A 57671-nucleotide genomic window follows, 5' to 3' on the forward strand; every position below is an offset into this window, starting at 1 on the left:
GGTCCCCAGAACCAGGGGAACCCAGCCCGGACGCCGTCGAATTTACCGATCTGAAGCGGTGACTCGTAGATATTGTCTGTCGGCATCGAGACGCCGGCTTCTTCGAGGTCCATCCAGCCGTCGGAATTGACCTGTTGTGGCATCCACGTCGATGCGATCTCTTCGACGTCCGGACCGGTCCGGGTGGAGATACTGTTGTTTTGCTTCTTCCGAGCGACGCCCCAGCCCATCGTCTCGAAATCCACGCTGATCCCGTGTTCTTTCTTCAGTATGGGATTGTGCTTCTCGTAGAACGTCTCAATGTGGTCATTGACGAAGTGACGGACTGTGAGGGTGGTTATATCGTTCGATTGCTCCCCGGTGCTCGCGCCGGAGTCGCCGTCCCCGCCATCCCCGGAGGTACTCTCTGAACTTTCGTTGCCGCCACAGCCCGCGAGCAGCGTGACTGTTGCCGCTCCGGCGCTTTTGATGAAGCGACGTCGCTTGCCACTCCGCAAACTACTGTCTGACATATGCTATCACCAACGACCCATGTAGTATATATAATTAATTGTTTAGGATATTCTTCGTAACACTGTATTCCTGTGGACTATCACAAATACCTATCGTGTGGTTTTATAATACACTGCCATCAATTGGTAATCTAAGTGATCGCAGAGAGGCTTCGGTCAGTCAGACAGTTGCTGGCTGACCGAAGCCTCTGCCGGCGTTGTCGCTGAAACAACTGACCACAGTGCCGTCCCATGAACATCAAAACATGACCACACACGCAGTCTACGACGAGATCCGTTCCGGTATCGACCGACTGAACGATTTCGAACTGAGCACGCACGACCTTTCCGAGCCACGCGAGCGTATTGCACACGCTGACCGAGTCCACTTCATCGGCTGTGGATCCTCGTACTGGACCGGCGTGATCGGTCAGTATGCGTCTTTCCAGAGCGGCATCGATGCAACGGCGCACGCCGCGTCAGAATATCTGTTCGCCGGTCCGCCGATTACTGAGGAAACGGTTGTCGTCGCCTACTCCCAGTCCGGCGAAACGTCTGAAACCGTTACAGCCGCTCGCCGAGCAAAAGAGGGAGGTGCAGTCGTTATCGGTATTACAAACAGCGCCGATTCGACGCTGGGGTCTGTAGCGGACGAGATCCTCGTCACGCCGGCGGGGACCGAGAAAGCAGTCCTTGCTACCAAAACAGTCGATGCCGCGTTGATGCTGACGTTCTCGCTGCTCGAAAGCAAATACAGTGAGTACACACCGAGCGAACTGCAACGCACATGCCGGAACGTCATCGACCAGGACTTTCAGGCAGCCGTCGCTGTCCTCGCGGAGGCCAAGACACTCTACACTCTCGGACAGGGGATCGAATATGGGCTTGCAGGCGAGGCGGCGACGAAGTTCGGCGAGGGTGCACTGTTGCATACGACAGCACTCCCGACACCGGAAATCAGCCACGGTCCCATCGCAAACGCTGCCGGTGAGCCGGCACTCGTCATTGCGACCCGAGAATCGAAGTCATCGTTGACCAGCGAGGTCGTTTCAAAGCTACGCGACGCCGGAGTGATCACAATTGTCCTGCGGCGGCCGACGAACGACTACGGTGGAGACATCTCAATCAAACTCCCGTCCCGATCACCGGACCACCCGATAGTCCCGTTGAAGATCCTGCAATCGCTCACGTACAAGACGGCCGTCAAGAAGGGATACAATCCGGACGATCCACCGGAACTCTCGAAACATATCGAGTGGAGTGCGCTGGGGTAGCGGGCTACACCAGCAACCCTAGCGAAGGGCACGTATCGATCACCGATGAGAAGCAACGAATTGAAACGGCTAACTCACACTGGTCTCTTTTCCGCCCTCTGGAGTCCTGTCGATAGCTGACAGCGGTGACGACCGTCACGATACACAGCCGCACAACCGATATGTAAACCCAGTGGGAGCTGGATTATGCAGATTATATCATGAAGGTTAATCACACTCCGGATACGATGCGGCAGTATGCAAATCACCGGATACGAACTGTTCGAAATCCCTCCCCGCTGGGTCTTCCTGAAACTAGAAACCAACACCGGAGTTCTGGGGTGGGGTGAGCCCGTCATTGAGGGGAGAGCGAAAACAGTTCGAGCGGCGGTCGAGGAGATGCTGGACCAGTACCTCATCGGGAAGGACCCGTTTAGAATCGAGGATCACTGGCAAGCACTGTACCGTGGCGGGTTCTATCGCGGCGGACCGATCCTGATGTCTGCAATCGCTGGTATCAATCAGGCGCTCTGGGATATCAAGGGGAAACACTTCGGTGCACCTGTGTACGAACTGCTGGGTGGGAAGAGCCGCGATAAGGTCAGAGTGTACAAATGGATCGGCGGTGACCGGCCGGAGGATGTCGCTGCAGAAGCGACCCGGTTAGCCGAGGCTGGCTACACCGCACTCAAAATGGATGCGACGAATCAGACCCGGTTCATCGAAACGAAGGCGTCGCTCGACGAGATCACAGAACGGATTCAGCACGTTCGAACAGCAGTCGACGACCGAGTGGATATCGGGATCGATTTCAGAGGCCGAGTATCAAAATCGATGGCCAAGACCCTCACCAACCGCCTCGAATCCGTCGAACCGATGTTCATCGAAGAGCCGGTGCTTCCCGAGAACATCGAACACCTTCCGAACATCGCGGCCCAGACACGCGCACCCATCGCAGCAGGTGAGCGACTGTACTCGAGATGGGATTACAAAGACCTCCTCAAAACGGGGGCGATTGACGTGATTCAGCCCGATGTCTCTCATGCAGGCGGTATTTCAGAGATGGTCAAACTGGCTAACATGGCGGAGTCACACGACGTCGCCATTGCACCGAACTGCCCACTGGGTCCAATTGCGCTGGCTGCGTCGATCCAGGTCGATACGGTCGTTCCGAACCTGTTAGTCCAGGATCAGGGGTTCGACGTCCACTCTGAGACGACCAGTCCCGCACACGACCTGCTGAATTCAAACCCGTTTGCGTTCGACGACGGCTACCTGAAGACGCTGGACGGCCCGGGACTGGGTATCGACGTAGCGCTAGACGTTGTTCGGGAGAAGGCAGAGGCCGACCTCGACTGGCACAACCCGATATGGCGGCACGAGGACGGCAGCGTCGCCGACTGGTAACGATTGTTTCATAATAATAAAAACTTAAGCTATAGACGAGAGTAGTAATCTTATGCCCGATAAAACTGAGACAGCAACACTTTCGGCACCGATGAAGACGCTCGCCATCGTCGACGTGCTCAGAGACGCCGACGGGCCGCTTGGCGTCTCAGAGGTGGCCGAGCAACTCGGGTACACTCGGAGTACGACATACAAGCACCTGAATACGCTGTTGCAGTCAGGCTACGTTACAAAGAGTACAGGGAACTATCAACTGACGTTACAGTTTGCCGATATCGGCGAACACGTCAAATCTCAGGCGCCCATCTACCACGACACGAAGCCCCAGATAGACCAGATATCGGCGACGACCGGCGAGTCCGCCGGACTGGTTATCAAGTGCGAAAAGCAAATTGCCGACGTCTATCATACCGCCGTTGACGACTCTCCGAGACACGTAAACTCCCCGTGTTTTCACTGCAGCGCTCCGGGAAAGGCAATCCTCGCGGCGACCGACCCAGAGGCGGTCGATGCTATTTTAGACCACACTGGTCTGCCTGCAATGACCGAGAACACGATTACGGATCGCCAGACGCTCACTGCCGAACTCGACAATATCCGGGACCGGGGTATCGCGTTCGAGCGTCGCGAGCAGTATCCAGACGTAAACTGCGTCGCGGTTCCGATTCAGGACCAGTCTACAACCGCAGCCGTGTACGTGGCAGGACACGCTGAACGGCTGAGCGGGAAGCGGTTACAGGAGGATGTCCCCGGGATGATTCTGAGCGCCGTCAGGCAACTCAATGCGGAGCAAATCTGAGTCATTCGTCAGCCATTCCTGTTCATCTCGGCCATTGTCAGCACAGCCTGGAATCAGCAATGTTCAGTACAGCCGCAGCAACTCCAGTCCTAGCTGACCGACGGCAGTTTCAGCAACGCCATACATATCCCAACAGAATTTTTTATCCGAGATAGGGTATTTCTTTTAGCGAAACCATTTGAGAGCGAGTGGTGAGTGAAATAACAGCCGTACACTTATTATTCTAATCCACTCACCTGAACCTGGCCCTCCTAAATATGCACATATCGTACTGTAGCGGTGCTGCATCGGTTCTTTCTCATCCACTTGCCGTTCACACCGCTGTCGTTCAGTATGCTTCCCGCATCCTCACAGCTTTTCATAATACGAAATAATTTCGTCGAAGTCCCTCTGTCTATTGGTCGAAACATTCAACTGTTGATGGATGGTGCGTTTCACTCACGGGGATACCTACAACAATGGATGCAATCGCTGTCAAGCGGGGGAAGACTCGGCCAGAACGCATCGACATCGAGCGCCCGGAACCGGACGAGGGAGAGGTGCTCGTGCGGACGCTCCGTGTTGGCATCGACGGAACGGACTTTGAGGTGCTATCGGGATCACATGGCGAGTTTCCCGAGGGCAGCGACTACCAGATACTGGGCCACGAGGCCGTCGGCGTCGTGGAGTCCTCGAACGGGACCGCGCTGAACGAGGGAGAGATTGTCGTCCCGACAGTCCGGCGGCCCGCAAACACGTCGAGCCGGTTCTTCGAGAACAACGAGCCCGATATGGCTCCACCAGGTGAGTATGTCGAACGGGGGATTGCGGGGGCGCACGGCTACATGGCCGAGTACTTCACCACACCCGCATCGTTTCTCGTCCCGATCTCGGAATCGCTGGCGGATGTCGGATTTCTGGTCGAACCAATCAGCAATGCCGAAAAGGCACTCGAGTTGGCACAGCGTTCCAGGTCGACCTTCGAGTGGCAGAATGCTTCCGGACTCGTCCTCGGAAACGGACCGCTAGGACTGCTCACATTGGCGATGCTTGCAGACCGGTGTGAGCGGACGTACTGTCTCGGCCGTCGTGAACGGCCGGACCCGACCATCGACATTATCGAGGAACTGGGGGCTACCTACGTTAATTCTCGACAGACGGCCGTCGACGAGATACCCGATGTCCACGAGCCGATGGATCTGGTGTTCGAGGCGACGGGGCACGCAAAACACGCGTTTTCGACGGTCGAGGCACTCGATGCGAACGGAGTCGGGGTCCTCCTTGGCATCCCTGAGGACTGGGAATTTACTGTCAACGGTGGAGCGCTTCATAGGCAGTTGGTCCTCCAAAACAAAGCGTTGCTCGGGAGCGTGAACTCCAACGTCCGGCATTACAAACGCGCTCGTAACACACTCGCAGAATACCCGGACTGGTTCCTTGCGTCTATCATGACGACCCAGTGCTCGGTGTCGGGGTTTGCAGACGCATTCGAGGAGTCGCCGGATACCATCAAATCGTACATCGAATTCAGCGCATAAGCCGCAGCATACCCTCGATATGTGTATGTACACTTGAAAGAGTAGTATCTCCCCGGATTTATACATTAATAATTGTCTCAATCATTCTTTTGACGAGAATTTTCGAAATCAGGCTCCTTTAGGGACATTTATGGCAAGGAATTATGATGTATGAGAATATTTTCGATGCATTTAGACGTAAATGCTGGTTGGAGGCGTAGAAATCCATTGAAAACTCAAAATGAAGGCCTCGTAGGGACTAGTTTCGCCGGTCGACGCTGTGGCAGAGCGCTATCGTTCGCGCCAGTGGCTACGTCTGGGAATACTCATCGACCCACTCCTGCAGCGTGATGCCCATCGTTGACTGGGTAATCGCGTTCGAGGACGCGGAGTTCGCACTCTTGACGAGTTCGGCTTCCAGTGTTCGCGTCGGGATCTCGCCGATAAAGTGCGGAATCGCTCGTTGGACCGCCAGCGGACAGCCGACCTCGTGTGCGAGTGCATAGCCCGACAGGGAGTGTGGGACCTCTTCGGTTGCGTATTTCGGGTCCGGGTCGAGTAGCTTCTCGTCCTCGACGAAGTCGACGTACTCGTAGCATTTTCCGACGTCGTGGAGTAGTGTGGCTGCCACGATGACATCCATATCGGGGTCGGCACCGTGGAACTCCTGCTGTTCGATAGCGGATTCCCGTGCGATTCTGGTGACACCGCGGACGTGCCTGACGTTGGTTACTTCGTGGATGTTCCAGGCGTAGGGGATATCGGTAATGTCGCGCCAGCCACCTCGGTCGAGCGCGAGTGTCCACGCCTCGATGACGTTGCTGCGGAGGCTGTCCGACGAGATGTAGTCGAGTTCCGGGAACGCCTCCGTGACTTGCTCCTCGTAGTCGGGCATACTACCCCTCGTCCTGGACGAGCTGTTCCTGGCCGATAAACCGGGGCCGCTCGTCGATAGCCAAGAAGTTATCCACGTCCTCGCGTGCCGCTTTCGCTTTCCCTTTGTCGGGCGCGTAATCCCGCGACCCTTCGCTGCCGAGCGCGTCGTATAGCTTCTCGAGGTCGTCAAAGTAGAGTTCGGCGACGCCGTCGAACTCGGCGTTCTCGGGGTCAGTGGGGATGACCGTATTGTACTTGACGACGCCCTCGATTTCGCGGGCAATCGGTGTATGGTTGCTCTGCCAGTAGTCGACGAACTCATCGTGTGTCATGTCGTCCTGCCGGACGAGAAACGCCGAGTGCTTGTAGAGGCCGTCGGTGTCGCCGTCGACCTCGTCTTTCTGGACGATCTCTTCGCCGATAATACGCGGCCGCTCCTCGACAGCAAGGAAGTTGTTCACGTCCTCGCGGGCCTTCGCGGCGACCGCTTTCGTGGGGTCATAGTCACGGGAGCCGGGACTACCCAGCGCCTCGTGCAGGTCCGCAAGCGTCTCGAAGTACAGCTCCGCCAGTCCGTCGAATTCGGCGTGTGCTGGTTCTGTTGGAAGGACTTGCTGGTAGCGAACCACGCCCTCGATGTCCTTTGCAATCGGCGTGTGATTGGTCTGCCAGTAGTCGACGAACTCCTCGTGAGACATGCCGTCCTGTCTGACTAACAGGGCTACGTGCTTGTACATCATCAGCACATTTCTGACCTATGAATATAAAAGCTAACGCTGTCGTCTATCAGATTAGTTAGGTCAGTAAAGATTAATGTACGTGTGACGCCGAAGACTGAACCGATATGGAGTCAGTCAACCCAGCCACGGGTGAGCGGCTAGACGTGTATGACCCGGATGATGACGACACGGTCGAACGGAAACTGGACCGAGCCGCAGCGACGTTCGAGGAGTGGCGTGATGTTCCGTTGCGTGAGCGCGAGCAATTGCTCGTAAACGCTGGTGAGGTCCTCCGGGAGAACAAACAGCGGTACGCAGAGCTGATGACCCGGGAGATGGGCAAACCCATCACTCAGGCCGTCGCTGAAGTCGAAAAGTGTGCCTGGGCGTGTGACCACTACGCTGAATACGCGCACAAATATCTCTCCGATGAGCACCACCCCAGCCCGCCGGGGACAGAAGTAAAGACGGTCCACGACCCGCTCGGGCCGGTACTCGCGGTGATGCCCTGGAACTACCCGTTCTGGCAGGTCGTTCGCTTTGCCGCGCCCTATCTCACTGCCGGCAACGTCGGCCTCCTCAAACACGCCTCGAACGTTCCCGGGTGTGCGCTCGCGCTCGAAGAGGTGTTTAGCGAAGCGGGCTATCCCGAAGGCGCATTCCAAACGCTGTTGGTCGGTTCCAGCGATGTCGACGGCGTTCTCGCAGACGAACGCGTTCGCGCGGCGACGCTTACCGGAAGTGGTCCCGCTGGGCGCGCCGTCGCCGAAACGGCCGGCAAACACCTGAAAAAGACTGTGCTGGAACTCGGTGGGTCTGACCCGTTTATCGTCCTCGACGACGCGGACCTCGACGCTGCCGTTGAGACTGGGGTACAAGCACGGACGCTCAACGGCGGACAATCGTGCATTGCCGCCAAGCGCTTCATCGTTCACACAGACGTCTACGAGGAGTACGTTGAGCGGCTCGTCGCTGCCTTCGAAAACCTCACTGTCGGCGACCCGATGGCCGACGAAACTGATGTCGGTCCACAGGCTGACCCTGACCTCATGGCCGAACTCCACGACCAGGTACAGACCAGCGTCGACGCCGGTGCAACGCTGTTGACTGGGGGCGAGCCGCTTGACCGGACCGGCGCGTTCTACCCACCGACAGTACTGACTGATGTCCCTTCAGGATGCCCTGCCGACACAGAGGAGACGTTCGGACCAGTGGCGACCGTCTACGAGGTTGCCGATGCGGAAGAAGCAATCGCAGTCGCAAACGACACCCGGTTTGGCCTTGGTGCAAGCCTCTGGACAGCGGACCGAGAACGCGGCCAGCGGCTGGCACGAGAGGTCTCCGCGGGCTGTGTCTACATCAACGAGATGACCAAATCAGATCCGCGGGTCCCGTTCGGCGGCATCAAAGACGCCGGCTACGGCCGTGAACTCTCGGAGATGGGAATCAAAGAGTTCGTCAACAAAAAGACAGTCTGGGTCGAATAACCGTTCGCGTTTGGCACTGGGTGGTCTTCACATTGCTGACGCGCTCGGCTCTCGTCTGCCGGCAGCAACGATGGTAGTCAGCGATTCGCGTGACAGGACAAACCTTCTTGTTTCAAGGGGCGTTATGCAAGCGCATGGAGTTAGCAATACTGGGCGGTACTGGTGACATCGGTGAGGGGCTCGCAATGCGGTTTGCCTCGGACACGGACCACACGATTACGATCGGCTCGCGGGACGCTGCGAAAGCCACCGAGCGAGCGAGCACGTACGAAGAACGACTGTCCGAGCACGGCGTCGAGACTGGAATCAACGGGACAGACAACAGTAGCGCTGCGGCCGGTGCAGACGTGGTTATCCTGGCTATTCCGCCACACCACGTCGGCGATACAGTTGAAGCACTGGCAGAAGATGACGTGCTCTCAGACCAACTGCTCATTAGCCCCGCCGTCGGAATGAACGGCGATGGGGATGGACTTCACTACCGACCACCGTCGACAGGGAGCGTTACTGAGTTTGTCGCGGAGCGAGCCCCTGAATCTGTTCCAGTGGCCGGCGCGTTCCACAACCTCGCCGCGGACCGGCTAGCGGATCTGGAGGCCACGCTCGATGTGGATACGCTGGTGGTCGCGGACGACCCGGCGGTCAGTGAACGAGTCGTGACGCTAACTGATGACCTTGCGGGCGTCCGACCGATCCCTGCTGGGCCGCTATCGAACGCTACGGAGGTCGAGAGTCTGACGCCACTGCTCATCAATATCGCTCGATACAACGAGGATATGCACGATGTCGGTGTGAGTTTTAGCTAGACCCGGCCGCGCTTCCGTCCGCCGCCGCGGTTCGATAGTATCGTAGCGAGATCGGCGACGTCCTCGCGTTTGCCTGTATCTGTAGACAGTCGCAACCAGATCAGGAATTATCTCAGCGCGCGTTGTCGATTTCGTCGATCGCGTCGGGGTTTTCGATACTCGAGAGGTCCCCCAGTGCTGTCCCCTCGTAGACGTTCTGAACGATTCGACGGACAATCTTTCCCGACTGGGTCTTCGGGAACGCGTCGACGAAGTGGAGTTCACGCGGTCGGAACGGCTTGCCGAGCGCGGTCCCGACCTGCGCGCGCAACGTCTCTCGAAGGTCGTCTGACGCCTCGTACTCCTCGTTGAGGATGACGTATGTGACAACCGCGGTCCCCTTCGTTTTGTCGTCCGCACCGATGGCAACAGCGGCGTTGACCGCATCGTGTTCGATGAGTGCGCTCTCGACCTCGGCCGGGCCGACCTTCCGGCCGGCGACGTTGAGCACGTCGTCCGACCGACCGTGTAAGAACCAGAAGCCGTCCTCGTCTTTCTGTGCCCAGTCGCCGTGGTCCCACATATCGCCGAACCGCGACCAGTACTCTTCGAGGTACCGCTCGTCACCGCTCCACAGCGACTTTGTCATCGACGGCGCTGACGACTGACAGACCAGATACCCCTTCTCGTTGGCTTCGGCAACGGATTCCCCTTGTGCATCGACGATGTCGATGTCCATGCCGAGCGCCGGACCACCAAGCGTCCCCGGCTTCAGCGAATGCAGCGGCGTCGGTTGCAGGAAACAGCCGAATATCTCCGTTCCGCCGGAGATGTTCATAATCGGTGTTGTGCCGTTGCCGACGTTTTCCAGAAACCACTCCCAGGAATCCGGGTCCCATGGCTCGCCAGTTGAACCCAGCAGGCGCAACGTCGAAAGGTCGTGCCCATCCAGCCACTCGTCGCCGTGCTTCTGTAGCGCACGGATCGCTGTCGGTGAAATCCCGAACACCGATAGATTGTGGGTGTCGATCATCTCCCAGAACCGGTCCGGCTCAGGATAGTCGGGTGCCCCTTCATACATGAAGACGGTCCCACCGTGGGCATGATTGCCGATTAGCGTCCATGGACCCATCATCCAGCCGATGTCCGAGACCCAGAAAAAGCGGTCTGCGGGCTTGTGGTCGAACGAAAAGAAGATTTCCTTCGCCGGCTGGACGAGCCCGCCGGCGTGCGTGTGGACGATGCCCTTCGGTTTGCCTGTTGTCCCAGATGAGTACAGCAGCATCGACTCGTGGTCGGCGGGGAGCGACTGGGTCTCGTAGTCGGCAGCTTGGGAACCGACTGCATCCGCCCACCATTCGTCACGAGCGGGGTCCCACGAGAGAGTGGATTCCCGAGAACCCAGCCGATTGTAGACGATTGTGTGCTCTACGTGGCCCGCCGCTTCGATAGCCTCGTCTGCGGCCGACTTCAGGTCGATTTCGCTTCCCCGGCGGTAGAAACCATCACCGGTGAACAGGACTGAACACTCGGCGTCTTCGATGCGAGTTGCTGTCGCGTCGACCCCGAAGCCGGAGAAGATAGGGACGGCAATCGCACCTACTTTGAAACAGCCATACAGCAATGGGACGATTTCCGGAACCATCGGCATGTACAGCCCGACGGTGTCACCGGTTCCGATACCGCGCTCTTCGAGTGCATTGGCGACGCGATTGGCCTGTTGGTGGAGTTCGTGATAGGTTATTTTACGGACTGTCCCGTCCTCACCTTCCCAGAGTGTCGCGACGGTATTTCGGGTCTCTGAATCTGGGGCTGCGTGACGATCGACGACGTTGTGCGCGATGTTGAGTTCCCCACCGACGTACCAGTCCGTGAACTGGGGGCCGTCTGTGTCATCGCGGACTTGCTCGTACGCCTCGTAAAATTCCAGGTCGAGATAGTCGACTATCTCGTCCCAGAACCAGTCCAGTCCGGATGCCGGTTCACCGTCGATATCGGTGACCGTCCGCCTGTGGAGTTCTTCGAAGTCCTCGATGCCGTGCTTTTGCATGAACGCGTAGACGTTGCTCTCGGTCACGAACGTCTCGCTCGGTTCGTACCGTACCTCGTCGAGTGCTGTGAGTGAATCTGACATTGGATTCAAGTGGCTGTGACAGTGTCGGAAGCTGTGCAGTCGCTGCAGTTGAGCGACCCCGTCTGGTTGCGCTACCCCGTCTTGTAGACGCCGCGTGCGTCCGCGACCTGTGTGCCGTCTTCAGCGTACACTTCGACGCTGACGACGCCAACGTCACCGCCGTGGCGAACCACATCCGCCTCTGCTCGGAGGTCCCCTGTCCCGGCTTCGAGGTAATCGATGCGCATATCGATGGTCGGCACCGGCTGGTCGACGAGCGACACCAGAGCGGCCCCACCAACGGTGTCTGCGAGCGTGAACGTGACGCCGCCGTGGGCCATTATCTGCTCTTCGTTCCACGACAGCTCTTCGCGCATTTGGATATGCCCTTCGGCGTACCCGTTGTCGACTGTGGTTATTTCGATATCGAGCAGGTCGGCAAACGGCATGTTCTCGAAGAACGCTTCGATGTCCATACTCATCAATTCGGTTCTTCACCTAGGGAAATAAATATTGGTGTTCACGGGGTCCGAAACACACGGTCGACACTTAGGGGGTCACTGGTGCTCGTGGTGTCTCAGCCCTTCCGGGTTAGACAGCATCTGACGGTTCAACAGTCACCGACACGACGTGCCAGTCCTTAGCTGACCTTCGGCTGCACCTCTTCTCCGAGGCGTCGGATACACTCGGCCATCTCCTGCGTTCCGGTTCCCGGGTGGTACGTCCGGAAGATGAAGTGTATGTCGTCGCCCAGCGCCTCGCGGTACGTTTCGAGTTCCGCCGTGACTTGCTCGGGTGTCCCGAAGATAGCCTGCTCTTTGAGTTCCTGCTTGCGGTCTTCGTCCAGTTCCGCAACGGTCTCGCCGGAGAATATCTCCTCGTACCGGCGCTGGATGTAGAGGTAGCCGTCGCGCATCCGCTCCCACGCGTCCTCGCGGGAGTCTCCGACGAACCCGTGTTGGAGGACGTACACCTGAAAGTCGCCCTCGATATCCTCGTCGTCACGGACGTTACGGATGTCCTCGACGCGCTTGCGGACGCCATTGACTGACAGCGACGACGGGGCACACCATGCGTCAGCGGTCCGGGCGGCTCGCCGGACGGCAGGCCGCGACGCCCCACCGAGCATGAGGGGAACGTCGTGTGCAGGTTTCGGTGTCACAGTGACGTCCGACGAGATGTCGTGGAATTCCGGCTCGTAGTCGAGCGGCCCGTCGGACCAGGCACCGCGAAGCGTGTCGACCGCATCGGCTAGCCGTTCAGCCCGTTCGTCGTCGGGAATTCCGAAGGCGTCAAACTCTGAGACGTTGGACCCGATTGCCATCCCGAGCGTCGTTCGGCCACCGGAGATCTGGTCCACCGTTGCGATATCCTCGGCGAGCCGGATCGAATCGTACAGCGGCGCGAGTGCGATGCAGGACCCGATTTCGATGTCGTCGGTGACTGCGGCTAACGCCCCAAGCGCCGGTGTGACGCCCGACAGATAGTCGTCGTCGAGGAAGTGATGCTCTGAGACCCAGGCGCTATCGAGACCCGCGTTGTCGATAACTTCCCCCAGTTCGAGCATTTCGTCGTAAATATCGCTGGTTTCGCGGTCGTCGTCCGGGCGCTGCTGACAGGTAAACAGGCCTGTTCCCAGTTGCATAAATTTCCGTAACGGCGCGACCGACTTAACGGTAGTGGCACGCCGGCGACCAGACAGTGCGTGAGACCGGCCAAGATGCCTGCCAGTCAGTAGTCTATCCGCGTGATCTCCGAAACGGGCCATTCGCTGAGGATCTCAACGCCGTTCTCGCGGACAACGACCATCTCTTCGACGCGGACGCCCTGTCGCTCTGCGGGTTGCATCGTCTCGACAGCCATCGTCATACCCTCCTCGATTTCGATCGGGTGGTCCGGCGAGAGCCCGCGCCAGATGAGCGGCGTCTCGTAGAGCTGTAGCCCCAGCCCATGCGCCCAGTGGTTGGTCGTCATCTGCCAGAACTCGTCGGCGTCGTACCAGTCCATATGCTCACCCTCTCTGTCGGGGAAGCCCTTGCAGATCTCGTCGGTCGTGGCCCCCGGCTCGATTCGTTCGAGGACGTCGTAGAGGTCGTCACGCGCCTTTTGGTAGGCGTCTTTCTGTGCCTGCGTCGGTTCACCCATGCTGAACGTCCGGTAGTAACAGGAGCGATAGCCCAGATAGCCGATGTTGTAGAAATCCGCGTAGACGAGGTCGTTCGGCCGGATCATTCGGTCGGTCGTGTTCGCCTGATGTTTCGGCCAGGTGTTCGGACCAGAGGTCACGTAGCCACCCTGGGCCATCGCGCCGTGGCCCCAGAGTTCGCCGACTGCGTCGCCCCAGACTTCCGATTCCCGCTTGCCCGGTTTTGCACTCTCCGTAATCTTCTGGAAGCCCGCTTCACAGATGGCAGCGACCTGTCGCAGACACTCGACCTCGTCGCGGGTTTTGGTCTTCCGCGCGTCGAGCATGATATCGGTCGCTGCACTGGTGTCGACATTGACGCCGCGGTTTTCGAACTTCTCGATAAGCGTCCCGTTCCCCACGTCGATGCCCATCGGCTCCCGGTCGACACCGTACTCTTCCATGGCGGTGTACACCGTCTCGGCCATCTTGTCTTTGAGCCAGTCGCGCGCGGAAGCGCTGCCTGACGCCCGGGGAACGTTGCCGAGTCCAGGACAGGCATACCGGATGTCGTCGAGCCAGGGACAGTTGAACCGTTGGTTCGATGCGTGGTCCGCAGTGTCCCAGTGAACCACGTCGCCGTCTTCGGTCAGGAGCGTGTAGTGATCTGCCCCGCTCCCGCCGGTCATCGCCAGCCCGGTGACGTACCGGACATTCGGGTCATTGATAAGCAGCATCGACCCCAGTTCGGAGTCCTGCAGTCGGTCGAGGGCTCGGTCTTTGCGCTCGCGTCGCATCCGCTTGACGTCGATCCGCTCTTCCCAGTCGACGGCCATGGTGCCACGCGTTCCTTCCATGAAGTCGCGCTCGTACATCACGTATGCGTACAGGCAGGTCCCTAATCAAACACTGGGTTCACTCCGGCCGATACGGGACAAACGCAAGCACCCACGGTACGCACGTCACACAGCGACGGCAGGACTGGTGTATCAGAGCGATTCGAGCCCGTTCTCCTCCCGGAGGGTGTTGATGTAGGACCGGAACCCGGATTCGAGGTCGTACTCGACCTCGTAGCCGAGATCGTTCTGCGCAGCGGTCATATCGAGATTCTGGGTCCAGGGGAGTTCGCCCTCGTCGGAGACATCGAGGTCGGCGTCCGGAACGATTTCCCGGACAGCGTTGGCGGCTTCACGGATCGTCGCGAGGACGCCGCGGACGTTGTAGATGCGCTGGCTGAGATCGTCCTCGTCGACGAACGTTGCTTTCCGGAACGCCTGTGCGATATCGCGGGCGTGTTGCCAGTCGATCACCTGATCACCGTACTCGACGCTGAACGGTTCGCCGAGTGCCGGCTTCTCGATGATGTTTGCGAGGAACGCCGACCCACCGGTTTCGCGGTAGGGGCCGTACGCGACTGTCGGACGGAGTCCAACGTGGTCAACACCGTAGTCCTCGTGGTAGACACGGGCCTGATGTTCGTTGTACTCCTTGGTTGCGCCGTAGAGCGTATCTGGATAGACGAGTTCGTTCTCGTCGACGTACTCGGCGGCGTAGTTGTGTGGCGGCGCGTACACCGCCGCGCTGGAGGCCCAGGTGACACGCTCGATCTGGTCGTCGAGGGTGCGTGCGGCCTCGAAGACGTTGTTCGTCCCCCTGATGTTGACATCGAGGCCAGCCCGCGGGTTGTCCCGTGCTGTGTTCGTCAGCAGTGCCGCGAGGTGAACGATGTGTGTCGTCCCCGTCTCTTTGACGGCACGAATCACATCCGTCGCCTCGGAGACATCACCGCGCCGGATGGTCACGTCGTCGGCGACACCCAACTTCGATAGGATGTGGTCGTCCGTCGAGAGGTCGTAGGCGACGACGTCGTGGCCGTGTTCGATGAGGTCCTCGACCACATACGAGCCGAGGAAGCCGGTTCCACCAGTGACAAGCACCGTCGTATCTGTCATTGTCATATCAGTGTGTGTTCCGTGGTTGATTTATATTCTTTGCTAACCCGTGTCTGGGACGTCATTCGTGCAGTCCGCCGACTTCCTCGTAGAACGACGATTGGAGGGACTCGACCATCTCTTCGTCGCGGTCGATGCGGACGTCGATGACGAACGGGACATCGACGCTGGTCCCTTCGGCGAGTGCATCCCCGAGTTCAGCAGGCGTCACGGCTCGTGTCGCTTCAGCGCCGAACGCCTCGGCCGCTTTCACGAAGTCGGTGTCGTGGAACTCGACGCCAGCGATGTCGCCCGCCTCGTGTTGCATCTGACGGACCATCCCCAGGCTGGTGTCGTTGAGGACGACGAACGTGGGCGCGACGCCGTTCTCGACGGCTGTCTCCACACTCGTCATCGTCATCGTGAAGCCACCGTCGCCGGCGACGGCGATGACATCTTTCTCCGTCGTGATGGCGGCGGACACCGCGGCTGGCGTTGCCCATCCCATCGCGCCGACGCCACCGCTGCCGTAGTAGGTCCCGGTGTCCGGTGTCTGGAGGTAGTTCAGCAACCAGAATCGGTTGTTGCCCGAGTCTGCGGTCACGATGGTCTCCGAATCAACCACTGCCTCGATCTCTTTGACCGCCCGCTGTGGCTTGATTGGCGACGCGTCCGACTCGCATCTGGGGGCGTAAAACGACTCCTGCGCCGCGGCCGCACGGTCGCGCGCCCAGTCGTTTCCAGCACTCTCGGGGAGGTTTGCCGCCAGGTCGTCGAGGCTCTGTGCGGCGTCACCGATGAGTGCAACATCCGCGGGGTAGACCCAGCCAGCGTTGCGTGTGTCGATGTCAGCGTGGATGATGGTCTGCTCGTCGGGCCGGATGAACTCCGGGGACTGCCAGTTCGTGTCCATCGGGTTCATGCGACAGCCCACGACGAGGAGGACGTCTGCCTCGCTGACAACCTGATTTGCGCCCTCGTGCCCGAAGGAGCCGATAACGCCCGCGGCCAGGTCGTGGGTTTCGGGGAACGTGGACTTGCCGAGATAGGAGGTAGTGACGACGGCATCAGTAGCCTCAGCGACAGTTTCGAGCTGGTCGTAGGCGTCGGCCGCGTGAACGCCGTTGCCGGCGATGATGACCGGTCGGTCGGCCTCGCTCAGGGCTGTTATCGCTGTCTGGACGTCCTCGCGGGCCGGTCGCGATTCCCAGTTTTGCACCTGATCGTGACCGTCCCAGACCGGCGGAATCGGGTCTTCGGGCATCTCCTCGGTGACGGCGTCGCCGTCGAGGATTATTGCCGTTGGCCCCGGCCGGCCGGCAGTCGCGTGCTTGAACGCGAGCTGGAGGCTTCGCACCGTCTCCGTCGGTGAGCGCGGGAACCAGTTTTCCTTGGTGTAGGCGTCGAGTGCTGACGGCAGGTCCAGCCCGCCGTAGTCACCGCGAGCCTGCTGGTACGGCGCGAGTGTGGAATAGTCGCCACGCTCGCTGGCCTCGGTGATAACGACCATCGGTGACGAAGCGAGCTTGCCCTCCATCTGGCCGATTGCGCCGAGGCTGCCGATCCAGGGGCCTTGCCCCGCGAGGACCCCGGGGTTGCCGGTGAGTCGCCCGTGCATCTCGGCCATGACACTGGCTTCGCGCTCATCGCGTGGTCGGACCATCTCGACGTCGGCCTCCGGGACGTGATCGAGAATCTCGATGGCACGACCGCCGGGATATCCGAAGACGTACTCGACGCCTTGCTCGTCCAGTTCTTCGACAAGGCGCTTTCCTGTTTCAGTCATGGGTAGTGAATTTGAGAGTCATTATCGCGTTACGTCCCACTGTGGGTAACTCCCAAGATATAGAGTTTGGGGTCAACGTTGCACCAATCCCGGTGAACGGACGTACTATTCGGGGCCCTGCGAAACTCGATGTCCTGCCGCGGTGTTCAAGTAATTCGACAAAGTCATACTACCAGTTTCTAGCGGACTCGGTCCTTTGACCGCTCGGATTCCTTGTTATTGCTCCCGAAAACTGTTCTAATAGTTAGAACAGAGTAAATTCCAGTGCAGACTCCCTAGATTCATATACTGACTGAAAGGATAAATTAGGAAAATTGTCGATAAAGACCTTCTAAGTTTGACTTCACCTACTGAGTAAGACACCTGAACCTTGGAGTATTGGATACTACGGTTGGCGGATTACAGCGTTACTGTTGTAACAGCGTTTGTCGCACGATTTTCGCATATTGTTACACTCATATAGATGTAACAGCACCCTGCTGTGCAGGCTCGGTTGTCATTGTCCTCATATCTTTGTTATTTACATCGACGAATAACTCTTCTTTGGAGCGGAACTATCGGTTCTTCAATGCTGTAGAGGCAGTAGCGGTTCTGGGGAGTCCGTAGCAGCTGGGGACTCATTCACCGAACTACATACCGAAGGTTCAGTGAGCGTGGCTGTGAGTCCGTTCGAATAATTCGAACCATTACGATCTACGATTGATTTATATACTAGAGTCCTCTGGATAGCTGCCTGTCCGAGCGGAGAGTGACGACTGATCGCCGAATTTGAGAGCCCATTCCGATACGAGAACCGGACTGCGCATTCGGTATGGCTAGTCCGGTGCTGGTGCTCGATTGGACGCTCAAACCAGCACTCTCGCATCGGCTACCCGTACCTATCTGGGCCAGAAGTGCGCTGTAACGGTTATAGGGTACGTCGAACGCCCTGTCGCCGACACCGTTCGTATGTTTCGAACGAGTATCGGCACTGGCGCGGTGCGCACACGACAGCGTTGACAATACAGGCACGTCTGTTGAGAGTCTTCTGCGTATCGCTGTGTTCGAGATCAGCTCGGATCGGACTCGTCCCTCTCAGGGCCCGTTTCGTCTCTGAGCAGAACCGCTTCGGTTCATAATAACGTTTATCACGAAAGATGGTGTCATGGGTAGTGTTGCGATGCACGATACAGTCAGCCGTCGAACTGTCATGAAGAGCATTGGTGCCGCAGGCGCTGTCGGACTTGCAGGCTGTTCGGCAGATGGTGGTGATGGTGGCAGCGAGAACACCATCAGCATGGGTATCCTAATGGGAGTCACAGGTGGATTGTCCGAAGTGGGTCCTGCGATTCGGGACGCAGCAGAACTAGCCGTAAAACAGGTCCGAGACGCGGACAACGGGTTCTCAGTCGATACGCAGTTTGAGAATACGGAGACCAAGCCCAGTCGGGGTGTGAGTGGTGCGGAAGCCCTCGTGAACGGTGGCTACCCGATGATTTGCGGGGGGTTGGCGTCATCGGTGACACTGCAGGTCGCGGAGAACGTCGCAATTCCGAACCAGACCGTGATGTGCTCACCATCGGCGACGTCGCCGGATGTCACGTCACTGGAGGATAACGACTTCGTGTACCGGACGCCCCCCACGGACAAGTTGCAGGGGTCACTGCTGGCACAGATAGCGGCCGAACGGCTCGAGAAGGAGAGCGCAGCTATCCTCTTTCTCAACAACGCGTACGGGAACGGCCTGTCGAACGGATTCACGAAGACGTTCGAGGAGGAGTACGGTGGTGAGGTCCTGAATCAGGTCTCGTACTCGGCGGGTCGGTCCTCGTACACCTCCCAGTTGCAGAACGTGCTTGACGGTGACCCGGAGACGCTCGTGATTATCGGCTATCCGGAGAGTGGGAACAAGATCTTCCGGAACTTCTACGAGAACTTCGACAGAGCGGACATGGATATCCTGGTGCCGGACGGACTCAGGGCCGATGACTTGCCCGGGAATGTGGGCCACGACATGACAAACGTTCGCGGGACCAATCCGTCCTCGGCCGGACCGGGGATCGAGTACTTCAGATCTGCATACGAGGAGGAGTACGGCTCTGCACCGGGACCGTTCAATCAGCAGTCGTTCGATGCTGCGGCGGTTCTGCTGCTGGCACGCGCGGCAGCCGGTGAAGATGACGGGACTGCAATCCGAGACCAAATGCGGGCGGTCACAGATCCCGGCGGCGAAACAGTCGGACCCGAAAACCTTGGAGAGGGTGTTTCGTTGGCGGCCGACGGGAACGAAATCAATTACCAGGGCGTCTCGGGCCCGGTTGAGTTCGACGAGAACGGCGACCTGGCCAGCGCCGTGTACAACTACTTCAGGTACACGGAGGACGGCACAGAGAATATCGAGCAGGTGGAGGTGTAACCGAAATACCGCTGGGCTTTCTCCTCTGACTACAATTGCCCCTCAGTACGACAGTCGAAGTAGATTTTGTACCATTGCCGTGGCTCAGATAGAACATGTTCATCATACTGTCTGGCAAGGTTGGGGGAACGGCACCTGTCGTACAACCGAAAGACTATAATCAAATACCGTTATACTCATGAACTGATGTCTCAGTACGCAGCACGCGTCGAAGAGATGGATATCAGCGGCATCCGAGAAGTCTTCGAGGCGGCAGGCGAAGACGCAATAAATCTGGGTCTCGGTCAGCCTGATTTCCCAACGCCAGAACACGCCCGGGAGGCAGCGACGAGTGCGATTCAGGATGGGATGGGCGACTCATACACGTCCAACAAGGGCGTTCCAGAACTCAGAGAAGCCATCAGTGAACGCTACGCCACCGACAACGGACAGGACATACCGCCCGAAAACATCATCGCCACTGCCGGCGCAAGCGAGGCGATTCACGTCGCCATAGAAGCCCACGTCCAGCCAGGTGACGAAGTGCTCTGCCCCGACCCCGGGTTTCTGGCCTACGAACAACTGGTGTTACTCGCCGGCGGCGAACCAAAGCGGGTCGAACTCAGAGATGACTTGACCCTCGACCCTGCTGCTGTGGAGGACGCCATTACAGACAACACGTCACTGTTTATCGTTAACAGTCCTGCGAACCCGACCGGTGCGGTGCAATCGAAGCGGGATATGGCGGAGTTCGCGCGGCTAGCGGATGAGCACGAAGTCATTTGCCTCTCCGACGAGGTCTACGAGAAGATCGTCTTCGACGGTGAACACCACTCCCCGGCGGAGTTCGCCAGCTCCGATAGGGTAATTCAGGCCAGCGCGTGCTCGAAAACGTACTCGATGACAGGGTGGCGGCTCGGGTGGGTGGCGGCCAGTTCAGAGCGAATCGAACGGATGTTACGGGTGCACCAGTACGTGCAAGCGTGTGCCAGCGCTCCATCGCAGTACGCTGCCGAAGCGGCGCTTACCGGCCCACAGGAACCGGTGCGAGAGATGGTGTCGGCCTTCGAGGAGCGTCGAAACGTGCTTCTCGATGGGTTGGAGGATATCGGCCTCGACACGCCAGTGCCGAAGGGAGCGTTCTACGCGATGCCTCACGTCCCGGACGGGTGGACCCAGAAGATGCTGGACAACGACGTCATCGTGGTTCCTGGCGAGGCATTCGGGCCGAGCGGTGAGGGACAGGCGCGGATCTCGTATGCCACGAGCACAGCTGAACTGAAAGAGGCGCTGGAAGTGATGGGAACGGTCACGGATTCTCTGTAGCGCGCCAGCAGGGACTCGCGACTGACTGAGCCTTCCGACAATCGGTTTCATATTTCTCGTCGTGGACATAGATACATATGCGCTTCAAGCGAGCACTGCCGAAGTCGGGAGCGTATGCGCCCGCGGTTGTGTACTGACTACTGGTATCAACGCTGAACCCTGGTATCAACGCCTGCGGTTGCAAAGCCCGCCTGACTTAGTTACATGTCTGATATATGTTGTACATTATCGTGTGTGTCACTAGCATGAAATGGGCGTATATTTTCGGTTCCCTGTGATTCTATGACGATTTTACATCAAGATTTTTAACACTGGGTACAGAGCACGATAATATGGCGGCACGAGACTACTACAGCCGTGGACAGAATCTACTATACAACCGCCCAGTACTCGTTATATTCGCCGTTATCGGCGTGTTTCTCGTATTCGACATCCTTCGACAGTTAGGAACTGGAACAATCGTCGTCACAGACCTCATGAGTTATCTCTGGAACGGACTGGTGCTTGGGATGTCGCTTGGACTGGCCGGTGTCGGCCTCTCGATGACGTACAGTATCCTCAATTTCGCGAACTTTGCCCACGGTGACTTGATTACGAGCGGTGCGTTCGCCGGATGGGCGACGGCGTTTCTGGTTGCAGGGCTGGGTGAATTCTCTGCCGAAGCGCTCGTCCTCATCGGCGGCCCGATCGCAGTCGGTTCGAATGAGCTTGGCATCAATGTTGTCAATACCCCACTGGCGCTTTTGGCTGGATTGCTCGTCGCCGCGGCCCTCACAGCCGCCCTCTCGCTTTTGCTGGATCGAATCGTATTCAAACCGATGCGCAGTGCCGATGGCGTGACGCTGATGATCGCCAGTGTCGGCGTCGCACTGTTCCTTCGTAATTTCCTCACCTTTTCGTTCCTGACTGACAGTCGCGGGCTGACAGGCGGCAATATCCCCCAATTTACCATCGCGGGCGTCACGTTCGGTGGGCACCAGATTACGCTGGTCGTCGTTGCCGCACTCCTGATGCTCGGCACTCACATTCTGCTCCAGTACACCAAGATCGGAACGGCCATGCGTGCGATGGCCGCGAACAAAGACCTCGCAAAAGTCACGGGCATCCCAACGGAACGCGTCGTCAAGCTCACATGGATTATCGGCGGCGGGCTTACTGGGTGTGCAGGCTTTCTTATCGCGTTACAGCAGGGAACGCTCACAGTTACAATGGGGTGGGACCTGCTGTTACTGGTGTTCGCAGCGGTCATTCTCGGCGGTGTCGGATCGATCTACGGCGCAATGGTCGGTGGGGTCATCCTCGGCATCGCGAGTCGACTCGCGCTCGTCTGGATTCCAGCCAGCTTCCTCTTGGTTGCGGCATTCGTCATTATGATCGTCATGCTGCTCGTGCGCCCGTCGGGTCTGTTCAGTGGGAGGACGACGGCATGAGTACGGGTTCCATTCAGGCGCGGGCTGAGGGCTGGCTTGGCAACAATGACGTGCGCCTGCTTGTCGCGCTTGCTCTCGCGATCGGGGGACTGTACGCGCTTTTCAGTGTCGTCCTCGGGTTCCAGCTGAACGGTACCGTCAACACGCTCCGTCGTGTCGCGTTCCTCTCAGCTATCTATGCCATGTTAGCGCTCGCACTGAACCTCCAGTGGGGGTACGCAGGCCTGTTCAATCTCGGTGCGGCCGGGTTCATGGCGATCGGTGTGTACACGATGGGGATACTGACCGCCCCAGTGACGGCCAGTCCGCCCGGCTTCGGGCTGCCGCTCCCGGTCGCCATTGTGGGCGCTATCGTCGTGACTGGGGTCGTCGGCGGCCTCGCAGCGTTGCCGGCGATCCGGCTTCGTGCCGACTATCTTGCCATCGTAACCGTCGCGTTCTCGGAGATCGTTCGCCTCACACTCCGTGCCCCGGAGTTCGCGAACACTCGCATTGCCGGCGTCGCATTCGGAACTGGCGGTGCGACGGGCCTGTCCCTGCCATCGAACCCGATCCGGATTCTCTTTTACACAGACCCGGCCGCAACAGCCCCAGCGCCCAATGCGCTGGGTGCGGCGATGTTCAGCGCCGTGGAACCACTGGGAATCGAGCAGACGCTGGTCATCGGCTGGGCGTACGTGGTCGTGCTGTGTCTCTGTCTCGGCCTCCTGTACTGGCTGATGATCCGTATCGGGAAGTCACCCTTCGGCCGGGTCCTCAAGAGCATCCGCGAGGACCAGCAGGTCACGCAGGCACTGGGGAAAGACACGCGCCTGTTCAAAATAAAGACCTTCGCGCTTGGCTGTGCGCTCATGGGCCTGATTGCCATCCTTTGGCGGCTCTCCGGAGGCTATGCATCGCCACGGATGTTCAAGCCGATACAGACGTTCTATATTTTCATTGCCCTGTTTATCGGTGGGACTGGCTCACCGACGGGAAGTATCGTCGGCGGTGCCCTGTTCGCGAGTCTGCTCTTCGAGGGACCCTCGTTCGTCCGCCGGGTCGTGGCAGAGTACCTCCAGCTCAGCAACGCCCCCGACACGCTTGTCGGTGCGCTTGCCGAGCTGGGGACCCTTGATGTCACGCCCCTGCTGGCCTATTCCGTGCAGGACGTGAGCATCTCCGCGCTCCGTCTCATGCTGTTAGGTATCGTCCTGGTGTATCTCATGCAACGGCATCCGGACGGGCTGCTTGGCCATCGAAAAGCAATCGCATCGAGCGTTGACCTCTCACAACAGGCGACTCGCGAGGACGACAATGAGTAAGAACGCACACTCAGCACGGAGCGACCAGACCCAAAAGGGACAGCAAGAGCAGATACTCAAAGTGGAGAACCTACGAAAGACGTTTGGCGGTATTACCGCTGTCGCCGACGTCTCTTTCCACGTCGAAAAGGGGTCGATCACCGGCCTGATTGGCCCGAATGGGGCTGGCAAGTCGACGACGTTCGACCTGATTACCGGTGTGCAACGGCCGGACGGGGGCGAAGTCGAGTTCAACGACACGGAGATAACGGGGTACCGGTCGGATCAGGTCGCAAACCAGGGCCTCGTCCGGACCTTTCAGATCGCACGGGAGCTATCGGAGATGACTGTGCTGGAAAACCTGCTGCTGGCACCACAGAACCAGGCCGGCGAAGCAGTCTGGCGAGCGGTCCTCCCGCGAGCCAGAACGAAGGTCGTCGAACAGGAAAAAGAGCTCCGGGAACAGGCCTGGGAGATGCTCGAACTGTTCGAGATCGAGCACGTCGCGCACGAATCCGCCGGCAATCTCTCAGGGGGCCAACGAAAGCTTCTGGAGATGGCGCGCGTGCTCATGACCGACCCCGAGATGGTGCTGCTGGACGAACCGCTTGCGGGAGTCAATCCGACACTCGAGGAGAAACTCATCGACCGGTTGCACACGCTCAAAGAGCGTGGCTACACTTTCCTCTTCGTCGAACACGACATGGACGTTATCATGAACAACTGCGATACGGTCATCGTTATGCACCAGGGGAGCGTTCTCACCGAGGGGCAACCGGACGCGGTGAAAAACAATGAGAAAGTGCTTGACGCCTACCTCGGAGAAGAGGTGAAAATATGAGTTTGCTGTCAGTACAGCAACTGGACGCCGGCTACGGTGACCTGCAGATCCTCACAGACGTCGATATGGAAGTCGGACAGGGTGAGTACATCACCATCGTCGGCCCGAACGGCGCAGGTAAGTCCACTGTGATGAAGTCAGTGTTCGGACTGACGACGTACATGGGGGGCGAGATCGTATTCAATGATAGGGACATCGCTGGCGAACAGCCGGAAGATATCATCTCGTATGGGTTGAGTTTCGTCCCCCAGAGCAACAACGTGTTCGAGCCGCTGACGGTCACGGAGAACCTCAAGATGGGTGCATACACGCTGGACCAGTTTCCCGAAGAGCGGCTACAGGCGGTTTACGACCGGTTCCCGATACTGGAAACGCGGTCAGAACAGAAGGCGGGTACACTTTCAGGCGGCCAACAGCAGATGCTTGCGATGGGCCGTGCGCTCATGCTCGACCCTGATCTGTTACTGCTTGACGAGCCCAGTGCAGGCCTCGCACCGGACCTCGTCGACGAGATGTTTGACCGCATCGACGAGATCAACGACGCCGGAACCGCCGTCCTCCTCGTCGAGCAAAACGCCAAAGAGGCATTGCGGCGGTGCGACCGCGGCTACGTCCTTGTGCAGGGACAGAACCGACACGAAGACAGTGGTGAAGCACTTCTCAACGACCAGCAGGTTCGCGAGGACTTCCTCGGCGGGTAGTCTCTGTACCCAGGACTGGCTTGGAGACTGCTTTTTGCCACAGGAAGGCGCCGACGCGAGATACTGTACGGGCCGTCGAGCCGGCACGGGCTGTTGAGTCCTTGACGGCCCATAATCAGCGAACGGATTGCCACACTGCAGCCCCGGATTCAGTGAAGTTGTAGATATTTGAACGTATTTAGTTCTTCACAGCACCTCGTTATATCGACTTATCCGTATTACCGTCTGAATATATGTTGTGTTACAATCATCACAAGATAGGGAAGGTAGATATAATAGTCAAATATGTTGTACTTGTTGCTGTCTCTACGTCCCTTTGGCCCAGTAACTGTCACCGCTCATACCGGGATAGCTACTGTGGCGTGTGAACGAGTGTCGCACAAACAATAAGTATCTACCATGTCAGTCTCCACATATGCATCCGGGCTTGAACCCTATCGCCTGCCCTGCAGGTCAGCTGTCCCGGCAGTTAATGGATTGGGCACTGCCCTCTTCCACAGCTACATTTTTCACATTTTCGACATTTAAACTGGCGTAGACTGCCAGCGCACAGGTGGTCCCTGTGCCCGGTGGAAAACGCCAGCCTTGAACACGCTCGGGGAGCCGTACTCAGCGGCTGTTCGGGTTATCAGGGTCTGTTGAGGGAGCGTCTGTCGAATACAAAAAACATCATCGAAAACAATGAACATGAAAAACGAAGCAGGAAGCAAGGACGTGCCAGCGGCCGTCAGAGAAGACTCGGATCTAGTCCAGGTACTGGATGCTGAAGGAAATGTCTTACCACAGGCGTCTGTTCCGGACATTTCAGACAGGCAGTTACTTGAGTTGTATGAGACAATCAAGCTCGCTCGTCACTTCGACCAGCGGGCGATCAGCTTCCAGCGACAGGGGCGGCTAGCGACATACGCACCAATGACGGGCCAAGAAGGGTCACAGGTCGCCACGAGCCTGGCACTTGCCGAGCAGGACTGGTTGTTCCCGACCTACAGGGAGCACGCGGCGAAGTACGCCCACGGGATGGACCTTGCATCCCTTTTCGAGCCACTGAGAGGCTATCGAGAGGGATACGCGATCCCCGACGACGTCAACGTGATGCCGGAGTATATTCCGATTGCGACCCAGGTTCCACAGGCCATGGGAATGGCGTGGGGACACAAGCTACAGGGAAAGACCGATACGGCCGTCCTGTGTCACCTCGGTGACGGTGCGACCTCCGAAGGCGACTTCCACGAAGGACTGAACTTCGCTGGGGTGTTCGACGTCCCCGCTGTGTTCGTCTGTAACAACAATCAGTGGGCGATTTCGGTCCCCCGCGAGCGACAGACCGCGAGCGAAACCATCGCTGAAAAGGCACAGGCATACGGTATCGACGGCGTTCGAGTCGACGGGCTGGACCCGCTGGCGGTCTACAAAGTCGCCAGTGCGGCACTGGAGAAAGCCCGGAATCCGGGTCCCGGAGAGCTACGCCCAACGCTTATCGAGTCCGTCCAGTATCGCTTCGGTGCGCATACCACTGCGGACGACCCGTCCGTTTACAGAGACGAATCGGAAGAAGAGGCCTGGCGCGACCGCGACCCCGTGGACCGCATTGAAACGTACCTGTACAACGAGGGCATCCTCGATTCCGACCTTGAGAGTGAGATCCAGGACAGTATCGAACAAGAAGTCAGCGAGGCGATAGAAACGGCGGAGCAGACAGAGACGAGTCCGGACAACATCGTCGAGCATGTGTACGAGGACGTTCCAGCGCGGCTCGAAGAACAGCGGGACGAACTGAACCGGCTGCGCGAGAAGTATGACGACGGCGCGTTCTCGGAGGTGCTGGAATGAGTTCGACAGCCAGTACGCAGACGGGGCAAAACGCACAGCGTCTCACCCTCGTGGAGGCGATACAGGACGGACTGTACACGGAAATGTCGCAAGACGATAGCGTCGTCGTTCTGGGCGAAGACGTCGGGAAGAACGGCGGTGTTTTCAGAGCAACCGACCAGCTATACGAGGAGTTCGGCGAAGACCGCGTCATCGACACGCCACTGGCAGAAGCCGGAATCATCGGGGCTTCGATTGGACTCGCCCAGACCGGCATGAAGCCTGTTCCCGAGATGCAGTTCATGGGCTTCATGTACCCCGCGTTCGACCAGATCGTCAGTCACGCTGCGCGCCTCCGGAGCCGTAGCCAGGGGCAGTACTCGGTGCCGATGGTGATACGGGCCCCATACGGCGGTGGGATTCGCGCCCCAGAACACCACTCCGAGTCAAAGGAAGCGTTCTTCGTGCATGAGCCCGGCCTCAAGGTCGTCTCACCGAGCACACCCTACGATGCGAAGGGGCTCCTGGCGGCGTCCATCCACGACCCGGACCCAGTCATCTTCCTGGAGCCGAAGTTGATCTACCGCGCCTTCCGTGAAGATGTCCCGACGAAACCGTATGAAGTGTCGCTGAGTGAGGCTGCTGTCCGGCGGGAGGGAAGCGATATTTCAGTCTATACGTGGGGAGCAATGACCCGGCCCGCCCTGATCGCTGCGGAGAACCTCAGCCAGTCAGATGGCATCGAGGTCGAGGTCATCGACCTGCGGACCCTGTCACCCCTCGATGTAGCGACGATTACGGACTCGTTCAAAAAGACCGGCAGAGCCGCGATTGTACACGAAGCACCGAAGACCGGCGGACTGGGGGCGGAAATCGCAACGACGATTCAGGAAGAAGCGCTCGTTCATCAGGAAGCGCCAATCAAACGAATCGCCGGCTTCGATGCCCCCATGCCGCTCCATTCGCTGGAGGATTACTATCTGCCACAGGCGGTCCGTATCCAGGACGGCATCCGCGAAACAGTCGATTTCTAACATGGTCCGTGAATTCGAACTCCCCGATGTCGGTGAAGGCGTCGCCGAGGGCGAACTGCTTCGCTGGCGGGTTGCGCCGGGCGACGCAGTTTCGGAAGACCAGCCAGTAGCGGAAGTCGAGACCGACAAAGCCGTCGTCGACGTCCCGTCCCCCGTCGACGGTGTTGTCGAAGAACTCCGTGCCGCGGAAGGTGAGACAGTCCCAGTCGGTGACGTGATTATCGTCTTCCGGGTCGAAGGGGAAGACGAACCGGACGGAACTGAAACGCCTGCAGACGACGCCACTGCGGACAGCGGGCACCAAACCGACGACGAAGCACCAACACAGCCAGCCGAAGAGACGCAGTCAGAACCAGCGGTGACACAGCACGTCCAAGTCGCTGCTTCGCCGTCTGTGCGGCGTCTCGCCCGTGAACTGGGCGTCGATATCTCCAGCATTGCGGACTCGTCTCCGGGGCGTATAACGGAGTCGGATGTCCGCGCGTACGCGAACACGGACTCTCACTCCTCGACGCAGGCGCAGTCAAACCAGCGGACCGCCGCCGCGAAGCAACAAAAACAGCAAGCAACTTCGACGCAGTCTGTCAGCCCAGTTCAGGCGAGAAAAACGGCAGACCGGGAGACGACGGTGGCCGTCCCGAAAACCAGACACGTCGCAGCGGAGGAAGGGGTCGATCTCGACAATGTCCCAACTGATGAACGAAAGGACGGAGAACCCTTTGTCACGCTCGAAGCGGTCCGAGAGTACGCAGAGGCCCAACAGCAGGCACAAAAAAAGGATCAAGAAGCGGTAGCCGAGAGGGCAGCGGCTGACGAGCCGGCGCGCCCGGAGTCTCGGACGCCGTACAACGGGATCAGGCAGACGATCGGAGCCGCGATGACGGAGTCGAAATATACGGCCCCGCACGTCACTCATCAGGACGAGGTCGATGTGACTGCGCTGGTCGACGCTCGTTCGACCCTCAGACAGGAGGCCGAGGAGCACGATATACGACTGACGTACATGCCGTTCGTGATGAAAGCGTGTGCCGCGGCCCTGCAAGAGAACCCACAGGTAAACATCTCCCTCGACGAAGCAAACGAAGAAATCATCGAAAAGGAGTATTACAACATCGGTGTTGCAACGGCGACTGATGCCGGGTTGCTGGTTCCCGTTGTCGAGGATGTTGATGCGAAAGGCCTGCTCGAAGTCGCATCGGAAACTAACGAAAAAACCCAGAGAGCGAGAGAACGGAGTCTGTCGCCGGAGGAGATGCGTGGCGGGACGTTCACTATCTCGAACATCGGCGGGATCGGCGGAGAGTACGGAACACCGATCATCAATCAGCCGGAAAGCGCCATCCTGGCACTGGGAGAGATCAAAAAGAAGCCACGGGTTGTCGAAGCCGATGGTGAAGAGACGATAGAACCCCGTCATGTGATGACACTATCGCTGTCGTTCGACCACCGAGTACTCGACGGCGCAGACGCCGCACGGTTCACGAACTCCATACAGAAGTACCTGCGAAATCCAAACCTGCTACTACTAGAATAATGGTCGTCGGAGATGTCACTACCTCGACTGACGTACTGGTTATTGGCGCGGGCCCCGGCGGATACGTCGCCGCAATCCGCGCTGCACAGCTTGGTCTCGATGTCACTCTCGTCGAAAAAGGGGCGTACGGGGGAGCCTGTCTCAACCGTGGCTGTATCCCCTCTAAAGCGCTGCTAAACGGTTCAGACCTGGCATCGGAGGCGGGCCAGGCGGAGGAACTGGGGATTTACGCGGACCCAACAGTTGCGCTCGACGAGATGATGAGCTGGAAAGACGGCATCGTCGACCAACTAACGAGCGGTATCGAGCAGCTGTGTACGGCAGCCGGCGTGAATCTGCTGAAAGGGACTGCCGAATTTGCTGCTGAGAACAAGATCAGAATCGTCCATCAGGGAGAGGGGCAGGGCTCTGAATCGCTGAAATTCGACCACTGCATCATCGCAACGGGGTCCCGGCCGATCGAAATTCCGGGATTCGACTTCGATGACGAGCCCATCGTCTCCTCTGCTGGCGCTCTGAACTTCGAAACGGTACCCGCCGAACTCGTCATCGTCGGAGCCGGATACATCGGCATGGAGCTAGCGACAGTCTACAGCCGACTCGGGAGCGACGTCTCGGTAATTGAGACCCTTGAGCAGGCACTTCCCGGCTATCAGGAAGACGTTGCCTCGATAGTCCGACAGCGAGCAGCACGTCTCGGCGTCGACTTCCACTTCGGGTACACGGCGGACAGCTGGGCAGAGTCGGACGGTGAGACCGTCCTGACTGCTGTCCCCGCCGACGAGGCGGCGCACGATAGCGATATCGAACTCACTGCTGACAAAATACTCGTTGCCGTGGGTAGACGCCCGGTGACTGACACGCTCGGTATCGAAGCTGCCGGCGTCGAAACCGATGCTCAGGGGTTCATTCCAACGGATAGCAGATGCCGGACGAACAAGGAGCACATTTTCGCGGTCGGCGACGTTGCGGGTGAGCCGATGCTGGCACACAAGGGCTCGAAAGAAGGGGAAGTCGCAGCGGAAGTAATCGCTGGCGAGCCCGCCGCAGTCGATTATCGGGCACTCCCGGCTGCGGTGTTCACCGATCCGGAAATCGGAACCGTCGGGCTGACGGAGCACGAAGCTGCGAACGAGGGTATTACTCCAGTTACAGGTGAGTTCCAGTTCCAGGCGTCTGGACGGGCACTAACAGCGAACCGGACAGAGGGCTTTGTCCGAATTGTCGCCGCAAAAGAAACCGAACGTGTGATCGGTGCACAGATCGTCGGTCCGGAGGCATCCGAGTTGATTGCAGAAATCGCAGCCATGATCGAGATGGGTGCAAAGCTTCAGGACATCGGCTCCACCGTCCATACCCATCCAACATTAAGTGAAGCGGTAATGGAAGCCGCACAGAATGCGAGAGGGAAAGCAATACACAGACAAAACTGACTGGTCAATATTGACGCCTTAGAACCCAGATCTACGACCAAAACCGTTCAATCTATACCCATTTGTGGCCTATCCGATGCTGTTTACTGAAACGAAACGACAACTCGGGAACAGAACCCACCCTGAGTGACCGCTACGTTCTTTTGTGGGTACAGGTCGAAGCTATAGTAGCCATTGAAAATCAATGCACACCTGATCGAACGACGGCAGTGTGGTCAGTGTGTACATCGTTGCAATTGTTACTGTAGTCTCCAGCGTCGGACACCAGATACGTTCCAGATTCAGTCGTTCGCGACTGTTTGGCTTGCGGCGCCGTCACTGGCACTCAGCTTGCTCTCCTCTTCTTCGGGTCTCGGTACGTCTGTTGGAAGGTTTTCGTACAGAATTCCTTTGCTCGCGTTGTAGCATGTCATGCGATGTCATGGCTGATGGAAACATATAAAACCGTCCCTTATTCTGTACCGCCGAATATTAACATTTCGAGAATATTTATATATCGACCAATTTTCCAGAACGAGATTATAGAGTATTTGTTTGGATTCGGTGTCAATACCGATATATACGACCTGTTTTTTGCGCTGAAAGTTCAGCTATTGTCTCGTATGCTATCATTTCCTGTCATCTGTCTTTTCTATGTTGTCGGATACAACCCAAAAATCTTGGATTGTATGCTATATCGTTGTAGACCTAATATTTGTTCTGATCGCAATCCAAACAGGTATGTTAGATATCTGGGTATTGTGATGTCATGCATTCCTCTTCACAGAAGAAATGCTCCGTTATCTCTCCGTCCGGATCACGTATCGTAACCGCGCTGAACTTCATCTGTTCGCTGATCACTTGTCCACAGTAATCACAGCGGTAGTTCGGTGACCCATCGACCAAGACTCGAGTTGATTTGTTTTGGATATTCAGTTCGGTAGCGGCCGTGTTGCCGCTGGCTTCCATAGCGCACCGAGCAGTTGCTAGTGACTGCTCCGCCTCAGTTTGTCCATTCATCGTTTGTATCGATTCGTTGTTGACAGGGGTCGGACTCGTTCCGTCGACTGTTACACATTACTCTGGATCGCTCTTGTCGCTTTACCACCGTTTTCCGCCTATGCCGGGTTACTGCCCGGACTGGGGTGGGCTACGTGGGGTATCGGAGAGAAAGTGTAAAAAACGTATAACCGGACGTTACAGCCGCTAATTGGCTCGCTTTCCGGGGCGGTTCTACCGTTTTGGTACCCGGTTCCATACCTCCCAGTACGGAACTTCCGTATTTAATCATTTGGTTAGTCCCTATTAGCTTCGTCACTGAGATAGGGCGCTCACAAACTCGAAGCAAGCTATAGTAGCCATTGAGCATCAATGCATACCTGGTCGCCCGACAGCAGTGCGATCAGTGTGTACATCGTTTCAATTGTTACTATAGATGTCTTGGAGTGATGGCTGCTGCAGGCCACGGCTACGTTGTGCAGTCTCGCTGGACTCACAGGTTTGGGCCAGTTATTTTCGTTGGGTGTGAACGCCACTCACGGAACTATTAAGTGTACATCCATTAAAGATAAGGACATGAATCCGGGCGCTGACTGTACGGCTTGGCAGGCAAGCCCGCTGTCCCGGCACTTGATCGGTGCAGACCCCATCACATCCGGTTTCGCGTTTTTTACATTTTTCAAATTTTAAACTGACGTAGACCACCACAGTGCGGGTAAACGCCGGCACACAGGTGGAAAACGTCGGTCCTGGCTGGTTCCCAAACACCAGCCGACGGTTTTCGGGTCGCGATGACCCATCTCACGAAGCGCTGCGACACCAACTACAAACCCATAATCAGCGACATCATGAACGCACAAAACACGCAGGAGTACCGTAGCCAACAATCAGCAGACATCGCAAACGCGGACCGAGCGCGGAGTGCAGCCCCCGAAAGCGTTGAGAGCCAATCTATCAGGGTCGTAATTAGCTCGATTGAAACGCGACACTGCGATCACTGCGGCGCATCAATTGACGACAACGTCCGGTATCGTAATGTCACGACCAGAGATAGTGCTGGCAACGTCTCGGAATACGCGTTCTGCGGTGTCGACTGTAAGACCGCTCGGTTCCCGAGGCTCGGCTGACCGCCGGCTGGCGTGGCGCATTGTCGGTTTACAGGACCATACTGGGGTTTTGGCGTCGGTTCGATAATACGGTCCGAGTCCTCACGCGGATTGACAGTCGCAGCCACCCTGTTCCAGAAACGCTACAATATCGTAGCTATGGCCGCAGTCCTCACACAGCACCTGCACCTCGTTGATAACGTTGAAATCGCCTGCCGAGATGGCGTCGTTCTTTTCGAGGCTCTCGATAGTCTGCCTCGTTACAGCGGTGGTTCGGCCCCGAAGCCGCTGTATTGAGTCGATGGCGTTTTCTTTCCGTTCTGCGGGCGTCCGCTCGGGTCGGGCCGCCCCACGGTCGTTCTTGAGATAGCGATACACCGTCTGGTGGGAGATAAAGTCGTCCATCACCGATTCGATATCGACCCCGCTCTGTTCGAGACGGGAGCGTATGAGCGGGGCGTCCGCGTCATCTTCGCGAAGTGATTGATAGACCTGCTGGATGTCGCCACTCAATGTCGGTGCGTCGCTCCCCTCGATGGCGGACTCGAGCACCGACTGATTGAAGTAGTCCGCGAGGTCTCGGGTACTTTCTTCCTCCCCGTCGGCGCCGACCCACCGATCTTCGAGTTCTGCACCCATCCCGACAAGATCGTATTTTCGAATTACGGCATCCACCTTGTTCGTTCCCCCTCCGGACTGTGAGTCGTCTGCGGTCATGATCCGATTTACCTGAACGCCATAGTTACTAAACACTCCCGCATACCGGGAGGTTTGGCGAGGTCCCTCATGCGGAGAGCTTTATCAGGCCCGTGCTCTGGTATGTGTCGGCCGATTCACGGGCTGAGCTACTCATTTGGTGCGGATTCAGGCTCGCGAACCCACGCCACCGGAACTGGGGACTGCCGGACAATTTTGGCGCTGACACCACCCATGACGTACCTGCTGAAGTCAGTCTGTCCGTGGGTCCCCATGATCGCGAGATCGACCTCGTTCTCGTCGATGTAGTCGCAAATCACCTTCGAGGGGGTTCCGTGTTCGATGACGCTGGTGACCGAGTTGAGCGACGTCTCCTCGACTTTCTCGGTCGCTTCGGCCAGAATCTCATTTGCCCGCTCAGTCAACTCCCCTTCTTTCAGGACGGAGCGTGCATCCGGTCCGAGACCGCCGGTCTCGACAACGTGAAGCAGGTGGAGCGTTGCTCCCGTCGCCTTCGCGACATCGATCCCCTCTGCCACTGCGAGTGCTGCGCCACGGCTTCCATCCGTCGGGACGAGGACGTGCTTGGGTGGATACACGAGTGGTCGGTCTTCGGCAGGGTTGACCGCAACGACGGGAACCGCTGCCGTATTGATGACGCGTTCGGTGACGCTTCCGAGCAGGATTCGCTTGAGCCCGCGCCGTCCGTGCGTCGGCATAACGATGCAATCGATGTCGGACTGTTTGCTGTAGTCGACTATCGTCTTGTGCGGGTCACCCTGGAGGACCGCAGAGACGACAGGAACGCCTTCATCTTTCGCATCCTGTGTGGCTTCCGCCACGATGCGCTCCCCTTCTGTTTCGAGAACGTCGATGACCTCTCCACGAATCGTGGTGACGCTGTCTCGGCCGGTGTCGGCGACGTTGATAACGTGAATCGTCGCCTCGTGTTCGACTGCGATCTGTATTGCGTACTCACGGACCGATTCTGCGGCGTCACTTCCGTCGGTTGGGAACAGGATAGTGTCGTACATAGTGGCGTGCTGGAATGTGGATCAGCTATCTGGGTCGCGGGGAGCGTGTCGGGTTGTCCGTAGGCGGGTCCCTATCTTCGCACTCCCTGATTGTGGCTTCTGCGTCCTCGCGTACTCTGTGCCGTTGCCTACGCATCAAAGCACTCGCGCCGGTATGGTTTCAGAGACATTGTATTCGGAGGCTGTGTGGCGGACTACGCAGTGACGTCTAATAATATCTCGCCCACCGGAGCGCTCTCCAGCCATCTGTGGCTGGGACACACAGGGGATTGCTCTACGCCCCCACCAGGGCTGGCGCGTCGACAGGACGGTGCTGACACACATTTTTAAGCCAATCCCCCCACCGTATTGAGATATGGCAGCAGTCCGGCGCCTCGTTATCGATGTACTGAAACCCCACGATCCGCCCCTGCTGATGTTCACCGATCAGCTGGCCGAAATTGAGTGCGTCGAGGGCGTCACTTCGTCTCTGATCGAACTAGATCAGGAAGTGCAAAACGTCAAGCTCACCTTCGAAGGCGAAGAGCTGGACTTCGAGGCAATCGAAGAAACGATCGAAAACCTCGGCGGGTCAGTCCACTCTGTGGACCAGGTTGCCTGCGGTGACAGCGTCGTGACGGACCGACGGACGTTACAGGATGCCTGACGCGCCGTGACGTCCATTCGACAACTCCTCAGGCGTCTTCTCGGGAAGGAGGACGTCCTCGCAATCTCGCGCCGGTACTTCATCTCGAACGGCTTCGACGGGACGCTGACGTGCATCGGCATCATCGTCGGCGCTGTCCTTTCGGGAGTTTCAGATGGCTCCACTGTCATCAAAATCGGACTGGGCGCGGCAGTCGGTCTCGGGACGTCTGCGGTCTGGAGCGTCTGGGAAATCGAACGTGCCGAAACCCGGGCCGAAATCAGACGTATCGAGCGAGCGATGCTCAAAGACCTCGACGATACCCGCGTTCAACGCGACCAGAGCGGTGCCCGCTTCGTACACGCCATGATGAGCGGCCTGGGGCCACTCATCGGGGTTCTGATTCCACTGACACCGTTCGTTGTCGCGGGGACCGTTGTCACAATGGTAGAAGCCGCACTCATCTCGGTCGGCCTGGGTATCGGTGTGTTGGGTGCGTTCGGCGCTTACATGGGCTCGATTTCGGGTCAGCGGTGGTACGTTGCCGCAGCGCGGATGGGACTCGCCGGCTTGGTCGTCGCAATTCTTAATCTCTTTCTTCCGGGGTGAGAGGCCGAGACTCCGTTCTCACTGGAGGACAAATCCCAACTTGCTTTCCACTGGTCCCCATACACGGTAGTAGATGCGTGTTGGCTTGCGACAGTTCAAACGGCCGTTGTGCTACGTGATGGCGCTCCTGTATGTCGTCGCGGGAGGATTGCATTTCGTCGTGCCGGAACTATACGTCCAGATCGTGCCACCGGTCTTGCCGGCGGCACTTGCGCTGGTGTATCTGTCCGGCGTCGCGGAAATCGCTGTCGGGCTCGGCCTGTTGGTGCCCCGGACGCGTTCGTACGCCGCGTGGGCGACGATCGCATTGCTCGTCGCGATCTTTCCCGCGAACGTCTATATGGCTGTCTCCATGGTCACTATCGAGGGGACGGGTGGCGGCGATCCCTCTGTGTTGGTCCGCTGGGCACGGTTGCCGCTGCAGGGCGTGTTGATCCTCTGGGCGTACTGGTACACCGACTGAGCGTGGCGAAAGCCCCGAGTGACCGGGCTGAATCGGTCGTATTTCATCGTCTGTGACGGATTTGATCGACGCCGTCGTCGCCGGTTGTGGGACGAAGCTGTCGGCGTGGACGTGACCGGTAGCGCCGCTGGGTCGCAACGATCGAATCGGTCGATGCCACTGTTGTCCCTACGAATATCGCCATATAGTGTGAGACGCCGAGGACTGCCCAACAAGAACCAGAGGGCCGCTCACCGCCATCATCAGAACCGTGCCGAGAGCCAGAACAACCGCGAGCGACCGCCATTTTTCAGCGGATATCCGCCTGGCAGACGCAACGCGACGCCCGTGTCCACGACGGCGGAGTCGTCCGTGAAGGGGACACACGGCACAGATGCCATCTGGCTTCTTGCGCTTCCAAGATTCCGGGGAGCTGCTTTGCCAGATTAGACATGAACAGGTACCGATTGGGAACCAGTATATAACTACACTACATGTGAGAGCACATTAATGACATCGCGATGCACTGTCAATCCATAAGACATATTCGTAACTGTAGCATAGGTACAATGTCGACATGCCCTCCAGTAGTCGTAAACTTCTGTCGACGAACAGTGAACAGTGGCGTCTGGCGAACGAAGACCTCCACATCAGAAACACCACCGATACCAAACATGATGTCCGCATAGAAATATACGACAGCGAGGTGTGTTGTCATAGAGCCCACTATCAGCTCTTGTCGGGCCAGTCCGGCTGTTCGGTCAACTTGCTACAGGCTGGCTGCTACAGGGTTAAAGCCGTTCTCGATAGACAACACGAATCAGTCGCTGCCGTGACAGTCTCCGACGAACCTGAACGGACTATCTTCGTCCACATTCAGAACGACGGGATCACCATCAAGGAAGGAGTGACGCCCTCACGCCCCTGAACCAGCGTGTCGCCGCTCCCACTCGCCCCCCGCAGGTAGGATCGAACGAAATAGGGTAAGCCATCTTTAACACCCATCGGGACCAAATAACAAACGGAATGAGCTCTGCATCTACATCGGACAGGTCCCCAGAGTCTGCCGACTCAGTGTCGGGCTATCGCGACACGCTTGCGTCGATTTATTACGAATATGTCGGCGAACCAGCTAAAGAGCGAGATATTTACGTTGGGTTCGGACTCTTTTTTGCCGGAGTTACGCTTGCCATCGTCGGATTCTGCCTCTTTCTGTACAGTAACGTTCTGGAGCCCGGGAGCGCACCGTACTGGCAGATTCGTGAGGTTGCGCTCGTCGTTGGGTTCGTCGGACTGCCCTCCGTGCTGTTGAGCGTCGTCGTACTCCTCCCAGTCGGTTTCAAGACCCGGGTCGTCAGTGCCGCCGGCACGTTGTTCTGTCTCGCCGCAACGATAATTCTGGTTAATGTCTTTCCGTATGGGTGGACGAACAGTGGCGGAGTCAACGGCAGCGTCTGGACGATCAGCGTTTACGCCACTGGCTTAGTCATGCTTGCGGCCTCAACAGGAGCGGCGCTGGTTGCACACTACCTCGAGAAAGCGGCAACCCCAAGCGACTCAACTGAACCAGTCGAGTCGGCCGAGAGCGAGTCTGAATCTGTCAGCAAAGCAGATGTGGACGACGATATCGAACAGGCACTAGACGGAGCGGAACTATCGTGGGGTGGTGTCGAACAGCAGCCCAAAACTAAGCGGCTAAATCTGGATATGCCAGAAACGGACTCTGACCTCGATCGGACGGCTATCGAGAATTCCGAGGCGACCACGACACGAGCCGACAGCAATGACGTTGATGACGCAGTAGATGGGCTCAGACAGCTACAGGGTGGCCAATCAAAGACAGAACGAAGCACCGGTACCGAAGAACAGGTCGACGCTCTCACGCAGTTTCGAAATGAGCAGGCCGAAGATGACGATGTGGAAACCGGTGTCAAAGAGCAACGAAGCATTGTTACCCGTCTTCGGTCGTTGTTATTTGAATAGACTGTCTGCTCACCACAGACACTCCGCTGTTGTTCTCTCGTTGCGTGGGGTAACCCGGAGTAATATGTTCCTACGAACCAGTCCGTCTGTTTTCATAAATAAAATGTAACCTATTGCAACAAAACAGGATAGTTTTTTCAACTTGGTGGGAGGAATACAACTGTATGCCCCAAGGTCTCGATGTCGGTACGATGAACCTCCTGTCTGCACGCCAAGATGGTAACGAAACAGTATTTGTGCAGCAGCGGAACTCCTTCGTCGAAATTGACTACAGCGACATGGCCGAACAGATGCTGTCGAGAAGTGATGTTCTCCACATCCGCAAGGATGATCGCGTCTACATCGTTGGCGATGACGCCCTGAATTTCGCGAACATCTTCAGTGAGGAGACACGCCGCCCGATGCAAGCCGGGATTCTCTCGAGCGACGAGCAATCAGCTATTCCGATGATTAAGCTCATCACGGAACAGGTGGTTGGACAGCCGGAGTTCCCGAATGAACGCCTGTTTTTCTCGGTTCCCGCGGACCCAATCGATGCCGATGTCTCGACGCTATATCATCAAAAGACGATTGAGTCCCTACTCACTGATATGGGCTACAGCCCGGAACCGATCAATGAAGGGATGGCCGTCATCTACTCCGAGCTTGCCAACCGTGAGTTCACTGGCCTCGGTATCAGCTTCGGCGCCGGGATGACCAACGTCTGTCTGTCGTACTATGCAGTCCCCGTAATGAAGTTCTCCATCGCACGCGGTGGCGACTGGATCGACGAGCAGGCTGCACAGGCGACTGGCACGCCCGTCGATAAGGTCACCTCGGTTAAAGAAGAGGACTTCGCACTCAACTTCGAGACGGACGTCGGCGGTATTGAAGGTGCACTGAGTATCTATTACGATAATCTCCTCGACTATGTCATCGAGAACATCATCAGTGAAGTCGATGAGGAAGATGTCGAGGAGGGACTGGATGTCCCGGTCGTCGTGACTGGTGGGACATCCAGTCCTGACGGCTTCGAAGAGTTGTTCGCCGAACGGATCAACGAATCCGAGATACCGTTCTCAATCAGCGACGTCCGCCAAGCCGAGAATCCGCTGTATAGTGTCGCACAGGGCGCACTCGTCGCAGCGCGGTCGGAAGAAGAGCGCGAGGGGCAAAACGAGCAGGCCGAAGAATCTGACACCACCGCCGAGTAACGGTTGGTCTCGAATAGAAGCACTGCTCGCCGGCGTCAGCCGGAACATTCTACTGGTCCCCGTCCAGACAATACAACTGACGTCGGACGCTACTCAGTTTCGTCCCCGTTTTTGTCGGCTTCAGTTTCCGTGTCTTGGCTATTCTCGTCGTTCTCATTAGATTTGGCTGTAACCTTCCCGCTCTGTTCAATTTCGTTCTCGTCGATAACACGGTTCAATTCGTCAACAGCGTCCTGTCGGAACCTGTTAGCAGCAGACCCAAGAGAGACTCCCACCGCGACACCAGCCTGTTCAAGCGAGAACTCTGGTCGGTCTGTGGGCTCGTCCCTTTCGGGAATCGGGACGCTGGGTGTACGGCCGGTGTTTTCGGGTTTACCGGGGTTAGAATCAGGATGCTCGTTGAACCGAGCGAGAGCGAACTCCCAGGACTCTGGGGGGGAGGCCTCGTTGTGATGCGACGCAGAGATGTCTGCGAAGCCGCACGATTCACAGACGATAGCTGTCTGGTCAGCGGTCGCAAGCGTATACGTGCTGAGATCGGATTCGCAGCGGGGACACCGCATACTAGACCATGCGTGCCTCTGCTATACAATGGTTCCGTCAGGTATCGCCGTCCAGGGAACGAGTTATGAGATGGGCGACCGATGTTGGAGGTGATGCCGGAGATCGAGATTACGGACACACAACAGGATGACTTGACGACGATTCGGGAGGATCTCGAAGACGCGTTCATCGAGACGTACGGGCACATTCGTACGCAAGATGTCGTTGACTACCTCCTCGATACATACACACCGCCGGACCAGCTGGAAGACGAGCAAGGCCTGAGCCGTACCGACTACGAGCGACTCGCCTCGGCTGAGTATCCGGAACTTCAACACATCGCCTCCGAGGTGCCGGACGTTCCCGGTAGCGGTATTGAGGCCGATGAGATGCGAGGAAAACTGCTCGCAGCACTTGGAACGAGTGAACTTGCGGATCGCCTCGCGGATATCGAACCTGAAAAAAGAGCGAACGAGGGGGGTGAGGAGGCGGCCGCCGGCCCACCTAGGCCAGGGGACACGCCAGACGACGGACGTGACGTCGCACAGAACGGTACGCCGACACAGACCACACCGTCAGCCGATACCATCGAAAGCGCCGACGCGGCCGAGTCGAACGCGGCAGCTGACGACACTCCGAGTGATACTCTTTCCGCTGCCAACCGTTTGCTAACCGAACATGACGAGAAGTGGACCCGGTCAGACGAGACCGACGAACCATACGAAGTCACACTTCCCGACGGTTCAACGGTGAGCGCCCGGACGAAAGACGACGTCCGAAAACTGCTGTTTCAAAACTACTGAGTACACTCTCCTCGCGAAAACACTGTCTGACGTCGACTATCTCTCCACGAGGGTACGTCCCATCGAGCGCCTACGACTCACCATCCGATACGTCCTCGAGGTAGCCGACCCGACACTGTGGGCAAACGTCACCGGGAAAGAACGACGATTCACTCGCGGGGAGTTCGAACTCACACCTCGGACACTGATACGTCGGAACCGAGTCGCTTGTGGTATTCTTTGAGCGGTCCGCCGTATACGACTGCTCGTCTCGACCGTTTCCTATACCCGGTTCTTCGGGGGTTTCAGAAGACGGTTCTGCCGTGTCTGTAGCAGCATCATCAATGAGGACTGCATCGTCGTTACTTGACGGCGTGTCGCTGTCGTCATCTGGTTCCTGTGTCTCCGACAGTATCACGGCGTCATCAGTCGTTTCCAGAAGCGCCGATTCGGTCACCGCCGGTGACTCGTCACTCGCCGCCACATCTGGAGATGTTTCTGCCACATTGTCTGACACGGCCATCGTTGATGCGGGTGGCTCGGTCGGTTCCGTTTCGTCCGCTGCCTGCACCGGATCTCTCGCTTCGGTCTCGACCTCCGCGTTCTCTCTCACCCCCGCTGGCCCCTTGTTTTCGGTTCTGTGTTCGACTTCTTCCGACCGCTCGCCATTCGCTTTCGATTCCTCTGTGGTGGATATCAGGCCTTGGTTCTCAGAGATATTTCGGATATGCTCACAGCGCTCGCAAGACTTGTATTCCCGAACAGTTAGAACAGTGCCCCGCTTACCTTCGTCGTACGACTCCTCTATCGTCGACTCCCCGAAGTCGTGTCCAAATACCTCACAACGCAGTCCCATGCACGGCCATTTACGTCGTACGATTAAGAATGTATTCACCAGCAATGACATCTTTGTCGCGTTAGCCGCGGGCGGGAACGTGTCTGTGACCAGCCTCGCCCCGTCGCTAAAGTAGTTGTCAAACCCGTTTACTTGCGCTCAACCCCATATTGATTCTGGAACCACTATGAGGAGAGCAAGGAAGACAACGAGGATACCGAGACCAAGTATTCGCAGTACCCCTGCCGAACGTTGTCGGCTCGGAGGAAGAGATTCAGCTAACCCAGAGAACGCAAACGCGATACCCAAAAAGAGCATGTTGTGAGGGCCGTTGAGTACAATACCGAAATACACCCACCCAAGGATGCAAATGAACGAGAAGAGTGAGAATAAGAGGCCCTTCCGTCGTCCGTCTGGTTCACGAAACAGCATCCGTTGAACTGCCTCCATACGTCCTACCAGAAGTTTGACCCGCTAAAGAGTTCCCCTGTGTTGACTGTAACTGAATTAGCATAGATCACTGCCGAGGATTTTAACAACCCCGGGAGTACGCGACAACAATGGGGTTTACAGAGAAGTTCGATGCTGCAGAACCGACACATAGGCTCGTCTCTCGGAGTCTATCCGGTGTTAAGGACTGGGACGAACTCGGCGGTGTGACAGTCGAGAACCGGGCGATTCGCGTTCTGATGGACTACGGAACCGTTGTCCACCTAGAGCTTGAGCCAAAACACGGTCAATTTGAGACGGTACAACGGGAGCTAGTGCGGGTTCCCGACTCGAAATGTATGTTTGTCCGTTCGGATCACGAATTTCGAGCGTCGCTTCCTGAGGACCGGGTGGTGATTGAGTCAGTACTCGAAATCCCGGACGGTGATACTGACGTGTGGACGGACCGTCTGTTCTACTTCGACGAATTTGCAGTCTTGACCGACCAGTCGTGGCTGTATCGCTCAGTACCGCATGAGACCCATATCCGAGAAATCAACGCGGGTGGACACGAGGGAGTAATTGAGGAATTGAACGAGACACTCGATCCGGTACGAGGTTCGGCTGTTGTCCCGTTTGGCGGGCTTGTCTCTTGGACAACTGACGATACCACGTATGATTTGAAATGGGACTCGCTGTATTGCTCCAATAAAGAGAAGAGCGCATCATATGATTTGGAACGACTGAAGCAGGTGACTGTGCTGTTTTCTGAGGATAGCCTACGTCTCGATTGGAAGCCGGTATCCCAGGAGTCGTTACTTCGTCGAACGGTTTGGCGAGTCCTGAATCCGGAGAGTGCCACTCCACCAGCACACGTCGAGATTCCTGCCGGTGAAGACGGAGAGAAGATACTGGAGGCGTTCCGTCAGCTACGTGAGAAACTTGGATATGAATATAGCGTTGAGACTGCTTCGGATTAGCACTCCTGATCAGTTAGCATCAATAATTGGTTCGTCTGTACTGACCAGTTCATGCCACGAGTAGTTGTCCCAGAGTGGTGCCCTCCGACGGTCGGATTTTGTGGCCCTCTGCTGGCCGAGCGAGTATGATTCCGCCACAGATCGGTGTCGGCGTGATTGTTGCAACGCTTGAGCAAATCCGTCAACGCGGACACAGCGCTCACACGAACTCCCGAGACTGAGCCAACCTTTCCCGTACGACAAAAATATGACGACTTTGATTCTTTCTGAATGCTTGAAAGTGACATTATGAAAGTATATATGAGAAGGTAATAGTTTCTCCTGTAATCAGTAGAACCACCGATCAGTAGTTCTACCTGTAGGCCGTCCTCAGAACGGCTATCCCATTCTGATGGGCTGGACAAAAGCGCACGCTCATAAACGCTACGAGTCCGAAAAGAAGCAATATTCTCCATAGCGGTTGTCTTTGACCATGACAACAAATCACACAGAAATCCTTCTCCAAGGACTAGAGCAAAACACATGGCGAGCCTCTGTGTTTCTCGTATGTAATACGAAACATCCCTGAGCTTTACTTCAACAAGTTTGGACCATCCCTGATAGCACACTATGGAAATCGGACTACTGTCAAATATATAAGCTAAAACACAGGACAAAGAAACTCTCCGTTTTCATATGTTTGTGACACGACGAACCGACCACCGCTGGAAATTGGCTTTAGAATATCTTGCTGACACATCCCTCTAAACTAAACACTACCAGTTGACCGTCCACAGCAAGCTTACAGTGCTTGCCGTTGAACTCAGTACTTCAGATATAGTAACAATTGAAACGATGTACACACTGATCGCACTGCCGTCGTGCGATCAGGTGCGCATTGATTTTCAATGGCTACTGTCGGACCGTGTCGGGTGACGCTACCGCGGCACCCTTCTACAGCGACAGCTCGACGTGGCCCACAACTCCCAATACTAAGTTGAACCCCTCACAGAAGTACTGGCTCCGGAAAACCCTCTTGACAGATAATAAATAGCAAATCGAAGAATTTTACTTTTAGGCCAGCCTAATCCACTCATGTCGAAGAAGTCTCGAAAGGTCGTGGCTGGAGAATACGACGTTGTTATTGTTGGCGGAGGAGTCGGAGGGATTACAGTTGGTGTTTTTACGAGTCGATACGGACTCTCCACACTAATCCTAGATCGTGGTCGGTCATCACTGGGCCGGATCGCACATCTGGAGAACTTTCCTGGCTTCCCTGGCGGAATCGATACGCCAACATTCCAGAAACTTTTGCACGCACAAGCCGAGCGAGTCGGTTGTGAAATCACGCGTGAGAAGGCTGTAGAAGCAAGCCAGACAGAAGACGGCTTTCGTATTGAGACTGAAACGGGTGACGAGTATGCAACTGAATCGCTCGTCGCGGCAGCAAAGTACGGGCGAGAGTGGCTCGAAACACTTGACGAGGGAGAATTTCTGGGGGACGACGGGGGAGTCGATATCAATTGGGAAGAGCACAAACGCTACGGTCGAACATCGGTAGATGGACTCTATTTTGCTGGTCGACTTGGGACGGCTGAGGACCAAGCTGTGGTCGCCGCAGGACAAGCGGGCGAGACTGCGCTCGGACTGATCCATGACGTGCGGCGTGATGAGGGCTTGCCCGAGGATCTCGCAACTCACTACACTGACTGGGTGTTCGTTCAAGGGTCTGTCATCGACGGTGATTGGGAAGCACACGTCCGGAAGGAGTTCCCGGAACGGGTTGGAGACGCCGACCTCTCCGAGGCACGTTTCGATGAGCTACAGTCACAGTACGTCGAGCGGAAGGTGGAGCAAGCGATCTCACCATCCGAACAGCGCAAACGGCGTCGGGATGGTCACCGGCATCTCGTAGAGCACATCGACGACGATGCGGTACTTGAACGGGCCGAGGAGATCAAAACGGAACGGTCGTCTGGACTGGACGACGAGCGACAGTAGTTTGAGACCGGACTCTAGAAAGCCCCGTTGACGATGTCCGCGACGCGCTGCCGGTCAAACAGTTCCGTGTCGTCCGTCACGTCCCCGAATACGTCGGGGTAAATCTGTTTTGCGGCCTGTTCGGTCAAAAACAGGTTGTGGATCGGTCCCTGATGGAGGTATCCGCCACGATAGACGCGACCGTTCTTGACGGCCGTCAGTTGGCTACCGACCGGATGATCTTCCATATATGCGAGGATGGTATTTCGGAACTCCTCGACCGACATCTCGGCGAAATTCCGGAACAGAATCACGTCCGGGTCCAAATCGAGTAGCCCTTCGTAGTCGAGGTCCATGTTCCCCGTAGTGCTCTGATTCTCGATGTCCGTCCCGCCAAGTGCGTCGCTCACGCCGAGGTCACGCCACTGCTTCTTACTCGTTCCCTGGTCGTTGAGCCGGTACGGTGTGAACTCATCTGGTTCCTGCGTGACACCGTACGTAAGGAAGACATTCGGTCGCTCATCGGCTGTCGGGAGTTGGCTCTGTATGTCCGCAATGAACTCGTCGTGGAGTTCTTTGAACGCCGCATAGCGCTCTTGTTCTTGGAACACCTGTGCGACCTTTTCGAAGGCCTCGTACAACGTGTAGTACCGGTAGTCGTGCCAGTCGTCCGATCTTCGGAAGATCAAGTTCCCCACGAACGGGGCAACGTTCGTGGTAATTTCCTTGATGTCCGACTCATCCCAGTCGAACCAATTAATGAGCATTTGCGGATCGTATAGGTGGACATCGTTGTCAAGTTCGTAGAATTCTTCCTTTGTCCGGACCTCTGGATAACTCTCGATAGGTTCGGTATCGATCTCCACGCCTGGTATTTCGTTGTACAGATGTGTGTAGTATCGGTCAGCACCTCCGATACCGGTCATGCCGTCGGCTTGGCCCAGTGCGACCCCCATATCAGCGTAGCTACCGTCGTAGGCAATCCATTGATCAGGAGTTGAGTCGAACTCTACCTCACCTATCGGTTCCATCGTTACCGAATAGTTAGTAGATTCAGTAGCGGTCTCAGTTGATTTCTCCGTTGTATTATTGGCCGGAGTGGATTGAGAGTCAGATCCAAATACACCGGCACAGCCCGCCAGCAATCCGCTGCCTGTAGCAACTCCGCCGTACTTGAGGACATCTCGCCGCGTTGGTGTTTCCTGGGAACCGTTATTGCCGTCCATACTTTTAGGCCAGCCTAATCTCACTTAACGTTGGCGTTTTAGGACGGCCTAAAAGGCGTTGTGAGTGGATTCGCTATTTCGACGTAGACCGACTCGTCATCTAAAGTCGAATCCAGTTCGTCATATCCCTCGAACCTCGTAAACAGGTTCCCCTTGCATGGTATTTGATCGCTGTCGAGTAGTACTGAGAGAAGGTCGGAGGTTGCGGGCTCGATCTCCACAAGAGACGCTATCTCTTCGCGGAGAACCTTTAATAGCGTAGTTTCATCAGCAGCCCGGCCGACACCCAGTGCGTTAATCACACCGAATGCATTGTTGATGAATAGATAGTATCTCAGGCAACGGTCAATAATTTCGTCGGAGCAAACGGTTTCTACCCGATTTTCCAGGCCGGGAATCCAGCTATCGACCAGATCGTACCGTGATCTGGGGAAGCAGTATCCACCGTTGTCTCGATAGAACCCTTCCTTTGGCCAGCCGTCCTCATCCAGTCGAACTACAGTGTTTTGCTGATGAGCTTCCAGTCCGACACCAAGCTTGAAGTACGACCACACAACAGGGTGAATTACGGTTCTCAGATACTGACGGAACCACTCACGGGCTACTTTTGACGCCGGACGACCCTCCCGCTGTGCTATTCGCTGGATGATCTGTGAGACCCACGGTGGCTCAGACGGTCGATCCTGACAGAGCGCAACGACGGTAGCAGTATTCTCCGTAGAAATGCCTCTGAATGGGTTTTCTCGAAGAATCATCTCGAACCCCGATTCGCTTCCGGAGCCGACATCGATTGTTGCAGCAGCAGCGTCTGCCAATATCGAGAACTGCGGATGAGCATCACTGAGCCGATCGGCGTACTCTGTAGTGAGAAGCTCGGCAGCGGCGACTGCTAACCGAAGTTTCGACCGCGGTATTGTTCTCTCGGCGTTCGTTATCTCTATGGCTACCGAGGATTTGACCATATAGGGAGTTTCGGGGCTCCATAGCGTCCGAACAGAAGAGGTAGGATAGAATGTGGGACCGAATTCGCCAAGATCGATCAGGTGTCCCGTGTCTATTACATCCGCCACGTATTGTCGTGAGCGTAGGGCGTCAGCCTGCCACGGATGGACGGGAATAAGTAACTTTCCATCGTTGAGAGCAGACTCTGCTCGCTGCGGGATCATACTGTTCGCTTCGCGGAGTCCCGACGAGATCCACTGGGTTGCACTCTCGTCGTGTGCCGACCATTGTGAAACGATCTCGGCATCAGCGGCAAAGTAGTCGAGCTGAAACGAACCACGGAGTTCTGGTGCATACTCGGCAACCTCGTGCTCCGCGATTCCCTCACGGCTCTTTGGAGTCGGATGGAGGTGGTGACCGTAACAGAGCGACTGTTCTGCTCGAATGAAAGTGGGGAGTTTCTCCAAGTGAGCAGCGTTGTCACTGCGTTCACGAATGAATCGCTCTATTTCGCGCTGTGAGACAAGGATACGTCGCAGTAAATCGGTCGCCTCGGTTGTATCTGCTCCCGTTGACAACATAATCTCGCGGCGGATAAACGCAGCCAGCGTTCCAGCGTCTACTGTAGAAGTCTGGCCCTTTTGACGGACGTGTATCGGAAGGTGAAATATGTGTCGACCGGTTTCAGAGTCGTATCGAAGCGCTGCATACACCGCAACCTCCTGTTGTGTGAATGGTACGTAAAGGATGGATTCAGTACTGTGAACCGACACGGGAGCCTCCGCACCGGAAATGATCCGTCCATTACCGGTCTCCCGGTGATAACAGTTCAGTAGTGCATGCAGGGTAGCTGATTCAGCGTGCTCTGCTGGCGTTTTGCAGTTTGCTCCGAGCCCCTGTGACCTCTTCCTGTCGCTCATAATTATATCCCGGCTGTTTCGTCTATCGCCGCTTCGACGGCTTCGGTGAAACGAACGGCAATCTTGTTCACTTGGTTCTGGTCGATAGTGAGTGGCGGCAGGAACCGTGCGACAGCTGAGTCACGGCCACCGGTTTCGATGACGAGTCCGCGATCAAAACACTCCGCCTTCACCGTCGACGCAAGTTCGCTGTTTGGCGGGGGAACCTCTCCATCGTCAGTGTCCACCGTCTGGTCGACAAACTCTACACCGAGCATCAACCCACAGCCACGTACGTCACCGATCGCATCGAAGCGGGCGTTTAGCGAGTCGAGTTCCTCTCGAAGCTGCTCGCCCATCTTCGCTGCGTGCTCGTCAAGGTCGTTTTCTAATACGTGCCGTATTGTTACTCGGCCGGCGGCCATTGCAAGCTGGTGCCCGCGGAACGTTCCGGCATGAGCGCCAGGTTCCCACACGTCGAAATTCTCATCGTAGACAACAAGCGCCAGTGGGAGACCGCCGCCGACCGCTTTCGAGCAGGTAACGATGTCCGGAGTGATTCCTGCGTGTTCGAACGCCCATGTCTCACCAGTGCGGCCCAGACCGGTCTGGATCTCGTCAACGATCAGCGGAACGTCGTTTTCACGCGTCATTCGGCGGAGCTTCCGCAACCACTTGTCGGGTGCCGGATTGACGCCGCCCTCTCCCTGAACGGGTTCGACGATCGCCGCCGCAGGGTCGGTGACGCCGCTCTCGGAGTCAGCGATCACTCGCTCTACAAATCGGCTGATAGATTCGTGTTCACCTGCCTTCAGCCCGAACGGATGACGGTATGGGTCCGGGTATGGTAGGTGGTGGACGCCTGGCATAAGCCCCGGAACTGCCTCTTTCGCATCGGTGTCTCCCATAAGGCTGAGAGAACCATTAGTCATCCCGTGATACCCGCCCTGAAAGCCGAGGACGCTTCGGTTGCCGGTCGCAGTTTTCGCCAATTTCAGTGCGGCCTCGACGGCGTCAGTTCCTGCCGGGGAGCAGAACTGTACTTTTGCCGTGTCCGAGAACTCGTCCGGGAAGCTCTCGAATAGCGCGTCCACGAACGCTTCCTTCTCAGGGGTCGTGATATCTAATGTGTGGAGGGGCCGGTCCTCGGCTAGCACTCGCTCCACCTCCGAAACCACGTCTGGATGGTTGTGTCCGAGGGCTAGCGTCCCGGCTCCAGCCAAGCAATCGATGTACTCGTTTCCGTCGGCGTCGACAAGTATCGCACCTTTGGCTCGTGCGACTGCGAAGGGAAGTGTTCGTGGATACGTCCGCGCGCTGGACTCTCTATTCTCTTGGCTCTGCCGTAGTTGGGTATTAGATTGCTCGTATCTTCGGTGCGGGATTCTCCCTGAACGGCTGGATTCTCGATACATGCGTTTTTTAGGCTAGCCTAAAAACACAAAAGCCTGTCGGGTGATTGAAAAATGGCGGTGAAATCTGACAGCCGGAATTTTATTCTACATCGCTACAGTGAATGAGGTGGCAAGGGTCTGTGTTAAGCGGTAAGAGCCTAATACACGCTTCGTAGGTGCTCCATCTCCCACGATTGTGCGCTGTCGTACGCGAACTGGCGCCAGTGACTGCGTTTTACCTGTACATATGTTTCGAACAACGCGTCACCGAGCACGTCCCGCAACACGTCGTCGGACTCAAGTTCGTCAAGCGCCTGGCCAAGCGTCCGGGGCAATCGCTCGACACACTTTTTAGACCGCTCCTCCGCAGTGAGATTCCCTGGATCAACGGAGAGTGGTTCGGGAACCTCCAGACCCCGATCAACACCGTCGTATCCAGCCCCGAGAAGTCCCAGCAAGCAGAGATAGGGGTTCACCGTATTGTCCGCACCACGGAATTCCAGTCGTAACGAGTTCCCACTCTGATCGCCCGCGTTAAGCGCCGGGACGCGAACCAAAGCCTCTCGGTTCTCCTGTCCCCAGCAGACGTACCCTGCTGCACCGTTCTGCGGTCGTAGTCGGGCGTACGAGTTGGCAGTGGGGGCTGCAAGGGCTGTAAGTGCTGGTGCGTGCTCTAGCACACCGGCAATGAATTGCTTGCCTATCCGGCTCAGGCTCCCATCCCCAGAGTCGTAGAACTGGTTCGTCTCCCCGTCCCAGAGTGAAACATGAAGGTGGCAGCCATTCGTCGCGTTATCAAACGGCCTAGGTAAGAACGTGGCCCGGTATCCATCAGATCGGGCGACGCTGTCGACCGTCTCACGAACGAGGACGTGCTCATCGGCCGCACGGAGTCCAAACTGGTGACCTGTCACGATTTCGTGCTTTCCGGGGGCGTACTCTGGATGGTACTTTTCCACAACGACGTCTTGTTCCTCGAGAGCATCGATAGCTCGGAGGATCGTCCCGTGTGTTTCGCGCGTGCTTTCTGTAAGATATGCGCCGGGCGAACCGATAGTCTGGTCGCCGCCTTCTGGGTTCCGCTCAAACAGATGGAACTCGCTCTCGAAGGAGACTCGTGGCGACAAGCCTTTACTCTCGAGGGTGCGCGAGAACGAACGGAGGGACGAACGAGCGTCAATCGTCCAGGGATTCCCGTCGAGCGTTTGTATGTTGCAAAACATGACTCCTGTTCGCTCCGCGTAGGGAAGGGCTCGAAACGTGTCTGGGTCCGGACGGAGCCGAACTTCCCCGACAGTCGTGAGATGACCGTCCTTGTTTCTCCGCCCGACCGCGTTGTACATTTGAATCAACTGTGAGACGGTCGTTCCGTTTTCGATTGCTTCGTCCAGTTTGGCCGTGTCAACAGTTTGCGCGCGAACTGCGCCGCTCTGTGTGACGAAGAGCAACCGAACAAGGTCGATATCTTCCTCTGCACATCGGGACTGGATAGCTGGTTCTTTTGTCATCAGCACTCCTCGATAGGAGATGTTATTAGGCTAGCCTAAAAAAGTAGGCGCTGTAGTGTGAAATGCACGATGCTATAGTAACAATTGAAACGATTCACACACTGATCGCACTGCCCTCGTGGATCAGGTGTGCATTGATTTTCAATGGCTACTAGCCGTCCATACAACACACCGTTCTTGCAGGACAAGGTTTATATATAATTTAGGCTAGCCTAAAACTAGGCGATTACGATGTTCGTACTCAGTCACTGCAAGAGCGACAGACGGATTGCAAACACAGACGGGGAGTACAGATAATGGAGTACTCAGACACGGTACGCTCCACATTCGGAAGCGACCACTGGAAGCGGGCGAACGAGGCTATGTTACGGAAGATATTTGCGGAGTTCACCCGCGAGGGCCTTTTAGCTCCGACGGAGACACGGACCGTCCCCGCAGAATCCGACGAGCCCGTCGAGGAGTGGACTCGATACGTGGTACGGTTGACAGATGGTGTCGAGTACCAGTTCGACGCGCATCAGCGCGCGCTCGGAACCTATCGAGTCCGTTGTGACTCGATCATTCGACGTGACGGTATTGCAGGGACTGAGCCGGAGCCGGCAGACGACCCGATTCAGTTCCTGGTCGACGCCCAGGCGTATTTGGGAACCAGCCAGACAACCCTCGCACGCCTCCTCAGAGAGTACTACAACACACTCGTCGCCGACACACACGTTCGCGCGTCGAAAGATAACCGTGAGCGTGAGTCGATTCTTGACCTCCCCTACGCAATGGTCGAAGGAGAACTGGAAGGACATCCCAAGTACACATATAACAAAGGCAGGGTCGGGTTCGATTACGACGACTACCATAAGTACGCCCCCGAGACGAAACGTAAGCGGACACTCTCCTGGGTCGCGGCACATGAGAATCGGGCCACGTTCACGTCGGTTGCTGGGATCTCACAGAGAGAACTCCTTGAGAACGAGTTGGGGGACCAGTATCAGGCGTTCAGGTCACGGCTTTCGAGTGACGGGCTCGATCCGGACGACTACGTTCTCTTTCCTGTTCACGACTGGCAGTGGACGGACAGCGTTATCCAACTGTTCGCTGGCGACATCGCGGACGACTTGCTCGTCCCTCTCGGTGAAGGTCCCGATACGTACCTTCCCCAGCAGTCCATTCGTACGTTCTCAAATGTCACGGATCCCGAGAAGAAGCATGTGAAGCTCCCCATACGCGTGCTGAACACCAACGTGTACCGTGGGATACTCGGTGAGCAAGCTGAAGCCGCCCCTCGTGTGACCGAGTTCGTACAGTCAATCCTAGACGACGATCCGTATCTTCGAACCAATTGTAACCTCGTCCTTCCCGGAGAAATCGCAGGTGTGAACTACGAACACCCCAAGTTCAGCCAACTCGAGGACGCTCCGTACCAACTTCACGAGCTACTCGGGTGTGTCTGGCGAGAGAGCGTCACGCCTTCAGTAGACTCCAGCGAGTCCCCGATAGCTCTGGCTGCAGTGTACGAGGATGACTTCGATGGGACGCCGGTCGTGGCAAAACTCGTCGATCGATCGGGGATGACACCGGAGACGTGGCTCACCGAGTTTCTGGAGACTCTGCTGAATCCAATTCTACACTGTCTCTATCGCTATGGTCTTGTATTTATGCCGCACGGTACGAATGTCGTCCTGATACTGGAGGACGACGTTCCCACCCGGATTGCGATCACGGACTTCGTTGACGAGGTTGCGGTCATAGACCGGAACTTCCCTGAACTGATCGAGAAGCTCCCCGAAGAACTCCGCGACGATGACCGATACACGCACAGTATCGTGAAGCGGAAACCACCGATTCTCCTCTGTCATCGAATCGTGGGAACGCTGTTCGACGGTGTGTTCCGGTTTGTCTCTGACGCGCTGGAGCGAACCCACGGACTCACTGAAGCAGCGTTCTGGCAGCACGTTCGGAACACCATCGAAAACTACCACAAAAAGTTCCCGAGATACGAGGATCGGTACGAAGCAATCGACCTTTTTAGACCTCGGTTCCGGAACTACTGTCTCAACCGGAATCGGTTGCTGGATCACGGCTACACGAACACCAATACGCGCCCGAAAGTGCGCCATCACGGTACCATTCCCAACCCACTCGCTGAGTTCACATGATACGCATTGACCAGACTTGCGAGAATCAAGAGTTCAATAGCAGCAGCGTTTTGAACACATGACAGAGGAGAACACAGGCGGGGACGGGTCCACTATCGACGAACTCGGACGGGACATCGAACAGCCTCTCCGTAGTCTGTTCGTTCGATATGGACGGACGAAGCAGCGACGGTTAGCACTCGGATTGTTCGCCAGTGTCGTCTCACGCGGAGCAGGGCTCGTCACGCCGATAGTTCTGGGAACAACCATCGACGCCGTCTTTAACAATGAGGGAGCGTATACACTTCCTCTCGTCCCCAGTGCCTGGTTGCCATCGGACGCAACGAGTCAGTTTTGGCTCTCAGCCTTGCTTGTTGGCGGGTCGCTCGTACTGGTCGCTTTGACGGCATGGCTCCGAGACTATATGATGAATGATTTCGCCCACGGTGTTATGTACGATATTCGAGCGGACAGCTACAGGAAGTTCCAAGAGTTAGACACGGTGTTTCAGGAGGAGGTAGACACTGGGGAGGTCATGTCCATCCTGAACAACGACACGACCAATTTGGAACGGTTCTTCGACAACGGACTTCAAGACATGGTACGGATCGGTGTCATGGTGGTCGGAGTTACGGGAATTCTTCTTCATCTCAACTACCAGCTCGCAGTGATTACACTGCTCGCACTCCCGCTTTTCATAGGTTTCACATGGTGGTTCACCCAGGCGGTCGAGCCACGATACGCCGGCTGGCGGTCGTCAGTCGGGCATCTAAACACTCGTTTGCAGAACGCGATCAGCGGCAGCCTACTCGTCAAAACAGCGCCAGCAAAGGGATACGAGGCTAACCGCATCGATAACGCGGCGAAAGATCTGTACGACGATGCGATCAGTGCAATCAGATTGAGTGTTGTTTACCGGCCTGGCATGCGGTTTTTAACCGGATTGATACTCTTCGCAACGTTCGTCGTCGGAGGAACTTGGGTGTTCACCGGGCCACCAGGTCCGTTAACGGGTGATCTCACTGTCGGTACATTCGTCGTATTTATGTTACTCACCCAACGGCTCACCGACCCACTCGCGAAGCTTTCCGACGTCGTCGACCGGTACGAGAACGCGAAAGCCTCTGGAAAGCGGATCTGTGGACTCCTACGAGCACCCACGTACGTAACCGAAAATCCCGACGCAGCGGTGCTCGACAGCATCGATGGTCACGTCGAGTTCGATACAGTGTCATTCGCTTACGGGACAAATAATCCTGAGTCGAGCGCTGACGAACCTGTACTTGCTGACATCTCGTTCACGCTGAATCCGGGCGAAACCGTTGCACTCGTCGGCCCGACTGGTGCAGGAAAGTCGACGATAGCAAAGCTCCTCTTACGATTATACGATGTGACGAGCGGAGAGATACGAGCGGACGGGCACGATATTCGGGAGGTGACGCTAGGGAGCTTGCGCGAGTCCATCGGATACGTCAACCAAGAGCCATTCCTATTCGATGGCACGGTAGCGGAAAACATTCGATACGGGCAGTCACAGGCGAGTGACGAAGCCGTCCGACAGGCGGCACGAGCGGCACAGGCACACGAGTTCGTCGAGAATCTCCGAGACGGGTACGGGACAGAAGTCGGGGAGCGCGGTGTGAAGCTCTCTGGGGGACAACGCCAGCGAATCGCGCTTGCCAGAGTATTCCTTCAGGATCCGGATGTCGTCGTTCTTGACGAGGCGACGGCAAGTGTTGACACGGAAACGGAACTGCTGATCAATCGGAGTCTGACTGAACTTGCGGAGGAACGCTCCACGATAGCAATCGCGCATCGTCTCTCAACGGTCTGTGATGCAGATCGGATACTGGTCATCGAAGACGGACAGATAGTCGAGCGCGGCACTCACAAGTATTTGCTGGAGGAAGACGGGTTGTACGCGATGCTGTGGAGAATTCAGACTGGAGAGATGGACGAACTCCCCGAGCGTTTAGAGCGTCATGTTGCGAACGACTCTGTCGTAACTAGGTAACCTACCTACCCAAAACGTCGTGTTTAGTCAAGGGTCAGGTAATTACTCTGGTGATCCGGGTCCGAGATTCTGCTTGGCGATGGGAAGAAATCGAATATCCCGCGGTCGTTGCAATAAGCTTTGGTGGAACTGTCGGCTCACAGGGGCGTTTTTAGCGACAGTGTCTGTTGGAGAAACCGCTAGAAAGAACCATAGAACCGATTAAATCACCACATCTTACAAGTGTACGCTTGTTATATCATGATGGTGGTGTTTATACTTGTAAATTCAGGCAGAATATGTGAGAAATATTTTATGTTATTACATAGCACTGGTGTGGCGTTTGGGTTTATTACACATCGGCCACTGCTTCCCATCCATTACTAGTGCCCGAGAACACCCCGTTTGGGTGCTTTAGCCGTCCCAACCCGGAAGACAAATAATCCAACCGCTAGGTAGGTAACCGCCTGCCCGACCAATACCCCTAGGTCGAATACCGGAAGTTCCCACACGCGGAGTTCGCGCTTCCGTTCATCGGTCAGATAGTCATCAGACACGACTTTGGCACTTGCACTACCCTGCTCGCCAGCGATATCTTGGACGTGTTCCAGTAGATCCTGCGTGGTTCGCGAATACGCATCGTACCAGAACCGCCGGCCCATGTGCGACTTCCGTGCGACGCCGTCGATCTCTTCTGGAACTCGGCCTTCTCGGCAAGGTCGTGGAACTAGCCTGCGATTGTGGCTCCGTCGACGTGGCCGTTTTTCGAGCGTTCCGAGGGGAACAGATAGCCGTCGATGCGGGTGGCTTGTACTGGACTTATGTCTCTACGGTGGTTTGGTAAATATCGCTTTAAAGCACACATCGCTATATGGATTGTTGCGTTGGAAGTTGAGACTACCGTGGGTTTAACAGGACTGTGATCCGTGGTTTCAGCCGAATCAACGAATGGAGACGGATTCAAATTGCTCTCCAAACGGTCGGTCTTGTGTACAGGCAACGAATTCAGAGTGGTTCTGAGGCACCAGCTATAGTAACGATTGAAACGATGTACACACTGATCGCACTGCCGCCGTGCGATCAGGTGTGCATTGATTTCCAATGGTACTATAGTGTAGCCACTCAGACGCCGCGCTAACCCGAACGGAGTACCTCACTTTCCGATTCCATTCTTCTTCAGCAGCGTCAACGTATTATCGACTGTCACAATTGGCGAGTGTGCGTATGCACCGGTCAATTCGACCTGCACGAGTCGCTGTATTAGTCATACAGACAAGACATTTATTTCCTTCTCCAGATACCCTACTCATGAATTATCGATTGGTCCATTCAATCTTTGCCCTCATAGTTGCAGCTTCACTCATCGGTGCTCCAATTACTATGTTGGACTGGAGCCAGGAGGCAGACTTCACTACTGAGCCTATCGAGGAATCCGACATCAATGAAAACAGTCCGGTACTCCAGTATGATAATCTCTCAAACTCCGCGCAAGACCCTGTTCGACGAGCCATCGAATCCCCCGACGGCCATTACACGATTTATGGGCATGAAGACTTTCCGGACCGTTTCTTCTACAGTGATACGATCAACCCCGGAAAGGGTCAGTATGTGATTGCCTATGAGGGGCAGTACTATCGGCTCTTTACGATGTCGGGTGGCGGATTCTTCTTCGTATATTTGGTCTACCAACTGCCGTTCATCATCTATGGGGCTCTCCTCGCCGGAGTTGCGTTCATGCCGTCACAAGGTTGGACCGGAACTCGAACTGAGGCACTTATTACTGTCCCCGGAATCGCGTTCCACCTCCTCGGTCCCGAATTTGACTTCCCTTTGCTTGCCCCAATACAATTCGTTAAACTTGGAGTTATCGCCGTTATTGTCGTCCTGATAGGACTCCTGTGGGCATACATGAGGGAGAGGAACGGCAAGCAGTATATGCGGTAGCCGCAATGAATCGCGACCGGTGGGTCATCCACTCGATCTGCGACCCATTGCTTTGTGCGAGCAGCGTATTCGATAGTGTCTGGTCTTGGTCACTTGAGATGCTCGTAGCCCCAACTCTCCAGTATTGAAGCCACAGTGTCGGGATTCTCTGCCGCCAGTTCGACGAACGCCTCGCGCAGATCCGTCACCGAGACATCTTTTGAGCGCATACCGAGTTCATCGGCCACGTCGCCCCTCACTTGGTCCTCTAATTCGGCGTATTCGTCACGGAGGAACGCGACGTGTTCGTTATCGCGGTCTTCTTTGACCGTCTGTCGGCGAATGACGTACGGGATTTCGTCTGTACTCATGTTGTCGGTGCTATCGCTTTCGGATTCGGACGGAGATTCGGCTGTCGTTTCAGGTGTTG

General features: G+C 56.7%; 46 protein-coding genes (2 of these 46 running past the window's edge). 28 read left to right on the forward strand and 18 right to left on the reverse strand.

All coding sequences use genetic code 11. The features are described from left to right. A protein-coding gene (locus SG26_RS00670) for an extracellular solute-binding protein (protein ID WP_014030874.1) crosses the window boundary here: on the reverse strand, positions 1 to 512 show its 5' end (the start). It extends 856 nt beyond the left edge of the window; 512 of the gene's 1368 nt are visible here — the first part of the coding sequence; the start codon lies at positions 510 to 512; the stop codon falls past the left edge of the window. Positions 513 to 757: 245 nt separating this feature from the next. Between SG26_RS00670 and SG26_RS00675 the strand changes: the two genes are divergently transcribed. The 4 genes from SG26_RS00675 (at position 758) to SG26_RS00690 (ending at position 5467) form a co-directional block, all read left to right on the forward strand. Further along, the gene (locus SG26_RS00675; RefSeq protein WP_050036563.1) at positions 758 to 1765 is read left to right on the forward strand and encodes an SIS domain-containing protein; all 1008 of its coding nucleotides are present in this window, start codon (positions 758 to 760) and stop codon (positions 1763 to 1765) included. A 237-nt stretch (positions 1766 to 2002) separates the two neighbouring features. Then, a complete protein-coding gene (dgoD, locus tag SG26_RS00680; RefSeq protein WP_008308410.1) occupies positions 2003 to 3151 on the forward strand; it encodes a galactonate dehydratase in 1149 nt (382 codons plus the stop codon). A gap of 52 nt (positions 3152 to 3203) precedes the next feature. Further along, positions 3204 to 3950: an IclR family transcriptional regulator gene (locus tag SG26_RS00685; protein WP_050036564.1), complete on the forward strand. Its 747-nt coding sequence runs from the start codon at positions 3204 to 3206 to the stop codon at positions 3948 to 3950. 458 nt (positions 3951 to 4408) lie between these two features. After that, positions 4409 to 5467 carry a glucose 1-dehydrogenase gene (locus SG26_RS00690; RefSeq protein WP_050036565.1) on the forward strand — a complete coding sequence of 353 codons (1059 nt, stop codon included), beginning with the start codon at positions 4409 to 4411 and terminating at the stop codon, positions 5465 to 5467. A gap of 289 nt (positions 5468 to 5756) precedes the next feature. Here the strand turns inward: SG26_RS00690 and SG26_RS00695 are convergent, their stop codons facing one another. Both SG26_RS00695 and SG26_RS00700 read right to left on the reverse strand, forming a co-directional pair. After that, positions 5757 to 6341, reverse strand: coding sequence for an HD domain-containing protein (locus SG26_RS00695; RefSeq protein ID WP_050036566.1), 585 nt, complete (start codon positions 6339 to 6341; stop codon positions 5757 to 5759). Position 6342: 1 nt separating this feature from the next. Continuing rightward, a complete protein-coding gene (locus SG26_RS00700) occupies positions 6343 to 7062 on the reverse strand; it encodes an EthD family reductase (RefSeq protein WP_023842934.1) in 720 nt (239 codons plus the stop codon). Positions 7063 to 7166: 104 nt separating this feature from the next. Here SG26_RS00700 and SG26_RS00705 point away from each other — a divergent pair, with 104 nt between their 5' ends. Together SG26_RS00705 and npdG are read left to right on the forward strand one after the other, a co-directional pair. Then, entirely contained in the window at positions 7167 to 8528 is a 1362-nt protein-coding gene (locus SG26_RS00705) for an NAD-dependent succinate-semialdehyde dehydrogenase (RefSeq protein WP_050036567.1), read from the forward strand. A 134-nt stretch (positions 8529 to 8662) separates the two neighbouring features. Then, entirely contained in the window at positions 8663 to 9334 is a 672-nt protein-coding gene (gene npdG / locus SG26_RS00710; protein WP_050036568.1) for an NADPH-dependent F420 reductase, read from the forward strand. 112 nt (positions 9335 to 9446) lie between these two features. Here npdG and SG26_RS00715 read toward each other — a convergent pair whose 3' ends face one another. The 6 genes from SG26_RS00715 to SG26_RS00740 form a co-directional block, all read right to left on the reverse strand. Continuing rightward, on the reverse strand, positions 9447 to 11447 hold the full coding sequence (locus tag SG26_RS00715; protein WP_050036569.1) for an AMP-binding protein: 2001 nt from the start codon (positions 11445 to 11447) through the stop codon (positions 9447 to 9449). A gap of 71 nt (positions 11448 to 11518) precedes the next feature. Beyond that, positions 11519 to 11902 carry a PaaI family thioesterase gene (locus SG26_RS00720; RefSeq protein ID WP_014030864.1) on the reverse strand — a complete coding sequence of 128 codons (384 nt, stop codon included), beginning with the start codon at positions 11900 to 11902 and terminating at the stop codon, positions 11519 to 11521. 164 nt (positions 11903 to 12066) lie between these two features. After that, a complete protein-coding gene (locus SG26_RS00725) occupies positions 12067 to 13071 on the reverse strand; it encodes an LLM class flavin-dependent oxidoreductase (RefSeq protein WP_050036570.1) in 1005 nt (334 codons plus the stop codon). A gap of 86 nt (positions 13072 to 13157) precedes the next feature. After that, positions 13158 to 14426, reverse strand: coding sequence for a M24 family peptidase (locus tag SG26_RS00730; protein WP_014030862.1), 1269 nt, complete (start codon positions 14424 to 14426; stop codon positions 13158 to 13160). Between the two features lie 114 nt (positions 14427 to 14540). Continuing rightward, complete coding sequence (locus tag SG26_RS00735) at positions 14541 to 15503, reverse strand: NAD(P)-dependent oxidoreductase (RefSeq protein ID WP_050038220.1); 963 nt, start codon at positions 15501 to 15503, stop codon at positions 14541 to 14543. Between the two features lie 61 nt (positions 15504 to 15564). Continuing rightward, a complete protein-coding gene (locus SG26_RS00740; protein WP_050036571.1) occupies positions 15565 to 17268 on the reverse strand; it encodes a thiamine pyrophosphate-binding protein in 1704 nt (567 codons plus the stop codon). 1189 nt (positions 17269 to 18457) lie between these two features. Between SG26_RS00740 and SG26_RS00745 the strand changes: the two genes are divergently transcribed. From SG26_RS00745 to lpdA, 10 genes are all read left to right on the forward strand, one after another. After that, positions 18458 to 19663 carry an ABC transporter substrate-binding protein gene (locus SG26_RS00745; protein ID WP_050038221.1) on the forward strand — a complete coding sequence of 402 codons (1206 nt, stop codon included), beginning with the start codon at positions 18458 to 18460 and terminating at the stop codon, positions 19661 to 19663. 186 nt (positions 19664 to 19849) lie between these two features. Then, positions 19850 to 20968 carry a pyridoxal phosphate-dependent aminotransferase gene (locus SG26_RS00750; protein WP_050036572.1) on the forward strand — a complete coding sequence of 373 codons (1119 nt, stop codon included), beginning with the start codon at positions 19850 to 19852 and terminating at the stop codon, positions 20966 to 20968. A 332-nt stretch (positions 20969 to 21300) separates the two neighbouring features. Further along, on the forward strand, positions 21301 to 22398 hold the full coding sequence (locus tag SG26_RS00755; RefSeq protein ID WP_050036573.1) for a branched-chain amino acid ABC transporter permease: 1098 nt from the start codon (positions 21301 to 21303) through the stop codon (positions 22396 to 22398). After that, the gene (locus tag SG26_RS00760; RefSeq protein ID WP_050036574.1) at positions 22395 to 23702 is read left to right on the forward strand and encodes a branched-chain amino acid ABC transporter permease; all 1308 of its coding nucleotides are present in this window, start codon (positions 22395 to 22397) and stop codon (positions 23700 to 23702) included. Before SG26_RS00755 ends, SG26_RS00760 begins: the two co-directional genes overlap by 4 nt. After that, positions 23695 to 24522 carry an ABC transporter ATP-binding protein gene (locus SG26_RS00765; RefSeq protein ID WP_014030855.1) on the forward strand — a complete coding sequence of 276 codons (828 nt, stop codon included), beginning with the start codon at positions 23695 to 23697 and terminating at the stop codon, positions 24520 to 24522. Before SG26_RS00760 ends, SG26_RS00765 begins: the two co-directional genes overlap by 8 nt. Continuing rightward, positions 24519 to 25223 (forward strand): ABC transporter ATP-binding protein, encoded by a 705-nt coding sequence (locus SG26_RS00770; protein WP_014030854.1) that lies wholly within the window; start codon positions 24519 to 24521, stop codon positions 25221 to 25223. The genes SG26_RS00765 and SG26_RS00770 overlap by 4 nt, the downstream gene beginning before the upstream one ends. 681 nt (positions 25224 to 25904) lie before the next feature. Then, complete coding sequence (gene pdhA, locus SG26_RS00775) at positions 25905 to 27053, forward strand: pyruvate dehydrogenase (acetyl-transferring) E1 component subunit alpha (RefSeq protein WP_050036575.1); 1149 nt, start codon at positions 25905 to 25907, stop codon at positions 27051 to 27053. Beyond that, on the forward strand, positions 27050 to 28066 hold the full coding sequence (locus SG26_RS00780; RefSeq protein ID WP_050036576.1) for an alpha-ketoacid dehydrogenase subunit beta: 1017 nt from the start codon (positions 27050 to 27052) through the stop codon (positions 28064 to 28066). The genes pdhA and SG26_RS00780 overlap by 4 nt, the downstream gene beginning before the upstream one ends. Before the next feature lies 1 nt (position 28067). Next, entirely contained in the window at positions 28068 to 29600 is a 1533-nt protein-coding gene (locus SG26_RS00785; protein WP_050036577.1) for a dihydrolipoamide acetyltransferase family protein, read from the forward strand. Further along, positions 29600 to 31033: a dihydrolipoyl dehydrogenase gene (gene lpdA / locus SG26_RS00790; RefSeq protein ID WP_050036578.1), complete on the forward strand. Its 1434-nt coding sequence runs from the start codon at positions 29600 to 29602 to the stop codon at positions 31031 to 31033. Before SG26_RS00785 ends, lpdA begins: the two co-directional genes overlap by 1 nt. A 2186-nt stretch (positions 31034 to 33219) precedes the next feature. Here lpdA and rdfA read toward each other — a convergent pair. Both rdfA and SG26_RS00805 read right to left on the reverse strand, forming a co-directional pair. Beyond that, the gene (gene rdfA, locus SG26_RS00800; protein WP_050036579.1) at positions 33220 to 33834 is read right to left on the reverse strand and encodes a rod-determining factor RdfA; all 615 of its coding nucleotides are present in this window, start codon (positions 33832 to 33834) and stop codon (positions 33220 to 33222) included. A gap of 128 nt (positions 33835 to 33962) precedes the next feature. Then, positions 33963 to 34847 carry a universal stress protein gene (locus SG26_RS00805; RefSeq protein WP_050036580.1) on the reverse strand — a complete coding sequence of 295 codons (885 nt, stop codon included), beginning with the start codon at positions 34845 to 34847 and terminating at the stop codon, positions 33963 to 33965. A 355-nt stretch (positions 34848 to 35202) separates the two neighbouring features. Between SG26_RS00805 and SG26_RS00810 the strand changes: the two genes are divergently transcribed. From SG26_RS00810 to SG26_RS00835, 6 genes are all read left to right on the forward strand, one after another. After that, on the forward strand, positions 35203 to 35493 hold the full coding sequence (locus tag SG26_RS00810) for a DUF211 domain-containing protein (RefSeq protein WP_008308452.1): 291 nt from the start codon (positions 35203 to 35205) through the stop codon (positions 35491 to 35493). 6 nt (positions 35494 to 35499) lie between these two features. Then, on the forward strand, positions 35500 to 36081 hold the full coding sequence (locus SG26_RS00815) for a VIT1/CCC1 transporter family protein (RefSeq protein ID WP_050036581.1): 582 nt from the start codon (positions 35500 to 35502) through the stop codon (positions 36079 to 36081). 73 nt (positions 36082 to 36154) lie between these two features. Continuing rightward, on the forward strand, positions 36155 to 36544 hold the full coding sequence (locus tag SG26_RS00820; RefSeq protein WP_008308456.1) for a MauE/DoxX family redox-associated membrane protein: 390 nt from the start codon (positions 36155 to 36157) through the stop codon (positions 36542 to 36544). Positions 36545 to 37100: 556 nt separating this feature from the next. Continuing rightward, positions 37101 to 37451 (forward strand): hypothetical protein, encoded by a 351-nt coding sequence (locus tag SG26_RS00825; protein WP_023842930.1) that lies wholly within the window; start codon positions 37101 to 37103, stop codon positions 37449 to 37451. Positions 37452 to 37597: 146 nt separating this feature from the next. After that, positions 37598 to 38506, forward strand: a complete 909-nt coding sequence (locus SG26_RS00830) for a hypothetical protein (RefSeq protein WP_014030842.1) — start codon at positions 37598 to 37600, stop codon at positions 38504 to 38506. Between the two features lie 164 nt (positions 38507 to 38670). Beyond that, positions 38671 to 39699 carry a hypothetical protein gene (locus SG26_RS00835; protein WP_014030841.1) on the forward strand — a complete coding sequence of 343 codons (1029 nt, stop codon included), beginning with the start codon at positions 38671 to 38673 and terminating at the stop codon, positions 39697 to 39699. An 89-nt stretch (positions 39700 to 39788) separates the two neighbouring features. On the opposite strand, the gene SG26_RS00840 is transcribed toward SG26_RS00835, so the two are convergent. After that, positions 39789 to 40262, reverse strand: coding sequence for a hypothetical protein (locus tag SG26_RS00840; protein ID WP_014030840.1), 474 nt, complete (start codon positions 40260 to 40262; stop codon positions 39789 to 39791). Between the two features lie 81 nt (positions 40263 to 40343). Here SG26_RS00840 and SG26_RS00845 point away from each other — a divergent pair, with 81 nt between their 5' ends. Beyond that, entirely contained in the window at positions 40344 to 41045 is a 702-nt protein-coding gene (locus SG26_RS00845) for a hypothetical protein (RefSeq protein ID WP_014030839.1), read from the forward strand. A gap of 70 nt (positions 41046 to 41115) precedes the next feature. Here SG26_RS00845 and SG26_RS00850 read toward each other — a convergent pair whose 3' ends face one another. Beyond that, complete coding sequence (locus tag SG26_RS00850; RefSeq protein WP_228841623.1) at positions 41116 to 41880, reverse strand: hypothetical protein; 765 nt, start codon at positions 41878 to 41880, stop codon at positions 41116 to 41118. A gap of 539 nt (positions 41881 to 42419) precedes the next feature. On the opposite strand from SG26_RS00850, the gene SG26_RS00860 reads away from it, so the two are divergent. Together SG26_RS00860 and SG26_RS00865 are read left to right on the forward strand one after the other, a co-directional pair. Then, positions 42420 to 43268, forward strand: a complete 849-nt coding sequence (locus tag SG26_RS00860; RefSeq protein ID WP_050036583.1) for a hypothetical protein — start codon at positions 42420 to 42422, stop codon at positions 43266 to 43268. A 1074-nt stretch (positions 43269 to 44342) separates the two neighbouring features. Beyond that, a complete protein-coding gene (locus SG26_RS00865) occupies positions 44343 to 45248 on the forward strand; it encodes an NAD(P)/FAD-dependent oxidoreductase (RefSeq protein WP_050036584.1) in 906 nt (301 codons plus the stop codon). A gap of 14 nt (positions 45249 to 45262) precedes the next feature. On the opposite strand, the gene SG26_RS00870 is transcribed toward SG26_RS00865, so the two are convergent. The 4 genes from SG26_RS00870 to glnA2 all read right to left on the reverse strand — a co-directional run bounded on the left by SG26_RS00870 (position 45263) and on the right by glnA2 (position 51196). Continuing rightward, the gene (locus tag SG26_RS00870; protein WP_050036585.1) at positions 45263 to 46453 is read right to left on the reverse strand and encodes an ABC transporter substrate-binding protein; all 1191 of its coding nucleotides are present in this window, start codon (positions 46451 to 46453) and stop codon (positions 45263 to 45265) included. A 38-nt stretch (positions 46454 to 46491) separates the two neighbouring features. Continuing rightward, the gene (locus SG26_RS00875; RefSeq protein ID WP_050036586.1) at positions 46492 to 48315 is read right to left on the reverse strand and encodes an IucA/IucC family siderophore biosynthesis protein; all 1824 of its coding nucleotides are present in this window, start codon (positions 48313 to 48315) and stop codon (positions 46492 to 46494) included. A 2-nt stretch (positions 48316 to 48317) separates the two neighbouring features. Next, on the reverse strand, positions 48318 to 49709 hold the full coding sequence (locus SG26_RS00880; protein ID WP_050036587.1) for a diaminobutyrate--2-oxoglutarate transaminase family protein: 1392 nt from the start codon (positions 49707 to 49709) through the stop codon (positions 48318 to 48320). A gap of 137 nt (positions 49710 to 49846) precedes the next feature. Continuing rightward, entirely contained in the window at positions 49847 to 51196 is a 1350-nt protein-coding gene (glnA2, locus tag SG26_RS00885) for a gamma-glutamylputrescine synthetase (RefSeq protein WP_050038223.1), read from the reverse strand. 296 nt (positions 51197 to 51492) lie between these two features. Here glnA2 and SG26_RS00890 point away from each other — a divergent pair, with 296 nt between their 5' ends. From SG26_RS00890 to SG26_RS00905, 3 genes are all read left to right on the forward strand, one after another. After that, entirely contained in the window at positions 51493 to 53346 is a 1854-nt protein-coding gene (locus tag SG26_RS00890; protein ID WP_014030831.1) for an IucA/IucC family siderophore biosynthesis protein, read from the forward strand. Positions 53347 to 53404: 58 nt separating this feature from the next. Then, the gene (locus SG26_RS00895) at positions 53405 to 55339 is read left to right on the forward strand and encodes an ABC transporter ATP-binding protein (RefSeq protein ID WP_050036588.1); all 1935 of its coding nucleotides are present in this window, start codon (positions 53405 to 53407) and stop codon (positions 55337 to 55339) included. Positions 55340 to 56626: 1287 nt separating this feature from the next. Continuing rightward, positions 56627 to 57262: a hypothetical protein gene (locus SG26_RS00905; RefSeq protein ID WP_014030828.1), complete on the forward strand. Its 636-nt coding sequence runs from the start codon at positions 56627 to 56629 to the stop codon at positions 57260 to 57262. Between the two features lie 89 nt (positions 57263 to 57351). On the opposite strand, the gene SG26_RS00910 is transcribed toward SG26_RS00905, so the two are convergent. Then, on the reverse strand, positions 57352 to 57671 hold the 3' portion of the coding sequence (locus tag SG26_RS00910; RefSeq protein WP_014030827.1) for a hypothetical protein. It continues 82 nt past the right edge of the window; 320 of the gene's 402 nt are visible here — the last part of the coding sequence; the start codon falls outside the window, past its right edge — the gene reads right to left on this strand; the stop codon is at positions 57352 to 57354.

The organism is Haloarcula sp. CBA1115 (genome assembly GCF_000827835.1).
In the GTDB taxonomy this organism is placed as follows: Archaea; Halobacteriota; Halobacteria; order Halobacteriales; family Haloarculaceae; genus Haloarcula; species Haloarcula hispanica.

Excerpts from the sequence above, each read along its gene's own strand:
- lpdA (WP_050036578.1), top strand. The coding sequence starts at position 29,600 with ATGGTCGTCGGAGATGTCACTACCTCGACTGACGTACTGGTTATTGGC.
- SG26_RS00740 (WP_050036571.1), bottom strand. The coding sequence starts at position 17,268 with ATGACTGAAACAGGAAAGCGCCTTGTCGAAGAACTGGACGAGCAAGGC.
- SG26_RS00905 (WP_014030828.1), top strand. The coding sequence starts at position 56,627 with ATGAATTATCGATTGGTCCATTCAATCTTTGCCCTCATAGTTGCAGCT.
- SG26_RS00850 (WP_228841623.1), bottom strand. The coding sequence starts at position 41,880 with ATGGGACTGCGTTGTGAGGTATTTGGACACGACTTCGGGGAGTCGACG.
- SG26_RS00700 (WP_023842934.1), bottom strand. The coding sequence starts at position 7,062 with ATGATGTACAAGCACGTAGCCCTGTTAGTCAGACAGGACGGCATGTCT.
- SG26_RS00715 (WP_050036569.1), bottom strand. The coding sequence starts at position 11,447 with ATGTCAGATTCACTCACAGCACTCGACGAGGTACGGTACGAACCGAGC.
- SG26_RS00685 (WP_050036564.1), top strand. The coding sequence starts at position 3,204 with ATGCCCGATAAAACTGAGACAGCAACACTTTCGGCACCGATGAAGACG.
- SG26_RS00780 (WP_050036576.1), top strand. The coding sequence starts at position 27,050 with ATGAGTTCGACAGCCAGTACGCAGACGGGGCAAAACGCACAGCGTCTC.
- SG26_RS00845 (WP_014030839.1), top strand. The coding sequence starts at position 40,344 with ATGTTGGAGGTGATGCCGGAGATCGAGATTACGGACACACAACAGGAT.
- pdhA (WP_050036575.1), top strand. The coding sequence starts at position 25,905 with ATGAACATGAAAAACGAAGCAGGAAGCAAGGACGTGCCAGCGGCCGTC.
- SG26_RS00720 (WP_014030864.1), bottom strand. The coding sequence starts at position 11,902 with ATGGACATCGAAGCGTTCTTCGAGAACATGCCGTTTGCCGACCTGCTC.
- SG26_RS00840 (WP_014030840.1), bottom strand. The coding sequence starts at position 40,262 with ATGCGGTGTCCCCGCTGCGAATCCGATCTCAGCACGTATACGCTTGCG.
- SG26_RS00825 (WP_023842930.1), top strand. The coding sequence starts at position 37,101 with ATGCCCTCCAGTAGTCGTAAACTTCTGTCGACGAACAGTGAACAGTGG.
- SG26_RS00765 (WP_014030855.1), top strand. The coding sequence starts at position 23,695 with ATGAGTAAGAACGCACACTCAGCACGGAGCGACCAGACCCAAAAGGGA.
- SG26_RS00860 (WP_050036583.1), top strand. The coding sequence starts at position 42,420 with ATGGGGTTTACAGAGAAGTTCGATGCTGCAGAACCGACACATAGGCTC.
- SG26_RS00750 (WP_050036572.1), top strand. The coding sequence starts at position 19,850 with ATGTCTCAGTACGCAGCACGCGTCGAAGAGATGGATATCAGCGGCATC.
- SG26_RS00890 (WP_014030831.1), top strand. The coding sequence starts at position 51,493 with ATGGAGTACTCAGACACGGTACGCTCCACATTCGGAAGCGACCACTGG.
- SG26_RS00820 (WP_008308456.1), top strand. The coding sequence starts at position 36,155 with ATGCGTGTTGGCTTGCGACAGTTCAAACGGCCGTTGTGCTACGTGATG.
- SG26_RS00895 (WP_050036588.1), top strand. The coding sequence starts at position 53,405 with ATGACAGAGGAGAACACAGGCGGGGACGGGTCCACTATCGACGAACTC.
- SG26_RS00760 (WP_050036574.1), top strand. The coding sequence starts at position 22,395 with ATGAGTACGGGTTCCATTCAGGCGCGGGCTGAGGGCTGGCTTGGCAAC.
- SG26_RS00705 (WP_050036567.1), top strand. The coding sequence starts at position 7,167 with ATGGAGTCAGTCAACCCAGCCACGGGTGAGCGGCTAGACGTGTATGAC.
- SG26_RS00730 (WP_014030862.1), bottom strand. The coding sequence starts at position 14,426 with ATGTACGAGCGCGACTTCATGGAAGGAACGCGTGGCACCATGGCCGTC.
- SG26_RS00690 (WP_050036565.1), top strand. The coding sequence starts at position 4,409 with ATGGATGCAATCGCTGTCAAGCGGGGGAAGACTCGGCCAGAACGCATC.
- SG26_RS00755 (WP_050036573.1), top strand. The coding sequence starts at position 21,301 with ATGGCGGCACGAGACTACTACAGCCGTGGACAGAATCTACTATACAAC.
- SG26_RS00725 (WP_050036570.1), bottom strand. The coding sequence starts at position 13,071 with ATGCAACTGGGAACAGGCCTGTTTACCTGTCAGCAGCGCCCGGACGAC.
- SG26_RS00870 (WP_050036585.1), bottom strand. The coding sequence starts at position 46,453 with ATGGACGGCAATAACGGTTCCCAGGAAACACCAACGCGGCGAGATGTC.
- dgoD (WP_008308410.1), top strand. The coding sequence starts at position 2,003 with ATGCAAATCACCGGATACGAACTGTTCGAAATCCCTCCCCGCTGGGTC.
- SG26_RS00875 (WP_050036586.1), bottom strand. The coding sequence starts at position 48,315 with ATGAGCGACAGGAAGAGGTCACAGGGGCTCGGAGCAAACTGCAAAACG.
- SG26_RS00675 (WP_050036563.1), top strand. The coding sequence starts at position 758 with ATGACCACACACGCAGTCTACGACGAGATCCGTTCCGGTATCGACCGA.
- SG26_RS00785 (WP_050036577.1), top strand. The coding sequence starts at position 28,068 with ATGGTCCGTGAATTCGAACTCCCCGATGTCGGTGAAGGCGTCGCCGAG.
- SG26_RS00745 (WP_050038221.1), top strand. The coding sequence starts at position 18,458 with ATGAAGAGCATTGGTGCCGCAGGCGCTGTCGGACTTGCAGGCTGTTCG.
- SG26_RS00810 (WP_008308452.1), top strand. The coding sequence starts at position 35,203 with ATGGCAGCAGTCCGGCGCCTCGTTATCGATGTACTGAAACCCCACGAT.
- SG26_RS00735 (WP_050038220.1), bottom strand. The coding sequence starts at position 15,503 with ATGACAGATACGACGGTGCTTGTCACTGGTGGAACCGGCTTCCTCGGC.
- SG26_RS00880 (WP_050036587.1), bottom strand. The coding sequence starts at position 49,709 with ATGTATCGAGAATCCAGCCGTTCAGGGAGAATCCCGCACCGAAGATAC.
- SG26_RS00865 (WP_050036584.1), top strand. The coding sequence starts at position 44,343 with ATGTCGAAGAAGTCTCGAAAGGTCGTGGCTGGAGAATACGACGTTGTT.
- SG26_RS00695 (WP_050036566.1), bottom strand. The coding sequence starts at position 6,341 with ATGCCCGACTACGAGGAGCAAGTCACGGAGGCGTTCCCGGAACTCGAC.
- SG26_RS00805 (WP_050036580.1), bottom strand. The coding sequence starts at position 34,847 with ATGTACGACACTATCCTGTTCCCAACCGACGGAAGTGACGCCGCAGAA.
- npdG (WP_050036568.1), top strand. The coding sequence starts at position 8,663 with ATGGAGTTAGCAATACTGGGCGGTACTGGTGACATCGGTGAGGGGCTC.
- rdfA (WP_050036579.1), bottom strand. The coding sequence starts at position 33,834 with ATGACCGCAGACGACTCACAGTCCGGAGGGGGAACGAACAAGGTGGAT.
- SG26_RS00770 (WP_014030854.1), top strand. The coding sequence starts at position 24,519 with ATGAGTTTGCTGTCAGTACAGCAACTGGACGCCGGCTACGGTGACCTG.
- glnA2 (WP_050038223.1), bottom strand. The coding sequence starts at position 51,196 with ATGACAAAAGAACCAGCTATCCAGTCCCGATGTGCAGAGGAAGATATC.
- SG26_RS00835 (WP_014030841.1), top strand. The coding sequence starts at position 38,671 with ATGCCCCAAGGTCTCGATGTCGGTACGATGAACCTCCTGTCTGCACGC.